This window comes from Kitasatospora sp. NPDC058218 (assembly GCF_042882445.1).
Lineage (GTDB): Bacteria > Actinomycetota > Actinomycetes > Streptomycetales > Streptomycetaceae > Kitasatospora.
The window spans coordinates 56,397-109,957 of record NZ_JBHVWC010000024.1; the positions used below are offsets into that span (position 1 = coordinate 56,397).

Sequence of the window (53,561 nt, forward strand, 5' to 3'; positions counted from 1 at the left end):
CAATGTGCTCCACCCTGGCGCGGCGCCCCCCCTGTGTTGGTGCCCCCCCCCGCGGCCCCCCCGGTCCCCCCCCCGCAAGGCGGCCCCCCCGCCGGGGGGGGGCCACCGCAGCGGTGGCTCAGGCGTCCTGGCCGAGCCAGAGGTCGGAGCCGAACACCTCGTAGTGGATGTCCGCGGCCGGTACGCCCGCGGCGAGCAGCTGGGCCCGCACCGAGCGCAGGAACGGCAGCGGGCCGCACAGGTACGCGACGGTTCCGGCCGGGACCGGCACCGTCGAGAGGTCGACCAGGCCGGTGCGCTCCTGCGGCCAGTCGCCGAGCGGGCGCTCGTAGAAGACGTGGGCGACGGCGCTCGGCAGCTTGGCGGTGAGCCGGTCGAGGTCGGCGCGGAAGGCGTGCGAGAGCTGGTCCCGGTCGCCGTGGACGGAGATCACCGTCCGGGCGGAGCCGGTGGCGGCGAGGTGGTCCAGCATGGCCGTCATTGGGGTGTTGCCGATGCCGGCCGAGGCGAGCAGCACCGGGCCGGCACCGTCGGCGAGGGTGAGGTCGCCGAGCGGCGGGGCGAGTTCGACGGTGTCGCCGGTGCGCAGGTGGTCGTGCAGGTGGTTGGAGACCTCCCCGGCCGGCGTCCCGTCCGCCCCGGCGCCGGCTCGCTTGACGGTGAACCGCAGCCCGCCGTCGGCGCTCCCGGAGAGGCTGTACTGGCGGATCTGCCGGGCGCCGTCCGCCATCGTCGCCCGCACCGAGACGTACTGGCCGGGCCGGGCGGGCGGGACCGGGTGGCCGTCGGCCGGGCGGACCAGGTAGGTGGTCACGTCGTCGGTCTCCTGGTGGCGGGCGACCACGGTGAAGGGGCGCCAGAGGTCGGCCGGGTCGCCCGGTCCTGCGGCGGCGGTCTCGGCGCGCAGCCGGTCCTCGATCGCGATCAGCGCGTTGGCCATCAGCCAGTACACCTCGTCCCAGGCCGCGGCGACCTCCGGCGTGACGGCCTCGCCGAGCACCTCGACGATCGCGGCGAACAGGTACGTGCGGACGATCCGGTACTGGTCGTCGCTGATGCCGACCGAGACGTGCTTCTGCGCGATCCGGGCGAGCATGGCGTCCGGCCGCTGGTCGGGGTGGGCGATCAGGGCGGACGCGAACGCCGCTATCGAGCCGGCCAGCGCCTGCTGCTGGGTGCCGTTGGCCTGGTTGCCCCGGTTGAAGAGGTCGCGCAGCAGCTCCGGGTGGTCGGCGAACAGCGTGTCGTAGAAGAGCGGCGTGATCTCGCCGATCGCGCCGCCCACGGTGGGCAGGGTGGCTTCGACGATCTCGGCGGACTTGGCGGACAGCATGGGGCTCGCTCCAAACTGGTATCTGAGATGCGCATTAAAGGTCGTGCGGAAGTGCGGCCCGGAGTGGGTGGGGCGTGGCGGGGCGTCAGGTCCGTCCCGGTCGGCCGGGTGGACCGGCCAGATGGGTCAGTCGGCGGGTCTGCCGGTGAGGCTCAGCAGGACGGGCCCGGTGGGCGGGGCGACCAGGTCGTCGATCGAGAGTGCGTCGAGCGAGGCGAAGAACGCCTCCTGGGCGGTCCGCAGCGCCCCGCGCAGCCGACAGGCGGCCCGCAGCGGGCAGGGCGGCTCGTCCTCGCAGCCGACCACGTCGCCGATGCCCTCCAGCTCGCGCAGCAGCAGTCCGAGCGAGCCGGTCCGGCCGGCGAAGGTGAGGGTCAGGCCCCCGCCCCGCCCGCGCCGCGCCTCGACCACGCCGAGGTGCTGCAGCCGGCTGACGACCTTGGCGGCGTGCGTGTACGGCACGCCCACGGACTCGGCCACCTCGCGGGTGGTCGGGTTCGCGTCCTCGTCGAGGACCGCCAGCCGCATGGCGACGCGGAGGGCGATGTCGGTGCTCTTGGTCAGCCTCACGTTCGAAAGGCTAGCTAATGCGCATCCGGGAATCCAATTTCCCGCACGCAGCGCGCCGCACGCCGCACGCTGTGCTCGTCGCTGGGTCGGCAGGGTCGGAGGGGTCGGTGGCGGCCGGTGTTCCACCCCACGGGTGGGCAGGGTTCGAACCGTGACCTGCGAGCCGCGCCGCGGGTCTGTTCCGGCCATCGGCCAACTGCTTTACTGAGCCCGCTTGTTGGCAGGAACATTCGTTGACGACCGGGGGACGTCATGGACAGCGAAGCCCCGCCACCACCGCCGCCGGTTCCGCCGCGGCCACCGCAGCCGCCCGCCGGTGACGGCACGTTCGGCGGCCTGTACGCCGGGTCGCCACCCGCCGCGCCGCCGCTCGGTACCGCGCCGCCGTTCACCACCGGACCCGTGCGCGCTGTCCCGTCCGGGACCGGGGGCGGCCCGGCCGGGACCGGCGGTGGGCGGTCGCCGGTCCCGGCGACGCCGGAGAACCTGCGCGAGCAGGCCGGCCGCGTCCCGGGCGACGCGACCCGCTACCTCTGCGCGGCGGCCTGGCTGGACCGGGACTTCCGTGCGGACCTGATCGAGGAACTGGTCGAGCAGTCGTTCCGGATCCCCGCCCCCTCGCCGGGTACCGATCTGGTCCGGGTGCTGCACGAGGCGCTGACCGCCCGGCGCCGGGAGGTCTGGACCGGCGTCGCCTTCCTGTTGGTGCTGGCGGCGGGGTTCCCGCTGCTCGGTCCGGTGGCGGCGATCGCGGCGATCGGCTTCCTCGTGCTCCTCGGCCTCTTCGGCGGGTACGGCACGGACCGGATGGACCACCGGCTCGGGCTGTCGTTGGAGCGGCTGGCCGTCGTGCGTCCGCCGCGCCGGGCCGCGGGTGGTCGTGCCGAGCGCCTGGGGGCACGGGTGGTCGCCGGCCTGGTGGTTCTGGTGGTCGTCACCCTGGCCTTCCGCTACGTCGACGGCTCGGTCACGAACCCGGTCGGGGATTCGGTCGAGGACCTGGGCCCGGAGCTGCGGGCCCAGGCCGGGCCCGTCGTCGTCGAGCTGATCGTCCTCTGGCTGATCGCGGCCGGGATGCGCTTCGCGATCCGTCGGCGGCTGGCCGCACTTCTCGGGGAGCCGCCCGGCCCGGCGATCGTGCCGCACGGGCGCCGCGCCGCATGGCTGTACGGGCGGTTGCACGAGCAGCAGAGCGGACCGGAACTGCTCTACCGCAACCGGGCTCCGTTGGTCGGGCTGGGCATCCCGGGCCCCTCCTGGCGGATGACCTTCGAGCTGCGGCCCGCCGCCGCGCGAGCGGCCCGGGGGGAGCCGCCCGAGCCGATCGACGCCTCGGTCCTCTATCGGGCGGTCGCCGCGCGGGTGCGGCAACTGGCGCAGGACGACCGCTACCCCGACGACCCGCTGCGCGGGCTCTCCGTCACCGACCGGGTGTTCCGGCCCAGCATGCGCAGCGACGCTCCCCGGCACTGGCGCGGTGCGATGTCCGCCCGGGTCGGTGACCAGGTGCTGCTCGAACCCGCGTGGGCGGACCTGATGGGCCGTTCCGGTCACGAGCGGCTGCGGCACTACCTGGCGATCAGGGTGGGCTCCTGGCAGGAGGAGGTGGTGGTCACCGTCCTGGTCCGCACCACCACCCGCGGCGGGTTGCTCTACCTGGAGTGGCTGCCGTACGTGCTGCCGCCGGTCGACCAGGCGTACCACGTCGTCGACCACCTGGGCCGGCACTCCGTCCTCGGCGACTGGCTCAACGCCCTCGGCTGGTCCGCGCGCCGGCTGAGCCGGGACGTCGCCGTCGCGGTGGGACAGGTGAACCGGGCGTGGGCCTCGCGCGGACACGCCGCAGCACATGCGCGCCGTCACCGGCAGATCCTGGGGGCCGGCTACGCCGTCGACTACGCACCGCGGTTGAGCGTGCGTGAGCTGGCCGCCGCGGACGAGTTCCAGCACATCTTCCAGGCGCACGACGTGCAGCGTTTCCTGAACACCGTCACGCAGCGGGTCTTCAGCGCGGTCGGCGACGAGCTCAGGGCGCGCGGCTACGACAGCGGGGCCTTCGAGGAGCAGTCGCAGAACATCACCAACATCAACAACGGCGGAGTCCAGGTCAACAACAGCGTGGTGCGGGGACCGGTCGCGGGTGGCGCCGGATCCTCGGTGAACATCCGGACACCGTAGAAGAGTTCGGGAAGGGAGAGTCCGATGGACCATCAGTCGGAGGTCGTGGGTGGTGGCCCGGTCGGGCCGCCACCGGGGAGCAACTGGAACAGCGGCGGTGGCATCCAGGTGACCGGCAGCACGGTCATCGGCCCGGTCGCCGGCGGTCAGGGCGCAACCGTGCAGATCGGCGTCGGCGGCGACGCGAACTCCGCCACCGCGCCAGGTGCGGACGCGCTGCGCGCCGCGGCGCAGGCCCTGCGCGTCGCGCTGGCCGGGCTGCGGGTCGAACGGCCGGGCGCGGTGGCGGAGGAGGACGCGGCGGACGCCGACGCGGCCCTGGCCGGGATCCTTGAGGAAACCGCCCGGGACCGGCCCCGCGAGGGCGTCCTTCGCCGCCGGGTGGGCACCGTCGTCGACGCGCTCAGGTCGGTCGCCCTGCTGGCGGCGGCCGTGACCGGGCTGGAGGCCGCGTTCACGGCGTTGATCGGTTAGCGCGCCGATCGGCTGGAGTGTGGGTCGGTTGACGCGCCGATCGGCCGGAGCGCTTGATCGGCGCGCTGAGCGGCCGAAGCGCCGCGCGTCGGAACGGTGCCCGGCATCCCGGTCGTCCGGCAGGTGCTCTGCCGGGTCGTACCCCGGGTGGGCCGGTGTCGCCCCCGGAGCAGGCCGGGGGCGACGCGGTGGCTCAGCTCCGGACCGTCTCCGGCTGCGCGGGCGCGCCCGGGGCCGACGGCGCAGCCGCGACCGGATCGGCGGCGGCCGGGCCGGCGACCAGGACGGGGGCGCTCCGGCGGGCCGGGACGAGGAGGGCGGCGAAGGCGGCCGCCAGGCAGAACACGGCGAGCAGGGTGAACCCGTCCGTGTAGCCCGAGGCGTACGGGCGGCCGGAGGGCTGGAGGTGGCCGGTGACCAGGCTGGTCATCAGCGCGGCGCCGACGGAGCCGCCGATGGTGCGGATGTTGGCGTTCATGCCGGTGGCCGCGCCGGTCTGCGCCGCGGGCACGCTCTGGACGATGAGGTTGCTCATCGAGGCGAAGGCCAGGCCGATGCCGAGCCCGAAGACACCCGCCGCCAGGGCGACCTGCCACGGCCGGTCGTGGAACGCGGCGAGCATCGCGCAGGCGACCGAGCCGAGGACGGCGCCCGTGGTGAGCTGCGCCTTGGCGGGGAACCGGCCGGCCAGCCGGCCGCCGAGGACGCCGGCCACGAACATGGTGACCAGCATGGGCAGCATCAGCAGGCCCGCGCCGGTGATGCTCGCCCCGAAGCCGTAGCCGGCCGAGGAGGGCGTCTGCGCGAAGCCGGGGAGGAACGCCCAGACCGCGTACATGCCGCCGCCGAAGAGCAGGGCGGCGGTGTTGGTCGTCCAGACCGCCGGGAGGCGCATGATGCGCAGGTCGATCAGCGGGTTGCGCGAGCGGGCCTCGACCAGGGCCCAGAGGGCGAACAGGACGACGGCCGCCAGCAGCAGGCCGAGCACGCCGGAGGAGCCCCAACCCCACTTCGAGGCCTGGCTGATGGGCAGCAGCAGCGCCACCAGCCAGCCGGAGAGCAGGACGGCGCCGAGCCAGTTGACGCTGCCCCCGTCGGCGCCCCCGGCGCGCTTGGGCGACTCCGGGATGTAGCGGTGGGCGATCAGGGCGGTGATCGCGACGATGATCACCGGGAACCAGAACAGCCAGCGGTAGTCCAGCGCGCCGACGATCGGTCCGGCCAGGACCATGCCGAGGCCGCTGCCCACCGCGATGACGGCGGACAGGTTGCTGATGCCGGTGGCCACCCGCGAGGCGGGGAACTCGTCGCGGATGATGCCGAAGGAGAGCGGGAACAGCGCGCCGGCGATGCCCTGGATGACCCGGGCGATGATCAGGACGGTGATGTTGGGGGCCACCGCGGCGACCAGGCAGCCCACCAGGAGGGCGCCGAGTGCCGCGACCAGGGTGCGCTTCTTGCCGACCAGGTCGCCCACCCGGCCGAGGATCGGCGTGAAGATCGAGGCGGAGAGCAGGTAGGCGGTCATCACCCAGGTGACGGTGGCCTGGGAGGTGTGCATCGCGGCCTGGACGGTCGGCAGGGCGGGCGTGATCAGCGACTGGAGCAGGGCGAACACGCCCGCACCGGTCGCGAGGACGCCGAAGGTGAGGCGATTGGACGGGCGGCTCATCAGACCTTCTCGGGGCATGGGGCACGCAAGGGTGCGTGCCCGCGGGATGCGTGCGGAACGGGAGTGCCGGGAGGCGGGTGCGCACGGCGCGGACGCGTACGGGCAGGACTCGGCGCCTGCCGGCGGGGGCCGGTGTGTACGGGCGGGAGCGTCGAGAAGCGCGGTGCGGGCGTGGAGCGGGTGGGGACGGAGGTGGGGCGGGCCGACGGTGCGCGGGATCCGGTGCCGGATCGACGGAGGTGCTGGTGGCCGTGCCGGGTACGGCAGCAGGGGCGAGGCCGGGGCCCCACTGCTAAAGTTGAGGCATGCCTCCAGATTAGCGGAGGCGTACCTCCGCTTCAACCCGATGTCCGAAAAGAGATCCCCAGTGACGGAACAGGTCGTGGTCGACGAGTTCCTGGCGGCCCAGCGCCCGCGCCGCGCCGACGCCGCGCGGAACTTCGACGCGCTGCTCGTGGCCGCCCGGGAGGCCTTCGCCGAGCACGGCGCCGAGGCCTCCCTGGAGGACATCGCCCGCCGGGCCGGCGTCGGCATCGGCACCCTCTATCGCAACTTCCCCACCCGCAGGCACCTCTTCGAGACGGTCTACGCCAACGAGGTCAACGAACTGAGCCTGGCGGCCCGGGAGTTGTCCGATGAGTCGCCCTGGGAGGCGCTGGCCGGCTGGCTGCGCCGGTTCGTCGCCTACACCCTCACCAAGCGGGCGATCCGCGAGGCGCTGGAGGGGGAGGAGTCGGACATCTTCCTGGCCTGCCGGCAGTCGATGTACGACGCGGCCGCACCGCTGCTCCGGCGCGCGCAGGACGCCGGAGCGGTGCGGGCGGACATGTCCGTCGACGACCTGCTGCGCCTCGTCTCCGGCGTCAGCTCGGTCGCCTTCCCCGAGGAGGGGCAGCGCGACCGGGTCCTGGGCATCGCCCTGGACGGCGTGCGGGCCAAGGTCTGACCGGTCGCCGCCCGCCGGCAGCGGTCTGTCGGTCCAGCGGCCCCGGGCAGGGGATCAGCGGTACGGGCGGTCCCGGCCACGGGTGTGTCGGCGGCGTCTCCTACGATGACGGGCATGAACGCTGAGGGGTCGGACGCACGGCTCATCGACGGCCGCTTCGAACTGCTGCAGCGGCTCGGCGGTGGAGGCATGGGCCTGGTCTGGCGCGCCCGGGACAACGCGCTGCACCGCGAGGTGGCGCTCAAGGAGGTCCGCCCGCTCGACCCGGCGATGGCGGCCGCCGACCCCGAGGGCGCGCGGGAGCTGCGCGAGCGGGTGCTCCGCGAGGCGCGGGCCCTGGCGCGGCTCCAGCACCCCCACGTGGTGATCATCCATCACATCGTCGACACCGCCGACCATCCCCACCCCTGGCTCGTCATGGAGCTGGTCGCCGGTGGCAGCCTCGCCGACCGGCTGGCCCGGGGCCCGCTCACCGTGCCCGAGGCGGCCCGGATCGGCCGCGGTGTGCTCGCGGCGCTGCGGGCCGCCCACGCCGCCGGCATCCAGCACCGCGACGTCAAGCCCGGGAACGTCCTGCTGCGGCCGGACGGCACGCCCGTCCTCACCGACTTCGGCATCGCCGCCATGCAGGACTCCACCGCCCTCACCAGCACCGGGGCCCTGATCGGCTCGCCCGAGTACATCGCGCCGGAGCGGATCCGCGGTGCGGAGGGCAACCCGTCCTCCGACCTGTGGTCGCTCGGCATGATGCTGTACGTCGCGGTCGAGGGCCACCACCCGCTGCGCCGTGCCACCACGCTCGCCACCCTCGCGGCCGTCCTCGACGAGCCGCTGCCGCCTCCGGTGCGGTCGGGGCAGCTCGGCCCGCTGCTGGCCGCCCTGCTCGCCAGGGACCCGGCGGCCCGACCGAACGCGGAGCAGCTCGACCGGGCGCTCGCGGCCGCCGAGGCCGGGGCCGCCCCGGGGGCGGCCGCAGGTGCGGTGACCTGGTCGCCCACGGGTCTCGACACCCCGAGGCCCGTGGGTCCTGACACCCCGCAGCCCGCGCCGCCGCCGTGGCCGGGCGCCGATTCGGGGACGTTCGCACTGTCCGGTCCCGGCTCGACGTCCGGTGCCGGCTACGGCTCCGGCCCGGTCGACGCGGTCGGCCACCCGGGCCGCACCGGGCCGGTCCACCCGGGCCACCCGACCGATGCGACTCCGCACGGCCGGCCGGTGCCCGCGCCGCGCGGCAGGCGGATGCGGGCGGTCACGTTCGCGGTCGTCGCCCTCGCGCTGACCGGCGTCCTCACCTGGAACCTCTGGCCCGACACCGGTGACGACGGCGGCCACGGCGCCGCCCCGGGCCCGGTGGTGTCCGACCCGGCCGCGACCGGCGTCACGGATCCCACCGCGACCACCACCGTGTCGACCCCGGCGGCTCCCCTGCCCGCCCCCTCCACGCCGGCGACCACGAAGTCCGCGCCGCCGTCCGCCGCACCGGACTTCCTCACCCCGGCCGGCGTCCGCACCACGGTCGACGCCGTCCGCCCCTACCTGGCCGACTCCAGGATCACCACGCTCACCGTCTACCCCACCTACGCGAGTGCTTCGGGGCCCACCGCGGCCGACCCCACGGTGTACGACCGGCTCGACTACCGCGACGGCAAGGTCACCCGCACCCCGGGCGGCACCATGACGTCCCGTGAGAAGACGGTCGACCTGCGGAGCTTCGACTGGGAGATCATTCCGGCGCTGCTCCAGAAGGCCCAGGACACGCTCAACGTCCCCAATCCGACCAGCCGCTACCTCATCATCGGTCCGGACAGCAGCGACGGCGCGCCCAGCATCCGCGTCTACCTCTCGGGCGCGTACGGCGGCGGCTACCTCTCCGCCGACACCAAGGGCACGGTGAAGCGGTCCTTCCCGCGCGGCGACTGAGCACCCGACCCCGAGTGCCCGCACCTGAGCGCCCGGGCGCCCAGGTGCGCGCGGCGGCTCAGTCGGGCGGCGGCAGCACGCGGAAGGCCAGCAGGGCGATGTCGTCGCGGGTGTCGGCGACCTGGGCGAGCACGTGGTCGCAGAGCTCGTCCAGCGGCCGGTGGCCGGCCTCGCCCGCCGCCAGCGCGAGTCGCTCCAGGCCGGCGGAGAGGTTCTCCCCGGGCACCTCGACCAGCCCGTCGGTGTAGAGGAGCAGGGTGTCCCCGGGCGCGATCTCGGTGTAGTGGGTGTGGCGCAGCTCGGAGGGGGCGACGCAGAGCGGTACGTCCGTCTCCTCGGTGCTCAGGAACCGGGGCTCGCCCGAGGCGGGCACCAGCAGCGGCGGCGGGTGCCCGGCGTTGGACCAGGCCGCCCGCCAGCCGTCACCGCCGAACGTCAGGTTCAGGTGGACGGCGGTGGCGAAGGCGGCCACGCCGAGGCCGTCGGCGGCCGTGTCGAGCGCGGTGAGCGTGTCGGCGGGGGTGTGCAGGTGGGTGCGGTTGTAGGCGACGGACCGCAGCATGCTGCGCAGCTGCCCCATGGTGGTGGCCGCGGTGAGGTCGTGCCCGGCCACGTCGCCGATGGTCAGGGCGAGCGAGCTGTCGGGCAGGAGGAACGCGTCGTACCAGTCGCCGCCGACCTCGGCGGCCCGGTTGCCGGGCTGGTAGCGGGCGGCGAGCTCGGCACCGGGGACGGCGGGCGGGGCGGTGAGCAGCGCGCGCTGGAGGACGAGCGCCACCTGCCGGGTGCGCTGGAGTTCGAGGGTCTGGCGCAGGGTCGCCTGGGCGCGCTGGAGGACTTCCTGGAGCAGGTCGATGTCGGGCCGGCCGGGCGGCGGGGTGTCCTCGCAGCTGGCCGCCGCGGCGAGGGCGACGGTGGTGCCGTCGATCACGATGGGCAGCAGGGTGAGGCTGGTGGCGCGGGCCCTGGTCAGCCACTGGGCCGACTCCCGGGGGACGACGCCGGGCGGGACGCCGCCGACGGGGAAGGTGAGCAGGGCCGGGGTCTGGCGGGCGACGACCCGCAGGGCGGCGGGCCCGAGCCGGTAGCTCTGCTGGCGCAGCGCGGGCAACGGCGGCAGGCCCGGCCGGGCGGTGGAGGCGATCCGGACGCCGAGGATCTCGTCGGGCCGGGTGGTGTGCTCGCGGGTGGAGAGCAGGAACACCGTGCAGGCGTCGGTGAGCTCCGGGACGACGAGGTCCGCGACGGCGGCGAAGGCGTCGTCGGGGCGGGCGGTCTCGGTCACCGCGAGGGCACCTGCGAGCAGGCGCTCGCGCAGCCGGTTGCGCCAGCGGTCCTCGATGTCGGACGTGGCCCCGACCCACTCGACCGGCCGGCCCTCGCGGACGATCGGCACCGCGCGCGCGGCGACGTGCCGATACTCCCCGGAGGCGGTGAGCACCCGGAAGGCGTGCTCGAACATGGACGGCTCGCCGTCCGCCGCCTTGGTCCACTGCTCGGCCAGTCCGGAGCGGTCCCGGGGGTGGATGAGCTCGAACCACGCGGCGTCCATGGTCTCCCGCCAGGGCTGCCCGGTGAGCCGCTGCCAGCCGGGCACGAGCTCGGCCATGGTGCCGTCCGCGCGGATGATCCAGACCAGTTGGGAGACCGCGGAGATCAGTGCCTCGTACCGCTCCAGGGCGCGCAGGCGGTCGGTGGAGAGCTGTTCGGCCTGCTGGGCGGTGTGTACCTCGGTGGTGGTGTCGATCGCGGCGATCAGGATGCCGGGGCCGAAGCGGGAGGAGATCGGTGAGCAGCTGTAGACGAAGTGCCGGTGGTCGTCGTCCTCGTCCCCCGGCCGCTCCAGCGTCCGGGGCGTGGTCACCTGGCGGGCGGTGCCGTCGGCGAGGACGAGGTCGAGCGTGTCGAAGAACCGCTCCACACCGGGCTCGCCGAACAGCTCCCGGATGGGCACGCCGATCGACCGCGGCCCGAAGAGGTCGCGGAAGGCGTCGTTGCGGTAGACCAGGCGGTGTTCCCGGCCCGCGGTCAGGGCGATCGCCACGATCGCCCGATCGAAGACCTCGGGTGTCAGCTGCGGCTCGACCACCGCGTGGTGCCCCCTTGTCCGGTGTTGTGTCCTGTGGCGCTCGGGTGCCCGAAGGCCCGTGGGTGGTGCTCGGGCCTCCGGCCGCCTTCGGGTGGGTCGCCCTCGGGCCGGGGTGCCCTCAGGCGGTCGTCCGCGGGCCGTTGCCTGCGGGCTTCCCGTCCCGGCGGACGGCGCCGCCGCCCACCGGTCGGCGATCACCGAGGCCGCCCTTGGCACGATACGTTCTGACCGGTGCATCTGTACCGTTATGCCACGATTGTCGCCCTTGATGGAGTGAGGTGTCGGCTCCCGTCCGCCGATCGTCCGCCGACCGGCCGCCGGTCGTCCGCCGGAGAGCGAAGCGTCCTCACCCGCCCGGCAGCACGCCGACCGTCCGCCGGGGTCCGAGCCCGCTCACCCGCCCGGCAGCACGCTCGACAGCGGCAGGCCCTCGAAGAAGGCCACGGCCTCCTCGCGCCAGTGCGGGCGCCAGCTCGCGGCTTCGGCGCCCGCGGCCTCGGCGCAGCGGCGCATGTCGGCGCGGAGCTTCCCGTCCACGCCCAGGTGCCGGGCCAGCTCGCGGACGCGCTCGACCGTCGCGGCGGAGCACTGCGGATCGCCGAGCGCGGACTCCACCACGGCCCGCTGCGCCTCGTCCGCGGCGGCGAGCAGCGCGCTCACGGCGTAGCTGCGGCGGCCCGCGCGGAGGTCGGCGCCGGTGGACTTCCCGGTGGCGGCCTCGTCGCCGAACAGGTCGAGGTAGTCGTCGCGCAGCTGGCCGCCGATACCGACCAGGGTCGCGTACCGGCGCAGCCGCGCGTCGTGGCCGGCCACGTCCTCGCCGGCGGCCAGCAGCCCCAGCCGCAGTGGGGCGAGGACGGAGTACCGGGTGGACTTGTACTCGCAGACGGTGTGCAGGAACTCCTCGTCCGGGAGCTCCTGGAAGTCGCGTTCGAGGTCGACGATCTGGCCGGCGACCGTCTCCGCGCCGGCGTTCAGCTGCACCTCCAGCATGGCCTGCCGCAGCTCGGCGGGGACGTCCGCCTCCAGCAGGACCCGCATCGAGAGGAAGGCGGCGAGGTCCCCGGCCAGGACGGCCAGGCCCAGGGCGGTGCGGTCGGCGGCCGGGAACTCCTGGCGGTAGGCGTAGTAGGTGGACGGGCCGCCGCGGCGTACGGGCGCGTCGTCGATGATGTCGTCGTGGACGAGCCCGTGGGTCTGGAGCAGTTCGATGCTCAGCGCGGCCTCCGCCAGGCCGGGCACCGGGTCGGTGGTCACCAGCCGGGCGGCCTCGTAGAGCAGAGCGACCCGGAGCCGCTTGCCGCCGCGTAGCGAGAGGTCCCGCAGCAGCTCCAGGCAGCGCGGGGTGAAGCGGCTGAGCGGCGGCGTGTCGAGGTGCTCCGGCAGGGAGGCGAAGTAGGCCTCGAAGCGGAGGTCGAACCGGCGCCGGTGGCCGGCTGCTCGTTCGCGGGCGGCTGCCATGATCGTCTCGTTCACGAGCCCTACCCTCGCATCCGCGCGCCCGCGCCCGCCGCCGGGGTCGGGTCGGGCCATGCGATCTGCCGGTCGAGCCGCTCCAGGAGGATCTCGGCCTCACGTTCCTCCGCCTCCGACCGGTGCGGCGGCGCGTCTCCGCTTCGAAGGGGACCTCGCTTGGGCTCGCACCGGTCCGGTCCGGCCCACGAGCACGACCGGTGGCCGCCGGTCGGTCTACGATCGCCGGATGGTGACCGTATTGGTGAACGGACTTCCGGGCGCGGGGAAGACCACCCTCGCCCGGGCTCTGGCAGGGGAGTTGAAACTGCCGCTGTTCAGCAAGGACTCCGTCAAGGAGACCCTGGCTGACGCCCTCGGAGCGGAACCCGCGGTCGGCACCACCGCGCGCGAGTGGAGCGACACCCTGGGCCGCGCCGCGGCGGAGACGCTGTGGACGCTGCTGACGTACGCGCCCAACGGCGCTGTGCTGGAGAGCCCGTGGCTGGGCCATGTGCGCCAGTTCGTGATCGCGGGACTCGCCCGGGCAGGCGTGGACGAGGTCCAGGAGGTCTGGTGCAACGTGCCGTTGGCGGTCGTACGACACCGGTTCGCCGAACGGGCAGCGAGCAGGCACCCCGTGCACCTCGATGACCAGCCGGATTCCGACGAGCGGTGGGAGGTGTGGAGCCGGACGGCCGCACCGCTGGGCCTCGGGCCGGTGCATCACGTCGACACGACCCGTCCGGTGGACATCCCGCTGCTCGCGAAGCACATCCGGGAGACAAGCGGCGAAGGGCACGCGATCGTCCCGTAGGCGAAGCGCGGGCACGGCCGTCCTTCGTGATCACGGAGCGTGGAGAACTCCGTGATCGGGTGGACCCGTGCCCGCCCTGCGACCGCCCTGCCTCCCGGAGCTGCGGAAGCCGCCTACTGCCGGTCGATCCAGTCGGCCACGGCCGCAGCGACTTCGGCAGGACTCCGGCCGGTGGTGGTGAACTCCTGCTTCACCAGGCACCGGAGTTCCTCGGCGTCCTTGATCGCGTCCTCGATCCGGTCCGGATCCCACCCGCGGGCGGCGAGGCGGGCACGGCGGTCCGCGTCGACGCAGTCGAGGCGTGCCCAGGTGACGCGCGGCGGGTCCACGACGTCTCCGGCCGCGCTCGCCCATTCGCTCGGCGTCAAGGGACAGAGGATCAACACGGGTCCGCCGGCCCGGAGCATCATGGTCGCGATCTTCACCCAGAGCCTGTTGTAGGCGGGCCAGACGGGACTCGCCGAGGGAGAGATGATGTCGACGCCCAGCAGCCTGCCGTCCGGCTCCGGCAGCTCATCGAAGTCGGCGATGCCGAACGGGTACTCTCCCAGGTGCCGCAGGAGCGTGGACTTTCCGGCTCCCGGCGCGCCGGTGATGACGTGAAGCTTCGGCAACCGGCCTTCCCTCCCGAGTTCGCTGTGCTCTGCCGACAGACGCTCGTCACCCTACCGTCGCGGGTGGAACTGCCGGTCACGGCCACTGGTTGACGGCCGCGACGAGAACGGTCGCCTCGTAGCGGACCGGGAGCCTGTCGTATCTCGTGGCCACCGCGCGGCGGTTGAGGCGATTGACGCCGCACTCGACCGCGTGCCGGTGGGCCCGCACGACTTCTTCTGCGACGGCGGAGGCAAGCGTGACGATCCCCGGCGGGTCGTCGAGCTGCTTGCCCCCGGTGGCCTGCTCATCCTGGACGACTTCACGCCCTCGTCCCACTGGCCGCCCCGTTACGGCGGCGAGGTGGATGAGCTCCGGCTCTTCTACCTCGCCCATCCCGCCCTTCACGGCACCGAAGTACTCACAACACCCTTCAGCTCGGCGGTTGTCGCGACACGACGCCCCTAGCCGAGAACCTTCGCGGGGTGGGCGGTGTGCGTCCGTTCCCCTCGTCGGCACCGTGGCCGACGATGCGTCATCTCCCGTTCTCGGTGGCGGTGATCTCGCGAACCGCCCGGTCGTAGCGGTGGAAGAGTCGGGGGCCGGGGGCTTCGTCGGCCTCCTCGGCGCGCAGCAGCAGCCGCCAGCAGTCGGCGGTCAGGGCCCGCGCCTCGGTACCCGGCCAGGGCCGGGGCAGCAGTTCGGGCGGCAGCAGCGGGTCGGGAGCGGTCGCGCGGGTGAACTCGGCGGCCAGCTCGACGGTGACCGCGAGGCGTTCGGTCCGGCCCGGCGCGGAGGCTGAGGTGAGCCTGGTCAGCCGCTCGCGGGCGACGGCGGCCAGCCGGCGGTGCCCGCCGGCGACGTCCCCGAGCGGCCAGAGCCGGCGGGCCAGTGCGAGCGGGTCGGCCTCGCCGCCGATCCGCAGGTCGGTGCTGGTCAGCAGGGTGACGCAGTCGGCCACGCCGAGCCGGTCGACCGCCGCCTCGACGTACGGCTCCCAGGCGTTGGCGCAGGCGTAGACACCGCCCTGGACGGCTGCCCCGCCGAGCCGCACCAGTTCCTCGCGCAGCGCGTCCCGGGCCGGCCGGGCGGCCTCGGGGACGGCGAAAGCGGCGAGGTGCCAGGTGCCGTCCCACGGCGCGAGCCCGGCGTCCTGGGCGTACATGTGGCGGACGAAGTCGACCTCGGGCTCGGCGGCCCGCCGGGCCTCGGCGGTCTCCCGCAGGACGGCGCGTCGGCCGCGGCCCTCCTGGACGAGCAGGCCGTCGGCGGCCATCCGCTTGATGCAGAGGCGCACCTGCTGGTCGCTCATCCCGAGCGTGCCGGCCACGTCGTAGAGCTCGCCCGCGTCGACCGTGCCGTCCGCCCGGACCATGCCCTCCACCAGCGTCCGGGTGGCGACCTCGGCGCGTGGTTCCTCCGTCATCGTGCCCGGCTCCTTCCGGTGGTCCGCCCTCGTGCACCAGGGATTGTAGTACGCTCGAAACTATCGAAAGTGAAACGATAGTTCTTGATTCGATAGATCGGACCTCCGATGGCACGACGGAAACCCCGCATCCGGCGCAGGCGGCTGCTCGGCTCCCTGCTCGCCCTCGCCCTGCTGATCGGCGTGGCGGGCGGCTGGGTGCTCTACCGGAACAGCTATGACCTGCGGGAGCAGCGGGTCACCATCACCGGTGGTGCGCAGCCGCTGGACGGCGTGCTCGCCCGGCCCGAGGGCGGCGACGGGCCGTTCGGCCTGGTGGTCTTCGTCCACGGCGACGGGCCGACCGACGCCACCCACGACACCTTCTACCGCCCGATCTGGGAATCCCTCGCCGAGGCCGGCTACGCCTCGCTCTCCTGGAACAAGCCCGGCGTCGGCGGCGCCCCCGGCGACTGGCTGGACCAGAGCATGGACGACCGGGCCGACGAGGCCGCCGCCGCGATCGCCTGGGCCAGGTCGCAGCCCGGGATCGACCCCGACCGGGTCGGCCTCTGGGGCGCCAGCCAGGCGGGCTGGGTGCTGCCCAAGATCGCCGAACGGGCGCCCGGCATCCGGTTCGTGATCGCCGTCTCCCCGGCGGTGAACTGGTTGCGGCAGGGCCGCTACAACCTGCTCGCCGAACTCGCCGACGACCACGCCCCGCAGAGCCGGATCGACGCCGAACTCGCCCGCCGGGAGCGCGTCAACGAGCAACTGCGCAAGGGGGCCACGTACGAGCAGGCCCGGGCCGCCGTCGGCGCCGACCTGGGCGACCTGACACCCGCGCGCTGGCGGTTCGTCCTGCGGAACCACACCGCCGACGCCACCGCCGACCTGGCCGCGCTCAAGGTGCCCGTCCTGCTGGTGCTCGGCGGCCGGGACCGCAACGTCGACATCGCCGACACCGAAGCCGCCTATCGGCGACTCCTCACCGCGCCCGGCCAGTTGACCGTCCGCAGCTACCCGGCGGCCACCCACGGGCTGGCCAGGCCGGAGGTCGAGGACGGCTCGCTGTACGGGCTGCTCGTCGCCGTCACCTCGCCGCGCTCGGTCTTCACCGACGGCTACCTGGACGACCAGCGCCACTTCGTGGCGACCACGGCGCCGGTCGGGGGCCGGCGATGAGGATCCTCGCCCTCGGCGGCGCCGGAGCCATGGGCGCGGCCGCCGTCCGGGCCGCGATCGCCCTGCCCGGTGTCAAAGAACTCGTCGTCGCCGACCGGGACTTCGCCGCCGCGAGCCGTCTCGTCGCCGAACTCGGCTGCGCTCCGGTGGACGTGACGGCTCGTCGGATCGATGTCACGGATGCGGGGCGGCTCGACGACGTGCTCGCCGGAGCGGACGTCGTGCTCAACACCGTGGGCCCCTACTACCGGTTCGGCCCGGCGGTGCTGGCGGCCGCGATCCGCGCCGGCACCCACTACCTGGACCTCTGCGACGACTGGGAGCCGACGGTCCGGATGCTCGAACTCGACGGGGCCGCCCGCCGCTCCGGCGTCACGGCGGTCCTGGGGATGGGCGCCAGCCCCGGCATCTCCAACCTGCTCGCCGCCCTCGCCGCGGGCCGGCTCGACACCGTCCACGACGTGTACACCGCCTGGCCGGTCGACGTCCCCGACACCGGCGAGGAGCTCACCGGGCCGGACGGCCGACCGGGCGCCGCCGCCGTCCACTGGATGGAGCAGATCAGCGGGACCGTCGCCGTCGTCGAGCGCGGGGAGGCGGTGCGCCGGCCGCCGCTGCGCCCGGTCGCACTGGCCCTGCCGGGCGGCCGCGGCGGCACCGGGTACACCGTCGGCCACCCCGAGTCGGTCACCCTGCACCGCAGCCTCGCGCCCGGCGGGAACGCGGCCTGCCTGATGGTCGTCACCCGGGGCACCGTCGCCTTCCTGGACGGCCTGCGGCGCGACCTCGACCGGGGGCGGCTGGACAACGAATCGGCCGCGGCACTGCTGGCCGACCCGCCGCTCGGGCGCGCCCTGGCTGCTGGTGCCCGCGCCGCACGGTTGCGTGGACCGGGGACGCTGCCGCCGTTCTTCGCCGCCGCCACCGGCCTGCGCGACGGCCGACCGCTCACCGTCCTGGCCCGCCCCGCCGAGGACCCGCCGCGCCTGCTCGCCGACATGGCCCGGGCCACCGGCATCCCGCTCGCCCTGGGCCTGGCCCAACTGCTGGACGGCACCGCCCGCCGGCCGGGCGTCCACCCGCCGGAGTCCGTGATCGACGCGCGGCGCTTCTTCCGGGACCTGGAGCCCTACTCGCCGGGTGTGGTGGTGGAGGAGGGGTCGGCCACTCGACCGCTCGCTCGACCCCGTGCGCACCGCCGACGGGCGCAGGGCCGGTGGTGAACGCGCCGGTCCACCTCCACCCGGTCGGGCTCAGGAGCCGCCGCGATGCGCCAGCACCGCCACCTGCGGCCCGAAGCAGACCACCAGCCGGCCGCCCGGTGCGGCCGCCAGCCCGCGCACCGGGTGCGGGAAGCGCAGCACGGGGCCGACCTGCTCGTGCGTCGCCAGGTCCCAGACGCGCACCGTGCCGTCGTCACTGCCGGAGGCCAGGGCGGCACGCCCGCCGATCGTCGTCACGGCCAGTGCCCACACCCCGGCCGTGTGGCCGCGCAGTTCCGCCCCGTCCGGCCGCCGTCCGCCGGGCGCGAGGTCCCAGAGCCGTACGGCGCCCTGCCAGTCGCCGGTGACCACCACCGGTCGGCCGCCCAGGTCGGCGAGGGCGACGGCGTCGACCGCCGAGGTCGCCGCGGCGCGGAAGGCGGCGACCGGCACCCCGGCCGTGAGGTCCCACAGCCGGACGTCCCCGTCCCAGCTCTGGTGCACGTTCATGCCGCTGCTCGACACCGCGAGCAGACGGCCGCCGACCACCGCCGCCGCCACGGCGTTCAGCGCGTACTCCCGGCCCCCGACGGGCTCGCCGAGCGGCCGGGCGGAAGGCCCGGCATCGGTGAGCTCCCAGCCGCGCACCGTCCCGTCCTCGTGACAGGTGACCGCCACCGGCCGGCCGTCGAGGACGGTCGTCGTCACGGCCGTCGCGTCATCGGCGGGCAGCGTCCGCAGGCAGCGGCCGGACGCCGGGTCCCGGGCGAACTCGGGCCGGTGGTCGCCGACGGCGAGGACCACCGGGGCGCCGTTCCGCGTGTCGAGCGCCACGCGGTCGAACCGGCCGACGGGCAGCTCGCCGAGCACGCGGCCGCCGTCCACCTCCCACACCCGTGCGACGCCCTCCCCTCCCGCCGTGACCGCGAGCGCGCGGCCGTCCACCACGGCCGTCGCCACGCTGCCGATCGGCTCCCGATGGCCTGCGGCCCGGCCGGCGGCCGGAGGCCCGTCGGCCGCCGGGTCGGTGGTCCACTCCACGGCCCACGGCTCGGCCACCTCGATCGCCGGTACGGGTGCGGGGATCGGCGCCCGGGGAGGGGGCGGTAGGGCTCGGCGGCGCCGACGACGGAAGATCACGGGCCCAGTATCGGGTAGCCATGCGCGGGCCCCGACGTCCGATCGACCCGTCGGGCCCGCTTCGACGCGCCAGGAAGCGGCCAGGGCCTCGGAAACACGGCTTCCGCCGGGGCGGACGCGCCGGGGCGGGACTCGGCGGGCCCAGCCAATTCACCAGCAGTGTCCGCTGGTCAGGCCCTCGCCGGGCACGGGCGTGGCGAGGGACAGGACGGCGGAGGGCTGGGGATAACCCCCGTATCGATCTGGGTGTCAACACGCTGGGCGGCCGGTGCGACGGCCCGGCACGCTGGGCATGAACGGGGACGAGCAGCAGGAACGGGGAAGATCGATGAAGGCACGTGTGGGGGCCGCGGGACTGTGGGTCGGGATGTGCGCGGTGGCGGTGTCGGGGTGCCTCCCGGCGGCGACCGTCGCGGAGCGGGGGCCGGCAGCACCGCCCGCCGGCCTCAAGGAGGCCATCGAGCAGACCGTCACGGACGGATTCCCGGGAGTCGTGGCGTATGCGAGGCGTGGAGAGCTGGAGTCACGAACGGCGGCCGGGCTCGCGGACACGGCGAGCGGCGAGCGGGCCAGGCCGGACCAGCGGTTCCGGATCGCCAGCAACACCAAGTCCTTCGTGTCGACGGTGCTGCTGCAACTGGAGGGCGAAGGACGGCTCTCACTGGACGACAGCGTGGAGAAGTGGCTGCCCGGGGTCGTTCAGGGAAACGGCAACGACGGCCGGGCCATCACCGTCCGGCAGCTGCTGAACCACACCTCGGGGATCTACGACCCCACCACCGAGCCGGAGTTCTTCGCCCCCTACCTGGAACGTCACGACTGGGACCACGTCTACACCCCGCGGGAGGTGATCGCCCGGGCTGTCCGGCACGAGCCGCTCTTCGCCCCCGGCGGCGGCTGGACGTACTCCAACACCAACTACCTACTCGCCGGTCTGGTGATCGAGGCCGCCACGCACCACAGCGCGCCCGCCGAGATCCATCAGCGGATTCTCGCCCCGCTCGGCCTCAAGGACACCTCGTTCCCGGTGACCGACCCGGCGATTCACGGCCCCCACCTGCACGGCTACGACCTCAAGGGACAGGATGTGACCCGGTTCAGCCCGTCGTACGACTGGACCGCCGGTGCCATGGTCTCCACGGTCGACGACCTGGCGCGCTTCCATCGGGCCCTGTTCACCGGCAAACTCCTGCACCCCACCCAGCAGCGCGAACTCCTGACCACGGTGCAGTTCCCCGACGCCCCGGCCTACGGACTCGGCGTGCAGCGGATGGACGTGCCGTGCGGCTCGGAGCCGGGCACCGAGCCGATCAGCGCGTGGGAGACCGACGGTGGCGGACCCGGCTTCACCAGTGTGTCGCTCACCGCGGCCGACGGTGAGCGACAACTGGTCCTCGCCGTCAATGTCTTCGACCTCGGGGCCGACCTGAAGGGCGAGCCGCCCGTCCCGCGGAGCAAGGGGATGATGAAGGCGCAAGCAGCAGCCCTGTGCAACTGACGCGACGTCATGACATCGCGGCAAGGGGTGTTCAGGCGTGGCGGTCGCAGCGGGAGACGGTCGAGCCGCCGGTCACTCGACGTGTGCGGCGATGGTCCGTGCGCACGCCATCGACTCGGCATGCGCGGTGTCCACCTCCAGGTCGTAGGCGACGCCCCGGTGGACCAGCTCCGCCTGGGAGGCGGCCATGCCGATGATCCGATCGCCCCGGGCGACCTCCCGGCCGGCGGCGACCGCGGCGTCACACCGGACGCCGACCCACAGCACCTGCAGTTCGCCCAGGGCCTTCCGCCACCGCTGCTGGGACTCCGCTCCGCCGAGGAAGACCTCGTCGACGATGACCCGGGCTCCTGCGCGGGCCATCGCGGCGATCCCCTCCAGCCATGCCGCCTCCAGCGTCCGGAACTCCGGCCCGACGGTGACCTCTCCGTCCGGAGCGAAGCCGATCCCGCCGTCCGACGTCTGCATGGACGCCGGCATCGCCTCGACCAGCGTGTCCGTCCCGAGGGCCAGCCACGGGCCCGGCAGGACGGCCTGCAGACACCGTGCGATCCCGGACTTGCCCGAGCTGGAGCCACCGTTGAGAACGATCACCTGAGTCATCACCGCGCCACAGTAGGCGCACCGGGGCACCATGCGAAACGGATTTCCGCGCCCCTGCGCCACCGGCCGCGACCGGCGGGGCCCCTCCCGGTCGGAGCAATCCGAGCTTGCGGTCAGTCGGCAGCGAGGATGTCGGCGAGACTCACGGCAGGGCAGCCGAGTATCGCCGTCAGCGCGTGCCGCTGGCGCTCGGTCAAGGAGGCAACGAAGATCACCGCGTCCGCGTCGGCCTGCTCGCAGGTGTCGGCCACCTCGCGGACCTTTCCGTGGCTCAGCAGGGTCCGTGAGGAATGGGGCAGACCCATCTTGCGGGCCCCGCCGTCCGAGACGCCCCGTCGCTGCACGATCTGCCCGACGACCCGAGCGCCGCGGGCCGCCAGTTCTGTGGCGGCCGACGCCATCAGCGTCGCGAAGTCCTTCTCCTTCGCGGAGAAGTAGCCGACCACCACCACCTGGGCCCCCGCGACCGTGAGCCGCGCTGCCTGGCGTCGGGCAGGCTCCGGCGCCACACGACGAACCAGGCGCCGGTCGCGCCTTCGGGGCTGATGCATGCACCACAGGCTAGTGTCCTGCGCCCGGGATCCGTCGCCGGACCCTTCGCGAGTCACTGGAAGATGACGACCGGGTGGATGTCCAGGGCGCCGTCCTCGGCGTTCCAGCCCCTGACCTTCCCCAGGCAGCTGCCGGAGAACTCGTCGGCGGGAGTGTGCCGGCGCAGGCCCGCGTTGGCGCAGGCCAGGCGGACGCGGGCCGAGGGGACGGCGGAACCGACGCCGGCGTAGGAGGCGATGAAGACGGTGGTGCCACTCGGGTCCTCGGAGGTCCGGGCGGCCAGCCGGAACCTTCCCTTGACCAGCACGTAGTCCTCGACGTGGCTCAGCAGGGTGCTCTTGGGCAGCGGGTCGGACTGGCCGAGGTCGCTCAGCAGTTTGACGAGTGCCGGGTTCTTGGTGAGGGTGCCGGTCTTGAGGTTGGCGTGGACGATGCCGTTCCCCTTCTCGATGGCGTCGACGAGGATTCCGATCACCTCGATGGGGGTGTGGGTCTGGACGTAGTTGGTGATCAGTTGTTCCCCCCGGGTCCTCTCGAAGCCCAGCGTGCCGTCCGGACTGGCGGCGCTGACCGTGTAGCCGCCGTTGGTCTGGTGCTCGACCGCCTGGACGAGGGCCGCGGAGTGACGGCCCATCTGATAGCTGTCGGTGATGGCGGAATCGTCCAGGTAGACGCAGATGCCCTGGGTGAGGTCCAGTCCCGTGATCCGCTGCGCGCGCAGTTCCAGGAAGCAGTACACGATGAGGAAGATCAGGCTTGCGACAGCGGCCGCCCAGAGGGACAGGAAGCACCACCACTCGCCGAACCAGAGCTTGGACATGGCCGTCGCTTCCTTGTCACAGGGGCGGTCAGGGTCGCAGGGGCGGTCAGGAGAGGATGCGCTTGCAGCCGGCCACGGCCTGGAGGATGGTCTCCAGGGCCTTGGGGGAGGGCAGGAGGGCGCGGGTCCGGTTGACCGTGGCGGGTGCGGGCAGGTTCCGGGCCCCCAGGAAGGTCCGGAGCTGGTCCTGGCCGTGGGCGTCCAGGCCGGTGTGGAAACCGAGCTCGGTCGCCCGTGTGCGCAACTCGGGGTCGGAGTCGATGAGGACGGCCAGTCCGTCGGCCCGGGGCTTCAGCGAGATGATGCGCGGCTCGGTCACGAACGCGCTGTCCGGGTAGAGCAGGACGCGGGTGGTGTCGGGTTGGCCCTTCGCCGCCTTGTGGCGGAGCTGGTAGGCGAGGTACTGGTGCTCGTAGACCACCGGGGTGGGCGCGGAGTCCTCACCGTTGACGAAGGAGTCGAAGCGGTCGCTGGCCGGGCGCCCCTGGGCCTCCAGCAGTGGTTTGACGGCCCTGCCCACGTCGTCGGCAGACGCCTCGTCCACTGTGCGGCTGCCGTGCTGGGAGAAGGCGACCTGGCTGACGTAGGTCTCCGCGGAGTTCGAGTCGCAGTACGGGGAGGTGTAGGCGGCGACGACGTTGTTGTTGATCCGGCCCGGATTGAGCCCGAGGTCGCTCCAGGTCGTGTCGGTGCGGGCGAGGTCCAGGAACTTGGCCAGGTCGAGGTCGTAGTACAGGGTGTCGGCGGAGGCGGTGCCCTGGGGCGTCGCCGCCCCCCTGCCGACCAGGGCCTCGGCGTAGGCCCGGTAGGTCGCGATGACGAGTGGGCTGTTGAACGGCAGCTTGATCATGGCGTGCTCGTGCGCCGCTTCCCGGCGCTCCTTGATGGTGTCGGCCGCCGCCTGCCCGGAGGGGAAGACGAAGTCGTACTGGCTGAGGTCACCCTCCGCGACCTGACGCGACCCGGCGACGTCCACCGTGACCTTGATCCGGTGGCGCATCAGGATCCGCTGCACCTCCGGATCCGTGAAGAGGTCGGCCTTGGAGGCCACACGACCCTTCAGTTCGACCACGGGCACCCCCGGGACCGGGAGGTTGCCGGTGAGGGCGAGCATCCCGGTGGCGAGCACGAGGATGGCGAACGGGATGGCGGCGACTCTCCGGAATCGCCGGCGGGCCAGGAAGAACGGGCGTCTGCCCGCGATCCCGAGTGAGGGCTCTTCGAACACATTGGCGGGGAGCACAATTGACAGGGTGTCAGGTACGTTCCGAGGCTGCGAGACTGTCGGCGGGTGTTCACCAACCAGTTGCGGGTTCGTTACTCCCGTCATGAGGGCGGGCCGCGCCGGTTGTGACTGAAGCGTTTCGGCTGACCGGTGGGCGGTTGAGTGGGTCGGCTGAGCGTCCGGCTTGCGGTCGATGTCGTGCGCCCGGGCACGGTCGGTGACCACCGTGGGTGCTTCCACTCGGAGCTGATCTCTTCGGAGGTGAGCCGATGTTCACGCCCGCTCCCGACCGCGCCCGGATGAAGCCGGCCGCGCCAAAATCAACTGGGCGAACGGTCCCCACCGTGAAACGATTCCGGTTCAGGGCCAGGGAGGTGGGGCGGCATGGGGCTGGACTACAGCTACGAGATCTTCATGCCACCTCGGAACGTTGTGAGGGTGCTGACCCGGCTGGCCGAACTCGCTCCCCAAGGCCGCGACACGCCGCCGCTCTCAATCACCCTGCCAGGCGGCGAGCAGCTGATCGTGCCGTTCACCTCGGGGTACAAGAGCGAACCGGTCGACTGTTCGGCAGGCGGCACGATCGAACTGGACACCTCGATCATGATCGGCGTCGACGACGCGATGCGCGAGTTTCTTCTCCGCGATGTCGACAGGGTCGACGAGTTGGGAAGAGTGTCGGTCGGGTACATCTACCTGACTGTCAGGTTCTCGCCCGCGTGGCACCCGAACTTCGCGTCGCTGCAGTTCACAGCGGCCACCTCGGGCATGAGCCGGATGTTCGTGCAGTCGGCGAGCGTCAGGAAGGTGTTCACCGACCTCACCGCCGCCACCAGCGGTGTGTGCTGCCTGCTCGACACCGAGACCGACATCTTCGACATCTGCTGGCTCAACGGCGAGACGGTCAGCGGCGAGACTGTTCCGGGCGCCCGTTTCTCGCGCTTCCACAATCTCGTCGCCGCCTGGCGCGAGCCGGTGGAGTAGAACGGGAACCACGTCCGCAGGGGACGCAGCGCGGGTCTCCGTGGGCCTGGCCCGACAGGACACCGGCTCGCCGTCCGCCATGACGCAGCCGTGCTCGTCGGGGCCGTCAACGAGTCGCCGTTACTAGGGTGTTCGGAATGCAGCTACTGGCGTTCTTCGATCTCGACGGCACGCTTCTCGACCGCGATGCCGCATTCGATCTCTGGGTGGGGGAGTTCGTCAGCGACCGGGCGCTCGACGCGAGCGCGCGAGACTGGCTGATGGCTGAGGATGCCCGCCACTCCGGTCCGATGGACGGCTTCTTCGAGAAGGTGCGCGAGAGGTTCGGCGTCGGCGACTCGGTGGAGCGGCTCTGGGGCCGGTACCGCAAGCGGATGCCGGAGCTGGTGGTGTGCGGGCCTGCCGCCCTGGCGGCGGTGCGTGACCTTCGTGCGGCCGGGTGGAGGGTCGCGATAGTCACCAATGGCATGCAGGACAATCAGCTGGCCAAGATCCAGCGCACCGGCCTCGCCGAGGTGGTGGATTCCTGGTGCATCTCGGAAGAGGCCGGCGTCCGCAAGCCCCACCCCGAGATCTTCCGGGCGGCCGCCCGACGCTGCGGAGCCCTGATCGACCACGGCGGCTGGATGGTGGGCGACAGCCTGTCCGCCGACATCGAGGGAGGGCGGGCCGCAGGGCTCCGTACCATCTGGCTTCGCGGACGCCGAGCGCCGGACCAGCGCCCCGCAGGCGTCACTCCTGATTTCACGGTCGGCTCGGTGCCCGAGGCGGTTCGGGTGATCCGCCGGGCATAGAGCCCAATCGAGCGAGTTCGGGTGGCGCGGCCCGATGGTCAGTGAGCCTCGGCCTCGGCGGTCAGGATGGCGAGCAGGCCGGGGAAGCGGGCGTCGATGTCGGCCCGGCGGAGGTCGGCCATCCGGCTGTTGCCCCGGTCGACCTGGCGGATCAGCCCGGCCTCGCGCAGCGTGCGGAAGTGGTGGGTGACCGTCGCCTTCGAGAGGGGCAGGGCGAAGGAACTGCAGGTGCGCGCCGTGCCGTCGGGTGCGCCGGCCAGCTCGCGCACGACCCGGCGGCGCAGCGGGTCGGCGAGTGCGGACAGCACCTTGCCGAGCTCGATCTCCTCGACGGCCGGGTGCCCTTCCTCGTCGGGCATGGTGACCTCCCTCAGGTACGGCTTGAATCGTACCTCTCGGGAGGGGTACTGTCCCGCAAGGTACGACTGAAGCCGTACCTTGCTTGAGGGAGAACGCGGATGGATCAGTTGGTCACGCTCGTCGGAATCGCCCGACCGAAGCCCGAACGGGCCGAGGATCTCAAGGAGTTGCTGCTCTCCTTCGTCGCGCCCACCCGGCAGGAGCCGGGCTGCCTGGAGTACCACTTCCACGAGGACCGCGACGAGCCCGGTGTCTTCGTCTTCTACGAGGCATGGCGAAGCCAGGCGGACCTCGACGCCCACCTGGCCCTGCCCCACCTCGCTGCGTTCTGGGAGAGCCGGATGGACTACCTGGCCAGTGACCTGGAGATCCGCTTCCTGACCATGCGGAGCCCGTACGGCCGGGCGTAGCGCCTCGCGATGTTCGGCAGCGGCCCGGAAGTCCCGGCTGCCCTGGCCCGGTTGCGCGAGGACGGCAGCCGGGGCCTGCGCGAGGTCAGCGACGGTGTCTGGGCGCTGTTCCGGTCCTGCCTCGGCCCGGACTGGCCCGACATCCGCCGCGCACTGGAGGCCGACATCGCCGCCCGGGCCCGCACCGCCGCCCGCTCCGGGATCGGCGAAATGCTCGACTCGCTTCACCCGAAGGCCGTCTGGCGGGACGAGGGAGTGCTGGAGTGCACCCTCGGCGAACTGGAGGGCTCCTTCGAGCTCGGCGGCCGGGGCCTGGAACTGCGGCCCAACTACTTCGTCCAGCGGAGCATCAGCCTGCTGGCCGGGCCGGACCGCCAGAGCCTGCTGCTGCACCCGATCGCCGCCCCGACCGCCGAGCCTGCGGCCCGGACACCGGCCGCCGACGGCCTCGCTGCCGCACTCGGCCCCGCCCGCGCCCGCGTCACTTTCATTGATGCCTTCTTCGACCTCGCCGACACAGCCATCACCGTGCGCAGCCTGATCCGGTGGTCCTGGACGACTCACCGCCGGGACGAACGCCCGAACCGCCGACCGTGACCCTCCGGCGCCGCTCCGGTCACTTCGGCAGATCGGCGGACAGGAAGGGAGCAAGGAGCGCGAACAATGCGTCGGGGCGGTCGAGGGGGATGATGTGGCCGCAGTCCTGGAGATGGTGTCCGACCAGGTCATCGGCGATGGGACGGAGTTGGCGTTCGAGCCCGGTGCCGACGGGGTGAGAGCCGACGGCCATGGTGGGCATGGTCAGCCGAGCCGTCGCGACGGCGTCCTGGATCTGCTGCGCGCTGGTGGGCAGGGCCCGGTAGTAGGAGAACGCGCAGCGAAGGGCCTCGCTCCCGGTGTACGCGTGAACGAAGGCCGCACGGATGTCGTCGGGTACTCCTCGCCCGAGCGTCCCCGAGTCGAGGAACCAGTCGATGTACGGGGCCTCGTTGCCGGCCAGGACGGTCTCGGCGAGGCCGGGGACGGCGTGGAAGCCGAACCACCACGGGGCGTCACCCGCGACGACGTGTTCGACTCCGGAGGGGCGGCCGAGCAGTGCCTCCATCACGACCAGGCGCCGGACGAGGCCGGGCCGGCGCAGCGCGAGCAGGACGGCGGGAGCGGTGCCCGCGTCGATGCCGACCACTGCTGCCGAGGGCTCTCCGAGTGCGTCGAGCAGCCCTTCGGCGTCGGCGGCCAGGGTGCCTGCGTCGTACCCCTCGACGGCACGTGTACTGGCACCGAGGCCTCGCAGGTCCGGGGCGATGACCCGGTACCGTCCGGCCAGTCGGCCCATGATGCCGCTCCAGAGTTGCCAGGTGTGCGGGAAGCCGTGCAGCAGGAGAACCGCGGGTCCGTCCCCGGCGATCGCGACGTTGAGCTGGACGCCGTTCGTCGCGATGCGGCGCAGTTGGTGTGCGGTGGTGACGGGCATGGCGGCTCCTCCGACTGGTTACCATTGGTGACCATCAAACGATAGGTAACTGTCCAACCGCTTCCTAGACGGCACTTTCAGGGAAGGTACTGAGCCACAGGTGACCACCCGAGGAGCCCGGGCAGAACGTGGCGATCTGTTCGATCCCCACTGCCCGACGCGGCAGCTGCTGGACCGCATCGGTACGAAGTGGACGTCCATGACCGTCAAGACGCTCGCCGATGCCGCACCGGACGAGGTGCGGTTCGCAGAGCTGGGACGCCGGATGCCCGGCGTCTCGCAGAAGATGCTGTCCGTGACGCTGCGAAGCCTGACCCGCGACGGGCTGGTGTCACGTCGGGTCGAACCGACCGTGCCGCCGCGGGTCTTCTACCGACTCACCGGACTCGGGCTGTCCCTGGAAGCCGCGCTTGCAGGGCTGCGGACCTGGGCGGAGGAACACATGGCCGAGATCGACCGCGCCAACGAAGCCATCGACCCGGAGGTCGATGGGGGATAGGCGGGCCGGTTCCGCGTTCAGTACTGGTTGGCTCGGGTACTCGACGCAGCCGGCGTCGCCGCTCGGACGGCCCTCGCACTATTCGGCGGGGATGCCGCGGAGGAGGAAGGGGAGGTGGGCGCCGCGGGCGAGGGCGGTGAGGGCCTGGGCGGCGCGGCGGTGCTGGTCGGTGGCCATGGTGTCGGCGAGTCGGTCGGGCTGGACCCAGTGCAGGGCGACGATCCGCTCCGGGGGTCGGTGGCGGGTGACGGTGGTCTCCTGGGCGCGGGTGAGGCGGCCGCCCCAGTAGACGAAGTTGACTCCTTCGGGGAGGAGTTGGGCGTCGACGTAGTCGGTGGCGAGGATGCTGCGCAGGGGGAGGACGAGGCCGGTTTCGGTCTCGGTGTGACGGCGGGCGGCGAGGTGGGGGAGTTCGTTGCGTTCGGCGCTGCCGCCGGGGAGGGTGCAGCCGTTCTTGTAGGTGGTTTCGACGAGCAGGACGGCGCCGTCGGTGTTGAGGACGAGGGCCTGGTGGCCGAGGCGGCGGCGGGGCGGGTTGGTGAGGATCTCGGGCAGCGGGTACAGCATCGCGGGTTCCTTTCGCTGGAAGTCGATGAGTGCCCGGCCCGGCTCGCGGCTGGGGTCGCGAGCCGGGCCGGGTGTCCCGCGTGCGCGCACCACACCGGCACGCGGGAGTTCGGGGGTCACCGGCCGGGGGCGAGCTTCGACAGCCAGGTGAAGCAGGCGGGCAGGCCGGCGACGACGCCGGTCGCGAGGACCACTCCGGAGATGAGGAGTTGAGGCCCGAGGGGCCCGTCATGGATCGGCCAGCAGAGGAGCGCGGCGGCGCAGATGCTGAGCGTCGAAACGGCGAGGGTGGCGGTGACGAGCTTGAAGTCCCGGCTCACGCAGCGTCGTTGGCGCGGGGCCGGCTCGGGTGCTGGACGGCGACGAAACGGGGGCTGTCGAGCGGCCGGACGTGTTCGGGGCCGGTGGTCCACTCGCAGCCGCCGGCCTCGGGCCTGAGGTAGGCCGCGCCGCCGAGGGTGTCCATGTAGACGGCCTCGGCGGGCTGCCCGTTGGGGGACCGGTGGGCGAGGTCACGGACGACCTCGCCCACGGCGGGTTGGTACGCGGACATGCGGGGGCGGCTGGGCATGAGGGCTCCGATGGTAGCTCTGTGCAGTGAGGTCATCACGACCTGTATCCATGGTGGGGTGATCGGAGCTACGATCGGAAGTACTTCAACTCTCTAGTTCACCAGACTTTAAGTTGGAACGATCTTGAATCGTCGTACGCTTGATCCAACGTCATCTCCGCTGGCTGCCTTCGCTGTTCAGCTTCGCAGGTCACGCGAGGGGAGTGAACTGACGCAGGTCCAATTCGGCGAGCTGGTCCGGTACTCCAGCGTCTACATCTCCAATGTGGAGACAGCAAAGCAGGCTCCGAGCTTAAAGTTCGTGCAGCGGGCCGACGAAGTGTTGGCGGCAGGTGGATCTCTTGAGCTGCTGTGGTGGAGCTGGAAGAACGGAGCTCTGATCCCAGGCTTCCCCGAGTACACCGCCAAAGAGCGCGAAGCCATCGGCATGCGACTGTTCGAAACCGGCATGGTGCCAGGAATCCTGCAACACCACGACTACTCCGCCGCCTACGAAGCTGCCATCGTGCGGCGAGGAGAAGTCAGTCGGACGCAAGCCGATGAGCGACTGAATCTCCTGGCTGCGCGGCAGAGGTTGCTTGACCAGACCCCGGCTATCCATGCTGTCCTGGATGAGGGAGTGCTGTTCCGCCCAATCGGCGGCCCAAGTGTCATGATGCGGCAGCTCTCACACCTTGAGCATCTGTCTGGCCAGCCCAACGTCGTCATTCAGGTCGCCCCATACGCCCTCGCCGAGGATCGACCGCTGTCACATTCGGTGACCCTCCTCACCCTTCCCAATCGCACGATGGTCGGCTACACCGAGACGCTTCAACGGGGCTACCTGGAGCAGGATGCCGACACGGTTGGCGCTTGGGCTGGAAAGTACGATCGGCTACAGGTGGACGCACTTCCCAGGGCGGACAGCCTGGCCATGATCCGTGAGGTTCGGAAGGGACTTGAACGCCATGCACGTTGATCTATCGGGCGCCCGGTGGCGCAAGAGCTCGCACAGCAACGGTGGGGGTGGCTGTGTTGAGGTGGCGGATGGGTACGAGGGCGTCATGCCCGTTCGTGATTCCAAGGACCCTCAGGGCCCGGCGCTCGTCTTCCCGGCCGAGGCCTGGCAGGCGTTCATCGCTGGTGTCCAGTCAGGCGAGTTCGGCGCTGTCTGACATCTACGGCCCCCGACCGGCATGCTGGTCGGGGGCCGCTATGCGTGGTCCATTCGGCCCCACGGCTCGGGCACGCCCACCCGTACGTCCAGGTCCCACAGGACGCACTCCTCGCCGGGCCGCGCCACGAACGACCATGCCACGGCAGTGCGGTGCAACTGTTCGTGCATCGACCCCGCCCGCTTCGCTTTCCCCGGCAGCTCGCCGCCCTGGGGGTGGTGGTGCAGGAACCGCCCGTAGGCCGCCCGGCAGAAGGCCGCGTAGCGCTCGGTGCACAGGATCAGTCCGTGCCACGCCTCGTCGACGGCGGACGAGGGCATACCGATGATCTGCCGGTCCAGGATCGCCGCTCCGCAGCACCGCAACCACTGCCGTAGCCCGGCTTCGACCAGGTCCCTCGGCTGGAACGGGCACGTCTTGTAGACGGCCGGGGGGAGTTCGAGCGCATCGACCGCCGACTGCACGCGGTCGATGCGTCGTGAGAACGTTCGTGGAAGCACGTTGTCTCCGTTCCGGATTCGCCGAGTCGACAGCTCAGTTGCCGCCGCCGCACCCTCCGCCACAGCCGCCTCCGCCGCAACCCCCGCTACAACTTCCGCCGGAGTCGCTGCTGCCCCCGTCTCCACCCCTCCAGCGGGACTTCCTGCTTCTGTCGCTCCGGCCCAGGAGGGCCGTGATGCCGAACCCGACGATTCCCACAAGGATGAAGAAGATCAGCAAGCCCATTTCTCTGCTCCCCCAGTAGTGCCGGACGAGACCCGTCGGCGCGTCATGGAGCACGGCCCGACAGCCTCCGCGAGCCGATCACGGCGATCGCGTGAGGTGTCGGGGTCCGCGCACCCGGCGTACCGGGCGGCCCCGCCGGCGGCATTACTTCATTGTTCCAGCAGGCACTGACACCGAAACGGCGTCAGGTCGGCCTGGGGCGGGACGGCACCATCGCCGTTACGAGCCGGTGACGAGGAACGCCCCGCGTCCGCCGTGAGCGGCGGACGCGGGGCGTCGGAGCGGATCAGGCCGGAGCGGATCAGGCGAAGGTGTTGGTGCTCCAGATCGCACCGCCGACGCCCTCGCCGCCCTCCTTCTTGTAGATCACGAGGTTGCCGTCGTCCTGGAGCTTCATGAACGCGCCCGCGCTCCACCAGGTGCCGGAGTTCCACACCGAGCCGACGCCGTTGCCCTGGCCCGCCGGGTAGATGACCGCGTTGCCGTCGCTCTGCATGACGAAGTACCCGAAGGTGCTCGCGTACGTGCCGGTGCCCCACAGGTAGGCGCCGTCGCTCTTGCGGTACACGGCGAAGTTGCCGTCCCGCTGCATGATCAGCACGGTCGACGCGGCCTCGGCCCACTGCGCGGACCAGACGGGCTGGCCGGAGCCGATGGTGGTCCCGATCCGGGTCGAGCCGGCGCCCCACAGCGCACCGCCCGCGAGCGGGCCGCCGTCCTTCTTGTAGACGACGAGGTTGCCGTCGTCCTGGAGGCTCAGGTAGTTGCCCGCCGACACCCAGGTGGCGGTGTTCCAGATCGGCCGGTTGTCGGCCGAGTAGACGACGAAGTTGCCGTCGGGCTGCATCCAGGCGTAGGCGCCGGGGTTGCCGCCGGTGCCGGTCGCCCAGATCACGCCGTTCGGGATGCCCTTGTGGGTGATCGTCAGGTCGCCGTCGGTCCGCATGGTCAGCTGCAGGTCACGGCCCGTGAGGGTCTGGCCGGAGGCCAGCTTGGCATCGGGCCCCAGCAGGGCCTGGTCGACCGAGGAGGTGTCGGTGATCCACTGGCGGATGTCGTCGACCCGGGTCTCGATCGCGTCGGTGCGGGTCTCGGTGGAGCCGAAGCAGCCGCCCTGCCAGGAGCGGCTGTGGATGCCCGTCAGGACGGCGGTGGCGCCGTCCTCCTTGAAGGTCGGGCCGCCGGTGTCGCCCTTGCAGATCGCGCCGGTGGCCGGGGCCTTGGGGGCGATGGTGAGGGTGGTCGCCGTGGAGGACTTCACCGTGACGGCCGCGCTGTGCAGGCGGGTCGGCGCCCACTCGTCCGCGGTGCGGCCGTAGCCGGTGGCGCGCAGCGTGTCGCCGACCGCGGGCGCGGCGGTGGCGAGAGCGACGGGGGAGAAGCCGAAGACCGGGCTGGCCAGCCGGGCCAGCACGAGGTCGCGGTCCGCGCGCGGCGCGAGGTCGACCACCTCGACGGACTTCCCGGCCGTGCTGCCCAGGTCGGTGCGGCCGACGGTGGCGATCGTCTTGTCCGCCGGGCGTCCGGCGGGAACCGTCGAGGGGTTGGCCGGGTCGGCGGCGAAGCAGCTGGCGGCGGTGATCACCCAGGTCGGATTGATCAGGGCCGCGGAGCAGGAGCGCTTGCCCTCGCCGATGTCGAGCTTGGCCGTGAAGGGGTAGCCGCCGTCGGCCACCGGGGCGCCGACGACCGCGCCGGCGGGCACGGTGCCGAGGATCAGCATGCCGGCGGTGGCGGTGGTGGTGAGAAGGCTGGTCATCCACGTGGCACGTGGACGCTTGAGCTGCATCTGTCGATCACCTTTGGTTGGTGGGAGAGGGGATCGGGGAGCGATGGCAGGGACCCGCCGGCCCGGAGTGGACCCTGAGCCAGGTGTGCGGACCGGGCCGACCGGACCGGGCGGGCGGCATTGCGCCGTGCGGCGGCGCGAGGGAGTACGACGCCGTCGGGCCGCAGGGAATCGGCGCCTCGGACGGCGCGCGTCCGGTGGTCAGGCCGACGCGGGCGCGGTGGCGCGCGTCTGCTCCGGTGACACCTCGGTGTCCGGCGGTCGCCTGCCGACATCTGCGTTCATCACGCCAAAGCCCCCCGTTTTCTGACACGCCGACCAGCGATGTGGAAGACGACGCTCCCCATCGCCGAATCGATCTTCACAGAAATACCACCCCTGGGCCCGCCGATGGCGGGTGATCAACCAAAATCGGCCGCCAGTCGGTGTGAAACGCCCCGAACATGAGGATTGGTCAGATCGGCCGAGCGCCAGAATGGCTGAGACTGACCGGGTTCTCGCCCACGTGAAGCCGCAGGCCGACCGGCCGGTGTGACGGTCCTGCGGGCTGCTCGCGCCGGCTGCGGGCTGCGGGCTACGGCGAAGGTCGTCCGTCGGCGGCGGGTTCGTGGGTGATCAAGTCCCCCGGCTGGCACTGGAGGACCTCACAGATCCTCGACAGGGTCGAGAAGCGGATGGCCTTGGCCCGGTCGTTCTTGAGCACGGACAGGTTGACGACGGTGATGCCGACCTGCGCGGACAGCTCCGTCAGCGTCATGCCGCGCTCGGCGAGCAGGCGGTCGAGGTGGATCCGGATCCCGTGGAGTTCCTCTTCGGGCATCAGATGGTCCCTTCGAGGTCCTCTCGCATGCGCACGCCCTCGCGCATGATCTTCCCCATGATCACTGCGGCGAGGCCGGCGAGGACGAGCACCAGCGGTCCGGAGAGGGTCGGCCCGGAGCCCACGATGGGCGCCATGCTGTCGACGAGCCAGGACTGCGACCAGCCTGCTACGAGGCCGGTCACCAGTGTGCCCGCGGTGACGAACCAGCCGAGAGCGGAGAGCTGCCGCGACACCGGGTCGGTGAACGGCCCCTGCCGTACGACGGTCTTCAGCAGTCGGGAGAAGAGCAGCAATGCGAGGGTGCCGAAGAGCGGCCAGGGCAGTCGGTCCCCGAGGTCGGCGGCGCGCTGCCCCGCGGAGGGGCTGTGCTGGCACAGGCGCGTGGCGCTGGCGGCCGCCTCCACGCCGTTGCCGAGGTGCAGGTCGTCCGCCAGTGGCGCATTGGCCCAGAAGCCCGTCTGCACGCAGACCGCCCCGTCGTCGAGCACGTGCGTGACCCCCGTGCCGAGGAAGGTGAGCCCGCAGAGTACCGCCAGTGCAAAGGTCGCCGAGGCCAGCGTCCTCGTGAGTCGTGTGTCCACTACGTTCCTCCCCATCGATTTTCGATATGCTCAAGGTAGAGGAGCATATCGATATTCGACAAGTCCGCAGCTGTCGGTCTGGCTGGCGACGAAGGCGGCGGTCGATTGTCGTCAGAGTGACGAATAGTCGCTACGCTGGCCCCATGCGAGTAACTCTCACGCGTGCCAGCGTCGCCATGGGGGACGACGTGGACGCCCCTCACGAGTACGTCCGGCAGGCCGACGGCTCCGCCACGCTCGGCGAGTTCGTGCGACAGGTCGCGGTCTCGGGCTACTTCCCGCAGATGGCCTGCTGGGTGGTGTACGTCGGCCCGAGCGAGCCCCCGGCCGTCCCGGTCGCGATGCTGACGGCCCCGTGGGACGAGCCCCGCTTCCTGGAGGAGGCCGCGCGCCACCGCACCCTGGACTCGCTCGCGGACGACCACGGCGGGCTGAGCGTCTTCTTCGACTACCGGGCGACCGTGCCGCCGGAGGTGCTGTGGCAGCGGCTGCTCGGCCCGGGTGGCGGCCAGGCCTCCTGAGCGCCGGCCCTCACCCGATGCCGAAGGTGCGCCGCAGGCAGGTGGCCAGGCCCTCCGGGGTGGGTGGGTGGAACCGTCCGGCGAGGTAGCCGTCGGGGCGGATGAGGAACGCCTCGCCGGGGCGGGCCGCGTAGGCGTCGCGGAACTCGCCCCCGGCGTCCCGGGCGGTCGGCAGCCGCCACCGGGGTGCGGGTGCGTCCGGTGCGAGTACCGCGTAGACGTCCAGCAGCCCGTGGGCCGTGGAGAGGGCGGCCACCGCGCAGGTGGTCACGTGCTCGTCCGGGGTGGCGGCGTCGACGTGGAACAGCAGGGTGTGGCGCGGGCCGCGCAGCAGGTCGAACAGCCGGAACGGGTAGTTCGCGAGCGCCCGTTCCAGCCCCCGGCAGTCGGGCGCCCGCTCGCCGGGTGCGGGCGCGGCCACTCCGGCGGCCGGCTCGACGAGCGGGCTGTCCGGGTAGCCGACCAGCAACTGCGCCTCCCGTCGCAGGATCGCGTCCAGGTCCCCGGCGTCCGCGGGCACGCCGGCCCGCGCGTGCCGCACCGTCCGGCCCACGACCTCCTCGCCCACCGGGTGCCGTTCGGCGTGGTAGCTGTCCAGCAGGCCGTCCGCCCCGATGCCCCGGACGGCGAGCGCGAGTTTCCAGGCGAGGTTGAAGGCGTCCTGGATGCCGGTGTTCATGCCCTGCGCCCCGGTGGGCGGGTGGATGTGGGCGGCGTCGCCGGCCAGGAAGAGCCGCCCGGCGCAGTAGCGGTCCACCAGGCGGTGGCTGATCCGGAAGGTGGAGGACCAGCGCAGCGCCGAGGCGTGCACGGGCCGCCGGGGCGAGAGCCGGTCGAGCACGGCCTGGATGTGCCGCAGTTCGGGGGCCGCTCCGCCCTCCAGCCCGTGCTCCACACCGCGCCCGGAGGCGCCGCTCCCGGAGACACCGCTCCCGGAGCCGAAGCTCCCCGCGCCGCCGTCGCCGGCCAGCTCGTCCGGCACCATCATCGACATCCGGTACCGCCCCCGGCCGGGGAGCGGGATGCAGACCAGCAGGTCGTCGACCCGGCCGTCCCCGTCGTGATGGGTGGCGCGGATGCCGTAGCCGGCGGGGAGGTCCCAGTCGACCTCGACGTCGCCCAGCATGTAGTGCTCGGGGAAGGCGTCGCCCTCGAAGCGCAGGCCGGCGGCCTTGCGGACCAGGCTGTGCGCGCCGTCGCAGCCGACCGCGTAGCGCGCCCGGACCTCCTGCGGCCCGGCCGGCGCCGCCAGCACGGCCCGCACGCCGTCCCCGTCCTGTTCGACGGCGAGCAGCTCGGTACCGCGCTCGACGTGCGTGCCGTACCCGGCGAGGTGTTCGGTGAGCAGCCGCTCCGTCGTGTACTGGGGCAGCGCGGCGAAGGTGTACGGGATGTCGGGCGGCAGCGCGAGTTCGACCCGCGGACCAGGCTCCCCGTCGACGAAGAGGAGCTGGCCGCGCATCGGGACGGCCTCGTCGAGGGCCGCCCGGACCAGGCCCATGGCGTCCCACACCTCCATGGTGCGCGGCTGGACCCCGACGGCCTTGGCGTAGTGCTGCGGGGTGGCCAGCCGGTCCACGATCCGGCAGTCGACCCCGTGGCGCCGCAGCTCGGCGGCGGCCGTCAGCCCGACCGGGCCCGCACCCACCACCAGTACGTCGATCTCGTCCATGGCCGCTCCCGGGGGACGTTCCGATCGCCTCCCTCCAGGCTGCTCCCGATCGGCGGCGGTCCGCCACCGGGCCGAGGGAGACGGCGGGCGTCGCCCCGGGACCGGTTTCGGGGGGCAACCATTTCCAAACACTTGGCGACAATCCCGGTCAACTCATGACGGTCCGTCAAACAGCCTTCTACGCTTCGTGCGGCCTCAGTGGGTCGCGGAACCGCCACTGGGCCGATCGTTTCCCCGATGGTCTGACGAGTCTGGAGAATTCCCCCGTGAGAATAAGCCGTTCCCCGAGCCGCACCTGGACGGCCGTGGTCGCCACCGGCGCGGCCACGGCCGCGCTGTTGGTGCAGCCCGGCACCGCCTGGGCCGTCGCGCCCGCGCCCGTCGTGACGGCCACCGTCGCCGTGGTGCCCTACCCGGCGGGCGTCGCGCTCGCGCCGGACGGCGGCCGGGCGTACGTGACCAGCCAGAGCAGCGGCACCGTCACCGTGCTCGACGCCGTCACCGGTGCGGTGTCCGGCACCTTCACGGCCGGGTCCGGCTCGTACGCCGCCGCCTGGGCCCCGGACGGGCGGCACGCCTACCTGACCCACCACCTCGACGGCGCGGTGAGCGTGCTGGACACCGCGAGCAACACCGTGACGGCCACCGTCCCGGTCGGCGCCGAACCCTTCGGCGTCGCGGTCGCGCCCGACGGCGCCCACGCGTACGTCAGCAGCGCCGGCGCCTCGACGGTGAGCGTGCTGGACACCGCGAGCAACACCGTCACCGCGACCGTCCCGGTCGGCGCCGAACCGCACGGCGTGGCCGTCTCCCCGGACGGCGCGCACGTGTACGTGGCCGCCTCGGGTGCCCAGACGGTGGACGTCATCGACACCGCGAGCAACACGGTGAGCGCCAGCGTCCCCGTCGGCCACGGCGTCTTCGGCCTGGCCCTGAATTCCGACGGCACCCGCCTGTGGACGGCCAACGGGGGCGACGACACCGTCAGCGTGCTGGACACGGCGGGCCACACCGTCGTGGGCACGGTGACGGTGGGCGCCAACCCGTTCTCGGTCGCGCTCTCGCCCGACGGGAAGTCCGCGTACGCCTCGAACTACACGGACGGCACCCTGAGCGCGATCGCCACCGCGGACCGCACGGTCACCGCGACGGTGCCGGTCGGCACGAACCCGTACGCGCTCGCGCTCACCCCGGACGGGCGGCGCGGCTACCTCGCCGACTTCGCCTCGGGCGCCGTGACGGTGCTGGGCTTCCCACTGCCGGTGCCGGTGGTCACCGGGGTCAGCCCGGCGTCCGGCCCGCAGGCGGGCGGGACGACGGTCACCGTCACCGGTAGCGACCTGGCCGGGGCGACGGCCGTGAGCTTCGGCGCCGCCGGGAACGCCACCGCCTTCTCCTGCACGGAGACCAGTTGCACCGCCACCACGCCGGCCGCCTCCGCCGGCGGGGCCGTCGACGTCCGGGTCACCACGGCCGGCGGCACCAGCGCCGTCGTCCCGGCCGGGCGCTTCACCTACGTCGCGCCCACCGCCGACCTCGCGGTGTCGCTCGGCGCCAACCCGGTCGGCGGCCTGCTCTCCGGGCGGGTCGACTACACCCTCACCGTGACCAACCAGGGCCCCGAAGCGGTGACCTCGGCGACCGTCACCGCCGATCTGCCCGCCGGCTTCACCACCTCCTCCACCGACTGCACCGTCGCGGCCGGCAAGCTGACCTGCACGATCGCCGGTCCGCTGGCGAAGGGGGCGAGCGTCACCCGGCACCTGACGGTCCACGTGGGTCTGCTCAACCTCGGTCGGACCTTCACCGTCACCGCCGCCCGCACCGCGAGCGCGCCCACCGACCCGGTGGCGGCCAACGACCGTGCGTCGCGCACCTGCTCGGCCACCCTGGCGCTGCTGATCAGCTGCAGCTGATCACCTGAGCCCGCGGCTGCGCCCCGCCGTGCGAACGGCGGGGCGCAGCCGCTCCGCAGGGGGACCGGCCCGCTGCCGCGCGGCAGCCGCGTGCTCAGCCGGCGGCGGCGCCGAACCACCGGGCCAGCCGGTCGAGCAACTCCTGCTGATCGTCACCGACCCACGCCACATGGCCGTCCGGCCGCAGCAGCACCGCGGGCACGTCCAGCTCCTCGCTCATGTCGACGACGTGGTTGACCCGGTCCGCCCAGCCCGCCACCGAGAGCCGGCCGGTCCGGTCGAGCAACAGGCCGCGGCCGGTGTGCATCAGCTCGTAGAGGCGGCCCTGCTTCAGCCGCACGTCCCGCAGTCGCCGGCCGAGCAGGTCGTGACCCTCGCCGAGGTCGTAGCGGACGTCGACCGCGGTGATCATCCCGGTCACGTAGCGGTTCACGTCCTCGAAGTCCATCAGCTTCGACAGCAGCCCGCGCAGGGCGATCGCGCCCGGCTCGGTCCCCATCAGCGTGATCTGCGCGCGGGTGTTGTCCAGCACGGCGGCGCCGACCGGGTGCCGTTCGGCGTGGTAGCTGTCCAGCAGCCCCTCCGGAGCCCGGCCCTCGACCGTGGCGGCGAGCTTCCAGCCGAGGTTGAACGCGTCCTGGATGCCGAGGTTGAGGCCCTGGCCGCCGGTCGGCGGGTGGATGTGGGCCGCGTCGCCGGCCAGCAGCACCCGGTCGACCCGGTAGCGTTCGGCCTGCCGGGTGGCGTTGCCGAACCGGGACAGCCAGCGCGGCGAGTGCACGCCGAAGTCGGTGCCCGCGTGGGCCCGCAGCTGCTCCCGGAAGTCGTCGAGGGTCGGCGCGGCCGCCCGGTCCTCGGCCGCTCCGTCGGCGGGCACGACGATGCGGTACACGCCCTTGTTCCCGTCGATGTCGGGGACGGCGCCGAACCGCAGCTGGGTCCTGCGGACCTCCTCGACGACGGCGGCGATCGTCGCGGGATCCGCGGTCGCCTCCATGTCGCCCAGCAGGGTCTCGACGGTGGAGGGCTCACCGGGGAAGCCGACGCCGAGCAGCTTGCGCACCGCGCTGCGGCCGCCGTCGCACCCGACGAGGTAGCGCGAGCGCAGCTGCGTGCCGTCCGCCAGGGCGACGGTCACCCCGTCCTCGTCCTGGCTCAGCCCGACCACCTCGCAGCCGCGCCGGATCTCGGCACCGAGCTCCAGCGCGCGCTCGTCGAGCAGCCGCTCGGTGACCTGCTGCGGGACGGTGAGGCCGTACGGGTGAGCGGTGTCCAGGGTGTCCGGCCACGGCTTGTGGATGCCGCCGAAGAAACCGCCGACCTGGAACGTGTCGCTGACCGCGAGGAACCGCTCCAGCAGCCCGCGCTGGTCCATCATCTCGACGCTGCGCGCGTGCAGGCCGCGGCCGCGGGACTGCCTGCTCGGCTCCGCCGACCTCTCCAGCACGACCACGTGCACTCCGGCCAGCCGCAACTCGCAGGCCAGCATCAGGCCGGTCGGTCCGCTGCCGACCACGATCACGTCAATCATCTGAACGCCCATCAACGAGATTTGGATTTCGGCCGGCCGTTCCGCGCGGTCGGGCGGTGCGCCCACCTGGAGCGCCGCACCCGCGGCGGTGCCTCCGCGCGCCGCCCGTCACGTCGGCGGTGCCGCGGCCCTGCGGTACCGATCGGACGACAAACGGATACGTACCTCGTGAATCCGTCATTTCCGCAGGTTCCGGCCTTTGGTCGACCATTTTGCGCCGGTACCGGGGCCTTGCCGCAAGGCCCCCCTCGGGCTATATCTTGATAGTGGCAAGGAGTGGGTAGACCTCCTTGCCTTTGTCGTTTGTCGGACTTTGTTCGCTTGTCCGGCTACCTGTCGGGTTGCTTGTCCGGCCGCCTGCCCGACTGCTTGTCGTCCGCGGTGGTCGGAGCCGATTCGGAGCCTCCGTGATCCGCCGGGTGTGACGCCGTGGGCCGTGCTGGACGAAACGTCCAGCCTGGACGTACAGTCCAAATATGACCACAGCGACCCCCGACCCGCGCGTCCGGACCTGGGCGCCCGTCTGCCAGGCGGTGGCACTGTTGCTCGGCCCGTACGCCGAAGTGGTGCTGCACGACGCCGTCCGGGACGAAGTGCTCGCCGTCTGGAACCCGATGAGCGGCCGCGCCCCCGGTGACCCGTCCCTGCTCGGCGAGCTGGACGAACTCGACCCGGCCCTGCCCGACGTCTACGGGTCCGACGTCTTCGGGCCCTACGAGAAGCTGCTGCCCGACGGCCGCCGGCTCTCCTCGGTCAGCGCCGTCCTGCGCGACGACGCCGGCCGACCCTGGGCGGTGCTCTGCGTCAACTTCGACCGCGGACCGCTGGAGCACGCCGCCACCCTGCTGGCCGGCTTCGCCGCCCCCACCGCGTCCCGCCCCGCGCCGCTCTTCGAGCGCGACTGGACGGAGCGGATGAACGACGTCATCGGCGGCTACGTCCGCGCCCACGGCCGACCGCCGGAGCGGCTCGGCCGCGAGGACCGGCTCGCGGTCCTGCGCGAACTCGACCGGGCCGGGGTGTTCGCGGTGCGCCGGGCCGTGCCGGCCGTCGCGACGGCGCTCAAGGTGTCGCGCTCCACCGTCTACACCCTGCTCGCCGAGGCCAGGGCCGAGCCCGGGCCGGCGACCGAGGCAGGGAACGCCGAAGCACAGGGCACCGAACCACGGAACGCCGAGGCGCGGGACGTCGAAGCGCCGAGCCCCACCGCACCACAGAGGAACCCGAGGAACCAGAGATGACCACGCTCCCCGACTTCCGGCTGGAGACCTACTTCTCCCGCTGGGAGTTCACCGCCCGCCACCACCTCACCGCCTCCGACGCGCAGACCATGACGATGTCCGAACTGCTCGCACTGGCGGGCCCCGAGGAGCGGCAGGCCTGGGACACCCTCGCCCTCGGCTACACCGAGACCTTCGGCGACCCGGCCCTGCGCCACGCCATTGCCGAGGTGTACGAGCACGTCGAGGCCGACGACGTGATCTGCTTCGGCGGCGCCCAGGAGGCGCTCAACCTCGCCATGCAGGTGCTGCTCGGCCCCGACGACCACGCCGTCGTGCTGACCCCCAACTACCAGTCCGCCGAGACCATTCCGCTCTCCCTCTGCGAGGTCACCGGCGTCGCTCTGGACGCCGGGCGCGGCTGGGCGCTGGACCTCGACGAGCTGACCGCCGCGCTGCGCCCCAACACCCGGGTGGTCTCCGTCAACTTCCCCAACAACCCGACCGGCAAGGTCATCGGGGCCGACGACTTCGCCCGCCTGGCCGAACTCTGCGACGAGCGCGGCATCCGGCTCTTCAGCGACGAGGTCTACCGCGGCCTGGAGCGCGACCCGGCCCGTACCCTGCCGCAGGCCGCGGACCTCTCCGAGCGGGCCCTCTCGCTCAACGTCACCTCCAAGTCGCTCGGCCTGCCCGGCCTGCGGATCGGCTGGATCGCCTGCCGCGACCGGGAGTTGCGCTCCCGCCTGGAGCGCGCCAAGCACTACACCACGATCTGCAACTCGGCCCCCAGCGAGATCCTGGCCCGGATCGCGATCCGCAACCGCGAGCGGATCCTGGCCCGCAACCGCGCGATCATCGATGCCAACCTGCCGCTCTTCGACGCCTTCTTCGCCGCGCACGCCGACCACTTCGACTGGCAGACCCCGGACGGCGGCTGCGTGGCCTACCCGCGCTACCTCGGGGCGGACGGCGTCGAGGCGTTCTGCACCGGGCTGGTCGAGGAGGCCGGCGTCCTCCTCCTGCCGGCGAGCATCTACCGCTCCGAACTCACCGCCACCCCGGCCGACCGGTTCCGGATCGGCATCGGCCGCCGCGACCCGGCCCCGGCCCTGGACGCCCTCGCCGGGTGGCTGAAGGGGCGCCGGTGACGGCTGCTGCCCGCCCCGGCCGCCGTCGCGGCCCGGCGATCAGCCCTGCCGGGCGCCCTTGGCCCGGTACTTGAGGCCGAGCAGCGCGCCGGAGAGCCCGTGCGGCACCAGCCAGGAGACGTCCTCCCGGTCCACCGCGTCGAAGCGGTACTTGTAGGGCTCGGTGCCGCGCAGGAAGTCGAAGGTGGTGAGGCCCTGCCCGGCGGCCGCCCGGACGGCCTCGGCGATCACGGCCGTGCCGAGCCGCAGCGGCGCCCAGGTCTGCTCCCAGCCGATCTGGTAGTAGGCGAAGGTGTCCCGCCAGCGGAACCCGTAGAGGACGCCGACCACCTCCTCGGCCCGTTCGGCGACCAGGAAGGCGGGGCCCTCGCCGCGACCGGTGGCGGCCGAGCGCTCGATCAGCCGTACGTGCAGCGGCGCGCGGGCCGCGTCGAAGCTGGTCGGCAGGCCGAGCGCGGCCCGGCGCAGCCGGTGCAGTCGGAGAACGGTGTGCAACAGGCCGAACCGCTCGGCGAGTTCGCCGTCCCCGACGGCCGGCGCGACCCAGCGGAAGGTGATCCCCTCGGCGGCGAGCTTGCGGCCGTAGCGGCGCAGGTCGGCGCGGAACTGGCGGGAGCCGAGTGCGTCCGGGCCCGCGGTGAGGTCGACGCGCGGGCACGGGGTGCGGTCGACCTCCACCGCGCCGGCCGGCAGCAGCGGGCCCTGGCCGGGGTCGAGATCGGTGAACAGCAGCGTCGCCCGCCGGGCGCGGCGCGCCAGCCAGGCGGCGACCTCGGCGCGTCGTTCGGGTGCGGCGGTGACGCCGCAGTGGTCGGCGGCGCCGGGGCCGGAGCCGAGCACCGTCAGACAGGGGACGCTCAGCGGCGCGCGCGGATGCAGCCGTCGCCGGGTGCGCAGCAGCGGGACGACGGCGCTCACCCGGCCGTCCGGGTCGCGCCAGACCGTGACCTCGCCGGCGCCCTGTTTCGCGCCGAGCGTCTCCCACCAGGAGAGCGCCCACTCCGGTGTGGTGAACCACGACCCGCCCGGATCGGCGGCGGCCAGCTCCCGCCAGCCGTCCAGCACCTCCGCCGGCAGCGCGGCCGTCCGGTACCGGACCGGGCCGGCCGCCCGGACGGTCGCCCCGGTGGCCGCCATGTCCGTTCCCGGCGTGTCCGTGCTCGCCGTCCCGCTCTCCGTCGTCCCCAACGTCCCGCCCCCCACGTGTCGTTCAGGCGCCGCCGCGCAGTCGGTGCACGGCCGGATGAAGCCCGGAGAGAATTGTGTCGAACCTGTCCCGGCTGGTGGTGGAGTTCACCCGAAGACGGCTGATCCGCAGCGGGCGTCTGGGCAGCAGCCGGTCGTGCCGGTGGTCGAACAGGAAGCCGACCCGGTAGCCGAGCCGGCGCAGCACGTTCTCGGCGCGCTGGTCGACGTTGCCGTTGGGGTAGGCGAAGGCGGTGGGCTCCTCGCCGTCGAGCCAACCGGTGAGCGCGTGATGGGCGCTGCTGATCTCGTCCCGCAGGGTGGCGTCGTCGCAGTGGTCGAGGCAGGGGTGACCGGCGGTGTGGTTGCCGATCGCCACGCCGGAGCGGTGCAGTGTCAGCAGGTCGTGCCGGGTGAGCTGGTCCTGCCGTGGTGCGCGGGTGCGGGCGCTCTCGCGCAGCTCGGCGAGGGCGGTGCGGCGGTCGCTGTCGGGCAGGGTCTTCAGCCGGCGCACCACCGCGCCGGGAGCGCAGCCGGCCAGGCTGCGCGCGCTGCCGCCGCAGGAGGCCAGGTGGGCGGCCTCGGACCACCAGAACGGCCGGTCGCTGTCGATGAGTTCGGTGACCACGAAGGCGGCCGCCGGGATCCGGAGCCGGGTGAGCACGGGCAGGCCCTCGGTGAGCACGCTGCGGTCGCCGTCGTCGAAGGTGACCAGCACGCTGCGGGCCGGCAGCGGACGCCCGGAGCGGACGGCCTGCTCGACCCGGGCCAGGGAGACCGGGCGGGCGATCCGGACCAGACGGGCCATCTGGAGCGCGAAGGTCCGCGGGTCGTCCACGCCGTGGTAGGCGAGGACGGCGAGGCGGCGGGTGGCGGCGAGCCGGAACAGCGGCTGGATGGGGGAGTTGCGCAGCACCGTGTCGACGCTGCTCCGGCGACCGGCGAGCCGGCCGCCCGGTGGGGCCCCGGCCCCGGCGCGGGCCTCGCCGGGCGGGTCTGCCGCCCTGACCGACGGGCCCGCGGCCTCGATGGTCGGGCCTGCCGCCCTGGTGGTCGGGCCGTCGCCGGCCCCGGTCGAACGCGTGGTCCCCTCGGGCATCGACACGCTCCCCCTTCCTCCCCGTGAGCACTGCCACGAGCACTCCCGTCGGCACTGCGGCGGCGGGAGTCGGGCACGGCACGCGGGCAGGATCCGCCGCTCGGCGCACGCCTGCCGGGTGGGCGGCCCGCCCCGCTCCCCGAATTGCCAAGATAGTGCAAAATCCCATGCTCCGAGGAGGGTTGCGCACGGCGGGCAGGTTTCCGGGGGAGGTTGGCGCATTGTCGGCGCGCGCTTGGCCTGAGTGCGGGCTGGGAGCTTCCTGAGTGGCCGCTGGTGGTGCGGGGGAGTGCTCGGCGGGCCGGCCCGGGTGAGGCGGGCGGGCCCGGGTGAGGCGGGCGGTCGCGCACGGGGTACGGGTGCGCGCGGGGTGCGGGTGCGTTGTGCGCGAGGGTGGGTCGGCCGCCGGTTGCGGACCCGGCGGCCGACCCCGGAGGGGGCCCGACGGCCCCGGCTCGTGGATCCCCGGCCTGCCCCGCCGTGTCGCGGGGCCCTTCGGGGACTCGCTGGTTCTTCGGTGGATCAGAAGGGGCCGGTGCAGGTGGTGACGTGCTGCGAGGCCTCCAGGGCCGGGCCGCCGACCGCGCAGATCATCCGGAGGTCCTTGGTGACCACGCGCGGCGTGACGGCCTTGGCGAAGCCGTTGGTGACGGTGGTCGCGGAGGCGACGGTGACCCACGGGCTGCCCCAGGCCCGCTGCGTCCTGACCTCGACCTGAACCAGCGTCAGCTGGGCGGGGGAGGAGGGCGACACCTGCGCCACTCCGACGATTCCTCCGCCGTCCTTCTCCAGCCAGGCACAGGGGTGGTCGACCACGGCGGTACACGCCGCGGCACCGGTACCTTCCGTCGTCGTCGCCGCCGAGGCCGGGGTGGCCATCGACGCCGTGATCCCTGCCACCGCGACCATCAGGGCTGCGATCCGAGCGCGCATGATATGAACCTCCTTGGAAATCAAGGGAATCTCACTCCGTGGGATGAGTCTTGCACATTTCATGGGCATGCCACATGTGCGCTGCGTCACACTCAAGGTGACGGTTCAACTACGTACCGCAACCGGCGGCCCGGACTCCGGTCGTGCGCCCCGGGGGCTCCGGTGTGCGTGGGTGCCGACGGCCCGGCTGCGCCGCCCGCCTCGCCCGCTCGGCCCGCGTGGCGCGGCGCCGGTTCCGGATTGGGGGTCTTGGAGTGTCAAGTCCGGTTCGGGACACCATGGTTGGCGCCGTCGTCCAGGGTGCCGTCCGCACCGGGGCCCCGTTCACTCGTACGGGTGGCGGACCGGCGCGAAGCCGTTCGGACGGCTACGATCGACGCGACCTACGGAGGTGGCCTGCATGGACACGGTCATCGTGCAACTGCCCGAACCCCGCCCCCAAGCCCGGCCCGGTGGGCGGCCCGCACCGATCGGCGGACGGCCCGGGCCGTCCGGTGGGCGCTCCGCGCCGCCCGGCCGGCCGGCGCTGCTCCACCTGGGCCCGGGCGAGGTCGCCCAGTTCGGGCGCGGCGAGCCCGGTCGGCCGCTCGCCATCCCCCTCGCCGACCAGGGCGTCTCGCGCCGCGCCGGCGAGATCACCGCCGCCGAGGACTACTGGCGGCTCTCCAACTTCAGCGTCTCCGCGACGTACGTGGTGGAGAACCTCGAAGGAGCCGGCGAGCACGTCAAGGTGGCCCCCGGCCGGCTGGGCGCGCCGGTGCCTTTCGAGTTCTCCCGAGTCCTCCTGCCGGCCCTCGGCGAACCGGCCGCGTTCAAGGTCTTCGCACCCCAACACGCCTATCTGGAGGGCGAAACGGTGGTCGACGAGGGCGAGCTGACGGTCAGTCCTTTCGCCCTCGACCCGACCTCCAAGTACTTCCTCGTTCTGCTCGCCCTCTGCGAGCCCCGGCTGCGCTCGCCGTCCGCCGCCGCCGTCCCCGGCGTCACCGACGTGCTGGCCCGGCTGCGCGCCCTGCCCTCCTGCCAGGGGCTTACCCGATCAGCCGTCAACTACCACATCGACTATCTGGTGGCCACCAAACTGCGTCTGCGCGAGGCGCCCGAGGAGATCGCGGACGATGCGGCCCGGAGCGGCGGCAAGCGGGAGGAACTCGTGGCCCTGGCCCTGAGGTTCGACCTCGTACGGGAGGAGCACCTGGCCCTGCTCCCGCCCCGGCGGGTCGGCTGACCCCGTCGTGCCGTCGCCCGCCCGGCCCGGTGGCCGGGGACCAGCCCGGTCCGGTGAACCGCCCTTCGACGTGCCGCCCGGCTACGCCGTCGCCGGGTACCGCGTCGGCGAGCCGATCGGCGCCGGAGCCTGGGGCAGCGTCTATGCCGCCCACCGGCCGGGCGGGCCGGCGGACCTCGCGGTCAAGTTCCTCTGCCCGGCCCGGCTCAGCCCCGGCCAGCGCCGCACCATGGCGCAGATCGCGCGCAGCGAGATGCGGTTCAGCCGCCGCGCGGACCACCCGAACCTGATCCGCACGCTCGCCGTCGTCACCGTCGACGACCCCGCGCACCCGCGGCTCGACGGCGCCCTGGCCCTGGTGATGGAACGCGCCGCCGGCAGCCTCCAGGACGTCCTCGCCGCCGCCCGGCCGCACACCCCCGTCCCCGACGCCGAACGGATCCTCGCCGGGGTCTGCGCCGGGCTCGCCCACATGCACGCCGCGGGCTGGGTGCACGGCGACCTCAAGCCCGGCAACATCCTGCTGATGCCGGACGGCACCGCCAAACTCGCCGACTTCGGCCTCACCGCCGAACTGGAGGGCACCCACGCCTACGGCCCGCCGCTCGGCTCGCCCGACCACGTCCCGCCCGAGTGGTGGTCCCAGCGCACCGGTGCCCGCGGCGTCGCGGTGCGGCCGAGCGCCGACATCTGGGCCTTCGGCGTCGTCGCCCACCAGCTGCTCACCGGCGGGCTGCACCCCTTCCTCGGCGCCACCGCCCGCGCCCGCTCGCTCGCCGCGCAGGCCTACGCGCGCGGCGCGGCCCCGCTGCGGCTGGACGACGCGCTGCCCGCCTGCCGACGCCCGGCCGTCGCGGCCTGCCTGGCCGCGGACCGCGCGGAGCGGGCCCGGGTGGACCTCGCCGCCCTGCGGGCCGAGCTGCTGGCCGCGGCGGCGCAGCGGCCCGGGGCCGGTGGCGCGCTGGCGGTGCCCGGGGCGGCCGGGGCGCGGCGCCCGGGTCGTCGGCCCGGGCTGCTGACGGGAGCCGGTCTGGTCTCGGTGGCCGCCGCCGCGCTGCTCCTCAGCGGTGGCCCGGAGCCGACCGGACCGGTCCCGGGCGGATCGCTGTCGGGCGGATCACTGTCGGGCGGGCCGGCGCCGACGGGGCCGGCCTCCAGCGGCCCCGCCCGGGCGCACCCGGCGCCGACCGCCGCCGGTGCCGCCCCGGCCAGCCCGGCCGTGCGGGCCGGTGCGATCCCGGCCGGCGCCGACGTCCCCGCCGCGCTGCGCGGCCCGATCGAGGACGCCGCCCGTCGCTGCCCCGAACCCGAGATCACCCCGGTCCTGCTGGCGGCCATGCTCAAGGCGGAGAGCGGCTTCGACCCGCAGGCCGCCCGGCCGGAGACCGGCGAGTACGGCGTCGCGATGTGGACGCCCACCGTCTTCAACGCCTGGGCGCAGGACGGCGACCACGACGGCGTCAAGGACTACATGGAGCCCGCCGACGCGATCGCCTCGATGGGCAACTACGTCTGCTGGCTCGACCAGCAGCTCAAGCGCCGCGGCTACACCGGCGACCTGCCGGCCCTGGTCACCGCCGGCTACCGGACCAGCGACAAGACCGTCGCCGACGCGGGCGGCGTCCCCGACCGGGTGAAGCCGCACGTCGCGAAGGTGCTCGGGTACCTCGCGGAGTACGGGGGCTGAACGCCCCGGCGCGGGCCGGCCGCGACATGACCTCGGCCACATCCGTGCCACCCCACCGGCGGCGTCGCCCGGCTACCGGGGCCCCGGAATGCGATGCTCGGCCGCATGATCACGAAGCTCCGCGCGGCCACCACGCAGTGGACCGTCGTCGTCCCGGTGGTGTCGTTCGTCGTCCTTGTCCTCACCTGGCACCGCGACCTGCCCGGCTGGGTGGTGGGCCTGATGGCCTGCTTCCTGGCCGGTGCGGTGCTCGCCGCGGTGCACCACGCCGAGGTGGTGGCGCACCGGGTGGGGGAGCCGTACGGCTCGCTGGTGCTGGCGGTCGCGGTGACCGTCATCGAGGTGGCGCTGATCGTGACCCTGATGGCGGACGGCGGGGACAAGGCCGCCACGCTGGCCCGGGACACCGTCTTCGCCGCCGTGATGATCACCTGCAACGGCATCCTCGGCCTCTCCATCCTGGTGGCCGCGATCAAGTACCGGGTGGCGGTGTTCAACGCGGAGGGCACGGGCGCGGCGCTGGCCACCATCGGCACCCTCGCCACGCTCAGCCTGGTGCTGCCGACCTTCACCACCAGCTCCCCGGGCCCCGTGTTCGCACCCGCCCAGCTGGCCTTCGCGGCCGCCGCCTCGCTGCTGCTGTACGGGCTGTTCGTGGCCACCCTGACCTTCCGCCACCGCGACTACTTCCTGCCCGTCACCCCCGAGGGCACGGTGCTCGACGAGGAGGACCACGCCGATCCGCCGAGCCTGCGGACGACCAGGGTCAGCCTCGGGCTGCTCGCGGTGGCGCTGATCTCGGTGGTGGGCCTGGCCAAGGGCGTCTCGCCGACCATCGAGTCCGCCGTCTACTCGGCCGGGCTGCCGTCCTCGGTGGTGGGCGTGGTGATCGCGCTGCTGGTGCTGGCGCCGGAGACCATCGCGGCGCTGCGCTCGGCCCTGCGCAACCGGGTGCAGACCAGTCTCAACCTGGCGCTCGGCTCGGCGCTGGCGAGCATCGGCCTGACCATCCCGGCCGTCGCGGTGGCCTCCGCCTGGCTCCCGGGGCCGCTGGAGCTGGGCCTCGGGCCGACCCACCTGGTGCTGCTCGTGCTGACGATCGCGGTCGGCACGCTGACCGTCATCCCGCGCCGCGCGACACCGCTGCAGGGCGCCGTGCACCTCTCGGTGCTGGCGGCGTACGTGGTGCTCGCGATCAATCCCTGAGCACTCCCTGAGCACTTCCCGGGCACCTCCGGATCACTCCCCGAGTGATCGGGTGCGCGGCAACGGGCGGGCCGGCGACCACGAGGTCGCCGGCCCGCCGTCTGCCGTCTGCCGTCGGCCCGCCGCCTCCGCCCCCCGGCCGACCCGCCGCCCGGGCCCGGCAGTCGGGATGCGAGGATGGCCCCCGACCGCCCCCGACGGCGGACCTCCGCCGACCGGCCGCCCCCTCACCCCAGGGCGGCCCGACTGGGCACACGGCGACGAGGTCCGCGCTCCGTACCCCGGCAGCCATTTCCGGCGCGGCGTCTCCCTGCCTGCTCACCCTCACCTGCGAAGAAGACGCATCGCGATGCACTGCACCCGTACCCCCGTACCCACCCCCACCCCCACGGCCGCCTCCCCGGCCACCCCCTCCCGCACCCGCAGCCGGTCGCCGCTGCGGGCGGCCGCGCTCGGCGCGGGCGGGCTGCTGCTCTCCGGCTGCGGCAGCGCCCCCGTCCCGCCGCCCGGCAGCCAGCAGGACCTCCGCGCCCGCCTCCCCAAGGCGGTCCGGGACGCCGGTGTGCTCCGGATCGGCTCCTACCTCAACTACCCGCCGGTCGATTTCAAGGATCCGACCGGCGGGCCCGCCGGGCTGGACCCGGAGCTCGCCAAGGCGGTCGGCTCCTACCTCGGCCTGCGCGTCGAGTTCGTCGACATGCCGTTCGAGAAGCTGATCCCGGCCGTCCAGGCCAAGCAGCTCGACCTGGCGATGTCGGCCGTCATCGACACCAAGCAGCGTCAGCTCGGCGCCGCCGACGACGGGCACCAGGCCGACGCGGGCGTGGACTTCGTCGACTACTTCGCCACCGGCACCTCGATGGTGGTCAAGGCCGGGAACCAGCTGAACCTCAGCACCCTGGACAGCCTCTGCGGCCGTACCGTCGCCGTCCAGCGCGGCACCGTCCAGGACGAACTGGCCGGCCGGCAGACCGCGGCCTGCCTGCGGATCGGCAAGCAGCTGCAGATCCACCGCTTCGACACCGACGAGCAGGCGCTCGCCGAGGTGGCCGCCGGCACCGCGGTCGCCGATCTGAACGACTACCCGGTGGCCCAGTACAACACCACCCAGCCGGGCCGGGCCGGGGTGTTCCAGCTGGCCAACACGCACTTCCTGCAGTCCGGCCCGTACGGCATCACCGTCGCCAAGGACAACACCGCCCTGCGGGACGCCGTCGCCAAGGCGCTGGACCAGGTGATCCGCGGCGGTGAGTACGACAAGATCCTCGACAAGTGGAACGTCCGCTACGGCGCGGTATCCAGTGCGGTGGTCAACGGCGGCCTCTGACGGAGGGGCGCCGACCCCGCCCCGATGGCCGGGAACGACCGGTGATCGGGGCGGGGCCCGCGTGTCGGGGCGCGGCACGGCGGCCGCTGTCCCTATCGTCTGAGACCGCTGAGTCCGCAGCCGATCAGACCCGTGGGAGTGCGAGATGCCAGGCCCAGAGCAGCAGTTGTCCGCCGACGGTGCCCCCGCCCGCCCGGAGGACGGTGCCGACGTGATCGTGGTCGGTGCCGGCCCGGCGGGCTCCACCGCCGCCTACCACCTCGCGCGGACCGGGCTCGACGTGCTGCTGCTGGAGAAGTCGGCCTTCCCCCGGGAGAAGGTCTGCGGCGACGGTCTGACACCACGCGCCACCAAGCAGTTGGTCGACCTCGGCATCGACGTCTCCGAGGAGGCCGGCTGGCTGCACAACCGGGGGCTGCGGCTGATCTCCGGACGGCGCACGCTGGAGCTGGACTGGCCGCAACTGTCGGCGTTCCCGTCGTTCGGACTGGTCCGGCGGCGCGCGGACTTCGACGAGCTGCTCGCCCGCCGGGCCGCCTCGGCGGGCGCCCGGCTGATCGAACGGGCCAATGTGGCGGGCCCGTTGGTCGACGAGCGGTCCGGCCGGATCATCGGCGTGACGGCCCGCCTGGGGGAGGACCGGCGGCCCGTCGACTACCGTGCGCCGCTGGTCGTCGCCGCCGACGGCAACTCCACCCGGCTCTCCCTCGCGATGAAGCGCTACCGCCGCACCGACCGCGCGATGGGCGTCGCCTACCGGACGTACTTCACCACCCCGCGGCACCAGGACCGCTACCTGGAGGCCTGGCTCGACCTGCGCGACCCCAAGGACCCGGCGCGGCGCCTGCTGCCCGGCTACGCCTGGGTGTTCGGGATGGGCGACGGCACCGCCAACGTCGGCCTCGGCGTCCTGGACACCGCCGCGGTGGCCGGCGAGCTCGACTGGCGGGACCTCCTGCGGCGCTGGTGCGCCGCCCTGCCGCCCGAGTACGGCTTCACCTCCGAGGGCGTCACCGAACCCGTCCGCGGCTCCGCCCTCCCGATGGGGCTCAATCGCCAACCCCACTACGCCGACGGCCTGTTGCTGGTCGGCGACGCGGGCGGGACGGTCAGCCCGGCGACCGGCGAGGGCATCGCGTACGCGATGGAGTCCGGGCGCTACGCCGCCGAGACGGTCGTCCAGGCGCTGGCCCGGCGCACCGACCGCGGCCGCGAACTCGCGCTGCGCGGCTACCCGCAGGCGCTGCGCTCCGCCTACGACGGCTACTTCGCGCTCGGCCGGCTCGTGGCCGACGTGCTGGGCCGCCCCAGGCTGCTCGGCGCCGCCGGTGCGCTCGGGCTCGGCCATCCGGCCCTGCTGAAGGTGGCCTTCCGGCTGATGGTCAACCTCACCGAGCCGAACTCCCGCGACGCCCTCGACCGGGTGGTGACCGCCCTCGGCAAGCTGGCCCCCAGCAACCGGTGAGGCCGCCCGGGCGGCGCGGGGCCGGTGCGGGTCGGCGCGGGGTCGGTGCGGCGTCGGCGTGGGGGCGCGACCCTCCATCGTGCACGCCCCCGAGGCCGCCCGGGCGCCGGTTGGCCGAATCCGCGGAAACGGGCGCTGTCGTGCACCGTTCCGGTTGACGAAGGGTCAGGTGATCCGCTTGCCTAGGTGTCGACCTGGACACGGAGGGTGACGAATCACGCTCCGGTCCGCTCTGACGCCGATACGACGGAGACATTGTGCGCCTTCGCCTTCGCCTGTTCCTCGCGCCGCTCGCCGCGGTCGCGGCCCTGCTCGCCCCGGCCGTCCCGGCGTCCGCCGCCGACGCGGCCGCCGCCACCCCGTCCGACGCGTGCTCGGAGGCCGATTACCACGGCGACCCCCGCCTCGGCCCCGCGGACCTGCCGCGCACCGGCCCGGTCGGCCGCGAGCTGATCGGCTACAAGCGCACCGGCGGCCTCTCCGAGGACAAGTTCCTCGCCACCTACTACAGCCCCACCGCGAACAACGGCGGCCCGGGCTGGATCTACCCGCCGGCCAACGGATACGTCACCCTGCCGGACGGCACCCCGGTCGAGTTCGAGATCACCCTGTACCCGAACCAGAACATCGACCGCTACGGCGGCGAGTACGGCTCCTTCCTCGCCCCCGAGGGCCTGCCCTACGCCAGCCGCTCGATCCCGCCGCAGAGCCTCGACAGCACCCCGGCGCCGAGCTGCAACTACCACGACTACAAGGTGCTGAAGCCGTTCAAGGTGCACGCCGGCCCGATCGCGCCGTGGTTCGGCCAGCCCGGCTACGGCCTCCAGTACCAGCTCGACGCCGCGCTCGTCCCGAACGGGCCGGCCCGGCTGAACGTGCTGTGGCTCGTCGACAACGGGTACCTCGCCCGGATCTGACGCCCGCCGGACGCGGCGGGGCGGGGGGGTGCGCCCCCCGCCCCCCACCCCGCCCCCCCCCCCCCCCCCGCCGCCCCCCCCCCCCCCCCGGTGCCC

Annotated in this window: 50 protein-coding genes and 2 pseudogenes; 26 read left to right on the top strand and 26 right to left on the bottom strand. The window is 73.2% G+C overall.

Annotation, left to right across the window (positions count from 1 at the left end; genetic code table 11):
• Positions 1-118 precede the first annotated feature (118 nt).
• Both ACFVYI_RS17305 and ACFVYI_RS17310 read right to left on the bottom strand, forming a co-directional pair.
• A complete protein-coding gene (locus tag ACFVYI_RS17305; protein ID WP_387886123.1) occupies positions 119-1,333 on the bottom strand; it encodes a globin domain-containing protein in 1,215 nt (404 codons plus the stop codon).
• Between the two features lie 126 nt (positions 1,334-1,459).
• Positions 1,460-1,903, bottom strand: a complete 444-nt coding sequence (locus ACFVYI_RS17310) for an RrF2 family transcriptional regulator (RefSeq protein ID WP_387886126.1) — start codon at positions 1,901-1,903, stop codon at positions 1,460-1,462.
• A 402-nt stretch (positions 1,904-2,305) separates the two neighbouring features.
• Here ACFVYI_RS17310 and ACFVYI_RS17315 point away from each other — a divergent pair, with 402 nt between their 5' ends.
• The gene (locus ACFVYI_RS17315) at positions 2,306-4,081 is read left to right on the top strand and encodes a hypothetical protein (RefSeq protein ID WP_387886127.1); all 1,776 of its coding nucleotides are present in this window, start codon (positions 2,306-2,308) and stop codon (positions 4,079-4,081) included.
• A 24-nt stretch (positions 4,082-4,105) separates the two neighbouring features.
• Positions 4,106-4,555 (top strand): hypothetical protein, encoded by a 450-nt coding sequence (locus ACFVYI_RS17320; RefSeq protein ID WP_387886128.1) that lies wholly within the window; start codon positions 4,106-4,108, stop codon positions 4,553-4,555.
• Positions 4,556-4,748: 193 nt separating this feature from the next.
• Here ACFVYI_RS17320 and ACFVYI_RS17325 read toward each other — a convergent pair whose 3' ends face one another.
• The gene (locus tag ACFVYI_RS17325; RefSeq protein WP_387886131.1) at positions 4,749-6,227 is read right to left on the bottom strand and encodes an MFS transporter; all 1,479 of its coding nucleotides are present in this window, start codon (positions 6,225-6,227) and stop codon (positions 4,749-4,751) included.
• Positions 6,228-6,594: 367 nt separating this feature from the next.
• Between ACFVYI_RS17325 and ACFVYI_RS17330 the strand changes: the two genes are divergently transcribed.
• Both ACFVYI_RS17330 and ACFVYI_RS17335 read left to right on the top strand, forming a co-directional pair.
• Positions 6,595-7,173, top strand: a complete 579-nt coding sequence (locus ACFVYI_RS17330) for a TetR/AcrR family transcriptional regulator (protein ID WP_387886133.1) — start codon at positions 6,595-6,597, stop codon at positions 7,171-7,173.
• A 114-nt stretch (positions 7,174-7,287) separates the two neighbouring features.
• Entirely contained in the window at positions 7,288-9,093 is a 1,806-nt protein-coding gene (locus ACFVYI_RS17335) for a protein kinase (protein WP_387886134.1), read from the top strand.
• A gap of 58 nt (positions 9,094-9,151) precedes the next feature.
• On the opposite strand, the gene ACFVYI_RS17340 is transcribed toward ACFVYI_RS17335, so the two are convergent.
• Positions 9,152-11,182 carry a SpoIIE family protein phosphatase gene (locus ACFVYI_RS17340; RefSeq protein ID WP_387886135.1) on the bottom strand — a complete coding sequence of 677 codons (2,031 nt, stop codon included), beginning with the start codon at positions 11,180-11,182 and terminating at the stop codon, positions 9,152-9,154.
• Between the two features lie 393 nt (positions 11,183-11,575).
• On the bottom strand, positions 11,576-12,643 hold the full coding sequence (locus tag ACFVYI_RS17345; protein ID WP_387886252.1) for a polyprenyl synthetase family protein: 1,068 nt from the start codon (positions 12,641-12,643) through the stop codon (positions 11,576-11,578).
• A gap of 241 nt (positions 12,644-12,884) precedes the next feature.
• Between ACFVYI_RS17345 and ACFVYI_RS17350 the strand changes: the two genes are divergently transcribed.
• Positions 12,885-13,451 (top strand): AAA family ATPase, encoded by a 567-nt coding sequence (locus ACFVYI_RS17350; RefSeq protein WP_387886137.1) that lies wholly within the window; start codon positions 12,885-12,887, stop codon positions 13,449-13,451.
• Positions 13,452-13,564: 113 nt separating this feature from the next.
• On the opposite strand, the gene ACFVYI_RS17355 is transcribed toward ACFVYI_RS17350, so the two are convergent.
• Complete coding sequence (locus tag ACFVYI_RS17355; protein WP_387886138.1) at positions 13,565-14,065, bottom strand: hypothetical protein; 501 nt, start codon at positions 14,063-14,065, stop codon at positions 13,565-13,567.
• A gap of 214 nt (positions 14,066-14,279) precedes the next feature.
• Between ACFVYI_RS17355 and ACFVYI_RS17360 the strand changes: the two are divergent.
• Positions 14,280-14,513 (top strand): annotated as a pseudogene (locus ACFVYI_RS17360) (transferase); the annotation flags it as partial.
• Between the two features lie 67 nt (positions 14,514-14,580).
• Here the strand turns inward: ACFVYI_RS17360 and ACFVYI_RS17365 are convergent.
• Positions 14,581-15,471 carry a PaaX family transcriptional regulator C-terminal domain-containing protein gene (locus ACFVYI_RS17365; protein WP_387886140.1) on the bottom strand — a complete coding sequence of 297 codons (891 nt, stop codon included), beginning with the start codon at positions 15,469-15,471 and terminating at the stop codon, positions 14,581-14,583.
• Between the two features lie 108 nt (positions 15,472-15,579).
• On the opposite strand from ACFVYI_RS17365, the gene ACFVYI_RS17370 reads away from it, so the two are divergent.
• Positions 15,580-16,635 carry an alpha/beta hydrolase family protein gene (locus ACFVYI_RS17370; protein WP_387886142.1) on the top strand — a complete coding sequence of 352 codons (1,056 nt, stop codon included), beginning with the start codon at positions 15,580-15,582 and terminating at the stop codon, positions 16,633-16,635.
• Positions 16,632-17,858 carry a saccharopine dehydrogenase family protein gene (locus ACFVYI_RS17375; protein ID WP_387886144.1) on the top strand — a complete coding sequence of 409 codons (1,227 nt, stop codon included), beginning with the start codon at positions 16,632-16,634 and terminating at the stop codon, positions 17,856-17,858. Before ACFVYI_RS17370 ends, ACFVYI_RS17375 begins: the two co-directional genes overlap by 4 nt.
• A gap of 30 nt (positions 17,859-17,888) precedes the next feature.
• On the opposite strand, the gene ACFVYI_RS17380 is transcribed toward ACFVYI_RS17375, so the two are convergent.
• The gene (locus tag ACFVYI_RS17380) at positions 17,889-18,977 is read right to left on the bottom strand and encodes a WD40 repeat domain-containing protein (RefSeq protein WP_387886146.1); all 1,089 of its coding nucleotides are present in this window, start codon (positions 18,975-18,977) and stop codon (positions 17,889-17,891) included.
• Positions 18,978-19,305: 328 nt separating this feature from the next.
• On the opposite strand from ACFVYI_RS17380, the gene ACFVYI_RS17385 reads away from it, so the two are divergent.
• Positions 19,306-20,475 carry a serine hydrolase domain-containing protein gene (locus tag ACFVYI_RS17385; RefSeq protein ID WP_387886147.1) on the top strand — a complete coding sequence of 390 codons (1,170 nt, stop codon included), beginning with the start codon at positions 19,306-19,308 and terminating at the stop codon, positions 20,473-20,475.
• Positions 20,476-20,547: 72 nt separating this feature from the next.
• On the opposite strand, the gene cpt is transcribed toward ACFVYI_RS17385, so the two are convergent.
• The 4 genes from cpt to ACFVYI_RS17405 form a co-directional block, all read right to left on the bottom strand.
• Entirely contained in the window at positions 20,548-21,078 is a 531-nt protein-coding gene (gene cpt, locus ACFVYI_RS17390; protein WP_387886253.1) for a chloramphenicol phosphotransferase CPT, read from the bottom strand.
• 113 nt (positions 21,079-21,191) lie between these two features.
• Positions 21,192-21,629, bottom strand: a complete 438-nt coding sequence (locus ACFVYI_RS17395; protein ID WP_387886150.1) for a hypothetical protein — start codon at positions 21,627-21,629, stop codon at positions 21,192-21,194.
• 53 nt (positions 21,630-21,682) lie between these two features.
• The gene (locus ACFVYI_RS17400) at positions 21,683-22,450 is read right to left on the bottom strand and encodes a hypothetical protein (RefSeq protein WP_387886153.1); all 768 of its coding nucleotides are present in this window, start codon (positions 22,448-22,450) and stop codon (positions 21,683-21,685) included.
• A gap of 46 nt (positions 22,451-22,496) precedes the next feature.
• Positions 22,497-23,693, bottom strand: coding sequence for a hypothetical protein (locus ACFVYI_RS17405; RefSeq protein WP_387886155.1), 1,197 nt, complete (start codon positions 23,691-23,693; stop codon positions 22,497-22,499).
• 366 nt (positions 23,694-24,059) lie between these two features.
• On the opposite strand from ACFVYI_RS17405, the gene ACFVYI_RS17410 reads away from it, so the two are divergent.
• Positions 24,060-24,659, top strand: a complete 600-nt coding sequence (locus ACFVYI_RS17410) for a hypothetical protein (protein WP_387886158.1) — start codon at positions 24,060-24,062, stop codon at positions 24,657-24,659.
• A 137-nt stretch (positions 24,660-24,796) separates the two neighbouring features.
• Positions 24,797-25,453 (top strand): HAD family hydrolase, encoded by a 657-nt coding sequence (locus ACFVYI_RS17415; protein WP_387886160.1) that lies wholly within the window; start codon positions 24,797-24,799, stop codon positions 25,451-25,453.
• A 38-nt stretch (positions 25,454-25,491) separates the two neighbouring features.
• Here ACFVYI_RS17415 and ACFVYI_RS17420 read toward each other — a convergent pair whose 3' ends face one another.
• Entirely contained in the window at positions 25,492-25,812 is a 321-nt protein-coding gene (locus ACFVYI_RS17420) for an ArsR/SmtB family transcription factor (RefSeq protein ID WP_387886163.1), read from the bottom strand.
• Positions 25,813-25,911: 99 nt separating this feature from the next.
• Between ACFVYI_RS17420 and ACFVYI_RS17425 the strand changes: the two genes are divergently transcribed.
• Together ACFVYI_RS17425 and ACFVYI_RS17430 are read left to right on the top strand one after the other, a co-directional pair.
• Positions 25,912-26,223 (top strand): putative quinol monooxygenase, encoded by a 312-nt coding sequence (locus ACFVYI_RS17425; protein WP_387886165.1) that lies wholly within the window; start codon positions 25,912-25,914, stop codon positions 26,221-26,223.
• Between the two features lie 477 nt (positions 26,224-26,700).
• Positions 26,701-26,820, top strand: a pseudogene (locus ACFVYI_RS17430) (IS5/IS1182 family transposase); the annotation flags it as partial.
• A 19-nt stretch (positions 26,821-26,839) separates the two neighbouring features.
• Here ACFVYI_RS17430 and ACFVYI_RS17435 read toward each other — a convergent pair.
• A complete protein-coding gene (locus tag ACFVYI_RS17435) occupies positions 26,840-27,697 on the bottom strand; it encodes an alpha/beta fold hydrolase (protein WP_387886167.1) in 858 nt (285 codons plus the stop codon).
• A 100-nt stretch (positions 27,698-27,797) separates the two neighbouring features.
• Between ACFVYI_RS17435 and ACFVYI_RS17440 the strand changes: the two genes are divergently transcribed.
• On the top strand, positions 27,798-28,196 hold the full coding sequence (locus ACFVYI_RS17440) for a winged helix-turn-helix transcriptional regulator (RefSeq protein WP_387886169.1): 399 nt from the start codon (positions 27,798-27,800) through the stop codon (positions 28,194-28,196).
• A 78-nt stretch (positions 28,197-28,274) separates the two neighbouring features.
• Here the strand turns inward: ACFVYI_RS17440 and ACFVYI_RS17445 are convergent, their stop codons facing one another.
• The 3 genes from ACFVYI_RS17445 to ACFVYI_RS17455 form a co-directional block, all read right to left on the bottom strand.
• Entirely contained in the window at positions 28,275-28,763 is a 489-nt protein-coding gene (locus ACFVYI_RS17445) for an NUDIX domain-containing protein (protein WP_387886171.1), read from the bottom strand.
• 116 nt (positions 28,764-28,879) lie between these two features.
• On the bottom strand, positions 28,880-29,083 hold the full coding sequence (locus ACFVYI_RS17450; protein ID WP_387886173.1) for a hypothetical protein: 204 nt from the start codon (positions 29,081-29,083) through the stop codon (positions 28,880-28,882).
• Positions 29,080-29,334, bottom strand: coding sequence for a hypothetical protein (locus ACFVYI_RS17455; protein WP_387886175.1), 255 nt, complete (start codon positions 29,332-29,334; stop codon positions 29,080-29,082). The genes ACFVYI_RS17450 and ACFVYI_RS17455 overlap by 4 nt, the downstream gene beginning before the upstream one ends.
• A 124-nt stretch (positions 29,335-29,458) precedes the next feature.
• Here ACFVYI_RS17455 and ACFVYI_RS17460 point away from each other — a divergent pair, with 124 nt between their 5' ends.
• Entirely contained in the window at positions 29,459-30,292 is an 834-nt protein-coding gene (locus ACFVYI_RS17460; RefSeq protein ID WP_387886176.1) for a helix-turn-helix domain-containing protein, read from the top strand.
• Entirely contained in the window at positions 30,282-30,488 is a 207-nt protein-coding gene (locus ACFVYI_RS17465) for a DUF397 domain-containing protein (RefSeq protein WP_387886256.1), read from the top strand. The genes ACFVYI_RS17460 and ACFVYI_RS17465 overlap by 11 nt, the downstream gene beginning before the upstream one ends.
• Before the next feature lie 38 nt (positions 30,489-30,526).
• Here the strand turns inward: ACFVYI_RS17465 and ACFVYI_RS17470 are convergent, their stop codons facing one another.
• From ACFVYI_RS17470 to ACFVYI_RS17485, 4 genes are all read right to left on the bottom strand, one after another.
• Positions 30,527-30,988: a hypothetical protein gene (locus ACFVYI_RS17470; RefSeq protein WP_387886178.1), complete on the bottom strand. Its 462-nt coding sequence runs from the start codon at positions 30,986-30,988 to the stop codon at positions 30,527-30,529.
• 527 nt (positions 30,989-31,515) lie between these two features.
• Positions 31,516-32,973 carry a trypsin-like serine protease gene (locus tag ACFVYI_RS17475; protein WP_387886180.1) on the bottom strand — a complete coding sequence of 486 codons (1,458 nt, stop codon included), beginning with the start codon at positions 32,971-32,973 and terminating at the stop codon, positions 31,516-31,518.
• A 604-nt stretch (positions 32,974-33,577) separates the two neighbouring features.
• On the bottom strand, positions 33,578-33,823 hold the full coding sequence (locus ACFVYI_RS17480; RefSeq protein WP_387886183.1) for a helix-turn-helix domain-containing protein: 246 nt from the start codon (positions 33,821-33,823) through the stop codon (positions 33,578-33,580).
• Complete coding sequence (locus ACFVYI_RS17485; protein WP_387886186.1) at positions 33,823-34,407, bottom strand: DUF2975 domain-containing protein; 585 nt, start codon at positions 34,405-34,407, stop codon at positions 33,823-33,825. The genes ACFVYI_RS17480 and ACFVYI_RS17485 overlap by 1 nt, the downstream gene beginning before the upstream one ends.
• A gap of 143 nt (positions 34,408-34,550) precedes the next feature.
• Here ACFVYI_RS17485 and ACFVYI_RS17490 point away from each other — a divergent pair, with 143 nt between their 5' ends.
• The gene (locus ACFVYI_RS17490) at positions 34,551-34,928 is read left to right on the top strand and encodes a hypothetical protein (protein ID WP_387886189.1); all 378 of its coding nucleotides are present in this window, start codon (positions 34,551-34,553) and stop codon (positions 34,926-34,928) included.
• Between the two features lie 10 nt (positions 34,929-34,938).
• Here ACFVYI_RS17490 and ACFVYI_RS17495 read toward each other — a convergent pair whose 3' ends face one another.
• A complete protein-coding gene (locus ACFVYI_RS17495; RefSeq protein ID WP_387886191.1) occupies positions 34,939-36,600 on the bottom strand; it encodes an FAD-dependent monooxygenase in 1,662 nt (553 codons plus the stop codon).
• A gap of 266 nt (positions 36,601-36,866) precedes the next feature.
• On the opposite strand from ACFVYI_RS17495, the gene ACFVYI_RS17500 reads away from it, so the two are divergent.
• A complete protein-coding gene (locus tag ACFVYI_RS17500; RefSeq protein ID WP_387886193.1) occupies positions 36,867-38,516 on the top strand; it encodes a beta-propeller fold lactonase family protein in 1,650 nt (549 codons plus the stop codon).
• A 94-nt stretch (positions 38,517-38,610) separates the two neighbouring features.
• On the opposite strand, the gene rox is transcribed toward ACFVYI_RS17500, so the two are convergent.
• Positions 38,611-40,047 (bottom strand): rifampin monooxygenase, encoded by a 1,437-nt coding sequence (gene rox, locus ACFVYI_RS17505; RefSeq protein ID WP_387886258.1) that lies wholly within the window; start codon positions 40,045-40,047, stop codon positions 38,611-38,613.
• A gap of 476 nt (positions 40,048-40,523) precedes the next feature.
• Here rox and ACFVYI_RS17510 point away from each other — a divergent pair, with 476 nt between their 5' ends.
• Both ACFVYI_RS17510 and ACFVYI_RS17515 read left to right on the top strand, forming a co-directional pair.
• Positions 40,524-41,288, top strand: coding sequence for a transcriptional regulator (locus ACFVYI_RS17510; protein WP_387886196.1), 765 nt, complete (start codon positions 40,524-40,526; stop codon positions 41,286-41,288).
• Entirely contained in the window at positions 41,285-42,418 is a 1,134-nt protein-coding gene (locus tag ACFVYI_RS17515) for an aminotransferase class I/II-fold pyridoxal phosphate-dependent enzyme (protein WP_387886198.1), read from the top strand. Before ACFVYI_RS17510 ends, ACFVYI_RS17515 begins: the two co-directional genes overlap by 4 nt.
• Positions 42,419-42,457: 39 nt before the next feature.
• Here the strand turns inward: ACFVYI_RS17515 and ACFVYI_RS17520 are convergent, their stop codons facing one another.
• The 3 genes from ACFVYI_RS17520 to ACFVYI_RS17530 all read right to left on the bottom strand — a co-directional run bounded on the left by ACFVYI_RS17520 (position 42,458) and on the right by ACFVYI_RS17530 (position 45,635).
• Positions 42,458-43,555 carry a GNAT family N-acetyltransferase gene (locus ACFVYI_RS17520; protein ID WP_387886200.1) on the bottom strand — a complete coding sequence of 366 codons (1,098 nt, stop codon included), beginning with the start codon at positions 43,553-43,555 and terminating at the stop codon, positions 42,458-42,460.
• Between the two features lie 73 nt (positions 43,556-43,628).
• Positions 43,629-44,702, bottom strand: coding sequence for a polysaccharide deacetylase family protein (locus ACFVYI_RS17525; RefSeq protein WP_387886202.1), 1,074 nt, complete (start codon positions 44,700-44,702; stop codon positions 43,629-43,631).
• A gap of 522 nt (positions 44,703-45,224) precedes the next feature.
• On the bottom strand, positions 45,225-45,635 hold the full coding sequence (locus ACFVYI_RS17530) for a hypothetical protein (RefSeq protein WP_387886205.1): 411 nt from the start codon (positions 45,633-45,635) through the stop codon (positions 45,225-45,227).
• 400 nt (positions 45,636-46,035) lie between these two features.
• On the opposite strand from ACFVYI_RS17530, the gene ACFVYI_RS17535 reads away from it, so the two are divergent.
• From ACFVYI_RS17535 to ACFVYI_RS17560, 6 genes are all read left to right on the top strand, one after another.
• Positions 46,036-46,863, top strand: a complete 828-nt coding sequence (locus tag ACFVYI_RS17535) for a serine/threonine protein kinase (RefSeq protein WP_387886206.1) — start codon at positions 46,036-46,038, stop codon at positions 46,861-46,863.
• Between the two features lie 70 nt (positions 46,864-46,933).
• Positions 46,934-48,550 (top strand): serine/threonine-protein kinase, encoded by a 1,617-nt coding sequence (locus tag ACFVYI_RS17540; protein ID WP_387886207.1) that lies wholly within the window; start codon positions 46,934-46,936, stop codon positions 48,548-48,550.
• A gap of 105 nt (positions 48,551-48,655) precedes the next feature.
• A complete protein-coding gene (locus ACFVYI_RS17545; protein ID WP_387886210.1) occupies positions 48,656-49,756 on the top strand; it encodes a calcium:proton antiporter in 1,101 nt (366 codons plus the stop codon).
• 349 nt (positions 49,757-50,105) lie between these two features.
• Positions 50,106-51,083, top strand: coding sequence for an ABC transporter substrate-binding protein (locus ACFVYI_RS17550; protein WP_387886212.1), 978 nt, complete (start codon positions 50,106-50,108; stop codon positions 51,081-51,083).
• A gap of 145 nt (positions 51,084-51,228) precedes the next feature.
• Positions 51,229-52,548 (top strand): geranylgeranyl reductase family protein, encoded by a 1,320-nt coding sequence (locus ACFVYI_RS17555; RefSeq protein ID WP_387886215.1) that lies wholly within the window; start codon positions 51,229-51,231, stop codon positions 52,546-52,548.
• A gap of 257 nt (positions 52,549-52,805) precedes the next feature.
• Positions 52,806-53,465 carry a TNT domain-containing protein gene (locus ACFVYI_RS17560; RefSeq protein WP_387886217.1) on the top strand — a complete coding sequence of 220 codons (660 nt, stop codon included), beginning with the start codon at positions 52,806-52,808 and terminating at the stop codon, positions 53,463-53,465.
• Positions 53,466-53,561 lie beyond the last annotated feature (96 nt).

Bases quoted from the DNA above. Each gene is read 5' to 3' on its own strand.
- ACFVYI_RS17305 (WP_387886123.1), bottom strand. From the start codon at position 1,333: ATGCTGTCCGCCAAGTCCGCCGAGATCGTCGAAGCCACCCTGCCCACC.
- ACFVYI_RS17320 (WP_387886128.1), top strand. From the start codon at position 4,106: ATGGACCATCAGTCGGAGGTCGTGGGTGGTGGCCCGGTCGGGCCGCCA.
- ACFVYI_RS17325 (WP_387886131.1), bottom strand. From the start codon at position 6,227: ATGAGCCGCCCGTCCAATCGCCTCACCTTCGGCGTCCTCGCGACCGGT.
- ACFVYI_RS17335 (WP_387886134.1), top strand. From the start codon at position 7,288: ATGAACGCTGAGGGGTCGGACGCACGGCTCATCGACGGCCGCTTCGAA.
- ACFVYI_RS17345 (WP_387886252.1), bottom strand. From the start codon at position 12,643: ATGGCAGCCGCCCGCGAACGAGCAGCCGGCCACCGGCGCCGGTTCGAC.
- ACFVYI_RS17350 (WP_387886137.1), top strand. From the start codon at position 12,885: ATGGTGACCGTATTGGTGAACGGACTTCCGGGCGCGGGGAAGACCACC.
- ACFVYI_RS17365 (WP_387886140.1), bottom strand. From the start codon at position 15,471: ATGACGGAGGAACCACGCGCCGAGGTCGCCACCCGGACGCTGGTGGAG.
- ACFVYI_RS17370 (WP_387886142.1), top strand. From the start codon at position 15,580: ATGGCACGACGGAAACCCCGCATCCGGCGCAGGCGGCTGCTCGGCTCC.
- ACFVYI_RS17375 (WP_387886144.1), top strand. From the start codon at position 16,632: ATGAGGATCCTCGCCCTCGGCGGCGCCGGAGCCATGGGCGCGGCCGCC.
- ACFVYI_RS17385 (WP_387886147.1), top strand. From the start codon at position 19,306: ATGAAGGCACGTGTGGGGGCCGCGGGACTGTGGGTCGGGATGTGCGCG.
- cpt (WP_387886253.1), bottom strand. From the start codon at position 21,078: ATGACTCAGGTGATCGTTCTCAACGGTGGCTCCAGCTCGGGCAAGTCC.
- ACFVYI_RS17395 (WP_387886150.1), bottom strand. From the start codon at position 21,629: ATGCATCAGCCCCGAAGGCGCGACCGGCGCCTGGTTCGTCGTGTGGCG.
- ACFVYI_RS17400 (WP_387886153.1), bottom strand. From the start codon at position 22,450: ATGTCCAAGCTCTGGTTCGGCGAGTGGTGGTGCTTCCTGTCCCTCTGG.
- ACFVYI_RS17410 (WP_387886158.1), top strand. From the start codon at position 24,060: ATGGGGCTGGACTACAGCTACGAGATCTTCATGCCACCTCGGAACGTT.
- ACFVYI_RS17415 (WP_387886160.1), top strand. From the start codon at position 24,797: ATGCAGCTACTGGCGTTCTTCGATCTCGACGGCACGCTTCTCGACCGC.
- ACFVYI_RS17420 (WP_387886163.1), bottom strand. From the start codon at position 25,812: ATGCCCGACGAGGAAGGGCACCCGGCCGTCGAGGAGATCGAGCTCGGC.
- ACFVYI_RS17425 (WP_387886165.1), top strand. From the start codon at position 25,912: ATGGATCAGTTGGTCACGCTCGTCGGAATCGCCCGACCGAAGCCCGAA.
- ACFVYI_RS17435 (WP_387886167.1), bottom strand. From the start codon at position 27,697: ATGCCCGTCACCACCGCACACCAACTGCGCCGCATCGCGACGAACGGC.
- ACFVYI_RS17445 (WP_387886171.1), bottom strand. From the start codon at position 28,763: ATGCTGTACCCGCTGCCCGAGATCCTCACCAACCCGCCCCGCCGCCGC.
- ACFVYI_RS17455 (WP_387886175.1), bottom strand. From the start codon at position 29,334: ATGCCCAGCCGCCCCCGCATGTCCGCGTACCAACCCGCCGTGGGCGAG.
- ACFVYI_RS17465 (WP_387886256.1), top strand. From the start codon at position 30,282: ATGCACGTTGATCTATCGGGCGCCCGGTGGCGCAAGAGCTCGCACAGC.
- ACFVYI_RS17475 (WP_387886180.1), bottom strand. From the start codon at position 32,973: ATGACCAGCCTTCTCACCACCACCGCCACCGCCGGCATGCTGATCCTC.
- ACFVYI_RS17480 (WP_387886183.1), bottom strand. From the start codon at position 33,823: ATGCCCGAAGAGGAACTCCACGGGATCCGGATCCACCTCGACCGCCTG.
- ACFVYI_RS17490 (WP_387886189.1), top strand. From the start codon at position 34,551: ATGCGAGTAACTCTCACGCGTGCCAGCGTCGCCATGGGGGACGACGTG.
- ACFVYI_RS17495 (WP_387886191.1), bottom strand. From the start codon at position 36,600: ATGGACGAGATCGACGTACTGGTGGTGGGTGCGGGCCCGGTCGGGCTG.
- rox (WP_387886258.1), bottom strand. From the start codon at position 40,047: ATGATTGACGTGATCGTGGTCGGCAGCGGACCGACCGGCCTGATGCTG.
- ACFVYI_RS17510 (WP_387886196.1), top strand. From the start codon at position 40,524: ATGACCACAGCGACCCCCGACCCGCGCGTCCGGACCTGGGCGCCCGTC.
- ACFVYI_RS17515 (WP_387886198.1), top strand. From the start codon at position 41,285: ATGACCACGCTCCCCGACTTCCGGCTGGAGACCTACTTCTCCCGCTGG.
- ACFVYI_RS17520 (WP_387886200.1), bottom strand. From the start codon at position 43,555: ATGGCGGCCACCGGGGCGACCGTCCGGGCGGCCGGCCCGGTCCGGTAC.
- ACFVYI_RS17525 (WP_387886202.1), bottom strand. From the start codon at position 44,702: ATGCCCGAGGGGACCACGCGTTCGACCGGGGCCGGCGACGGCCCGACC.
- ACFVYI_RS17530 (WP_387886205.1), bottom strand. From the start codon at position 45,635: ATGCGCGCTCGGATCGCAGCCCTGATGGTCGCGGTGGCAGGGATCACG.
- ACFVYI_RS17535 (WP_387886206.1), top strand. From the start codon at position 46,036: ATGGACACGGTCATCGTGCAACTGCCCGAACCCCGCCCCCAAGCCCGG.
- ACFVYI_RS17545 (WP_387886210.1), top strand. From the start codon at position 48,656: ATGATCACGAAGCTCCGCGCGGCCACCACGCAGTGGACCGTCGTCGTC.
- ACFVYI_RS17550 (WP_387886212.1), top strand. From the start codon at position 50,106: ATGCACTGCACCCGTACCCCCGTACCCACCCCCACCCCCACGGCCGCC.
- ACFVYI_RS17555 (WP_387886215.1), top strand. From the start codon at position 51,229: ATGCCAGGCCCAGAGCAGCAGTTGTCCGCCGACGGTGCCCCCGCCCGC.